Source organism: Clostridium sediminicola, assembly GCF_050402865.1.
Taxonomy (GTDB): Bacteria; Bacillota; Clostridia; order Clostridiales; family Clostridiaceae; genus Clostridium_AF; species Clostridium_AF sediminicola.
The window spans coordinates 1-57,671 of record NZ_BAABMF010000009.1 but is presented as its reverse complement, the minus strand read 5'-3'; the positions used below and the strand labels follow the sequence as shown (position 1 = coordinate 57,671).

Genomic DNA, 57,671 nt, shown 5'->3' with positions numbered 1-57,671 from the left:
TTCCATTTCTTTAAAATATTTATATTAAGCATAAGTATACTCCTAACTTTTCTGTGAAATTACCTTTAATAGTATTAATATTCCTAAAGAAATCACTACTAAAACTACAGCAATTGCCATAGAAAGATTCATATCTCTTTCCATTGCAGTATAGATTGCTAAAGGTAATGTTTGTGTTTTACCTAGCAAATTCCCTGCAAACATAATTGTTGCACCAAACTCTGCCAAGGATCTAGCCCAAGCCATAACTGCTCCAGTTAAAATTCCGTTCCAAGATAAAGGCAATGTTACTCTTTTAAAAACCTGCCATGGTGTATCTCCTAAAGTAGCAGCCGTGATTTCTAAATCTTTATCTACTTGCTCTAAAGCATTCTTAACAGATTTTATAAAAATGGAACCAGCAACAAAAACTTGTGCCATTACAACAGCTATAAATGAAAAAGGTATTTGAATACCTAAAAGATAAAGGTATTTTCCTAATATCCCGTTTCTACCAAAAGTTATTAAAAGTAACAAACCTGCTACCGCTGGTGGAAGTACTAATGGCAAATCAAATATTATTTCTAAAAATCTTTTTCCTTTAAAAGAGTATCTTGCCATAACAAAAGCAGTGGGCAACCCAAATATAATAATAATAATTAATGAAAAAAATGTACTTTTAAAACTAATAAGGATAGCATGAATTACCAATGTATCCCTTAAAGATTTTATTGCATTTATCCAAGGAGATAAAAACAAAGAGATTATCGGAAGCCCAAGAAAAATTGCGCTTACTCCGTAACAAAAATATAAAATTATTCTCTTCACGTTTTTATCTCTCATAAACAAACTACCACCCTTTTCCGAAACTACAATTAGGATATCTACATACATCACATTCTAGACATAGTCCGCCATGTCCATATGCTGCAAGATCCTTTTTAGTAATTTTATCTCCTGCCAAAACTCTTGGTAAAACTAAATCAAAAATTGTAGTTTTCGCATACATAACACATCCTGGTAGTCCTAAAATAGGTGTTTTGCCTCTATAAGAAAGTAAGAACATTGCTCCTGGAAGTACTGGCGCACCATAAGAAATAATTTCTGCACCTGTTTTTTTGATACCAATAGGTGTAACATCATCTGGATCTACTGACATCCCTCCTGTGCACACAACCATATCAGCACCTTTTTGAATTAATTCTTCTATTGCCTGGGAAATCATATCACTGTCATCATACACAATTTTTTGTTCTATAACTTCACAGTTGTAATGCTCTACTTTTTTTCTAATTACAGGTCCAAAAGCATCTTTAATTCGACCGTGGTAAACTTCATTTCCTGTAGTTACTATCCCAACTTTTAATTTATCATAAGGCATTACTTCAACAATAGTTTTACCCTCAGTAATTTTTTCAGCTTCTATTATTTTTTCTTCATCTATAATAAGAGGAATCACTCGAGTTGCTGCTAATTTATCCCCTTTTTTTACTGGATAATTATTATGCCTTGTTGCAATAATTATTTCACCTATAGAATTTACTTCCATTAATATTTCTGTATTTATTTTTAATAACCCATCATACTCTGCAATAAAAGAAATTTTCCCTTCTTTTACCTCGCTAAAACTTATTCCTTTTCCAGCTGCTAAATCTTTAAGACGCTCTGCTGCTTCATTTTCATGTAGTGTTCCCTCTTTATGCTCCCACACATATATATGATCTTTTCCTAGTGAAAGTAAAACTTTTACATCTTCCTCTTTAATGATATGGCCTTTTTTGAAAGCTCTATCTTTTATTTCACCTGGAATAATTTGTGTAATATCATGACATAAAACTGAGCCAATTGCATCATGTACATCGATTTTTTTCATGTATATATCCCCCTATATCCTCACTACTATATTTAAAATCTTTTATTAAGTAGCGCCTTAATTTTTAAGATTTTTTTCCTATTTTCTTTGCATAATCAGCAATTGCTTTCTTTAATGCTGTAGCACCAAGTACTGAACAATGTCTTTTTTCTTTTGGCAATCCTCCAAGTGCGTCCATAATATCTTTTTCTGAAATAGCATAGGCCGCCATAACAGGTTTTCCTTTTGCTAAAACTGTTATCATACTACTAGATGCAATAGCTGCACCACATCCATGAACTTTAAATTTAATATCTTTTATAAACCCATTTTCTACTTTAAGATATATTTTCAAATAATCCCCGCAATGAGGGTCTCCTACTCCACCTACCCCATCTGCATTTTCAATAGTTCCTACATTTTGTGGATTTCTAAAATGCTCCATTGTAATATCTGTATACAAATATATCCCTCCAATAACAATTCATTATATTTCTCAAAGAATAACGATAACAAAAAAAATTATCTACTTTAATTTTCTATATGATATTTCTTATTAAGTTCAATAAGAATAGCTTCCAATACTCCTCCAGCAATATTCCTTCCTTTTTCACTAATAATCTGACAGTATTTCTTTTCTCCTCTAGGATCAATATCACCTAATTTTTCATTCTTCTTTACAATTAATCCATCATGAATCAATCCACGAACGATTCCTTTAATTTCAGCTTTTACTAAAGTTCCATCTACAGAACAAATTGTTTCCCCTGCTTCTACATAACTTCCTATATCTACATGATTTTTTACGATTCCGCTACAAGATGACCTTAATACTCTTTGTGCTGTATATCCAATAATATTTCCTGGTATTCCTGTGTTTGGTATAGCCTTTCCTTCATAGATTATTTTTCCTAATTCATGACCTCTCTGCGTCTCAATAACGACATGAACATCAAGATTTGCAGTAAAGCCAGGACCTAAACCAATTACAATAGGAGCATCTGTTATTTTTGTGCCACAATTTTTCTTAGCCAATATACCATCTACAACTATACTTGGTTTAATTTTCTCTATGATTTTACACTTGGGATCAATAATCACTGGAATCTTTCCTTCTTTTAATATCTTTTTTACATTATCATTACTATCAGCTAATACTGCTGTTACTCCCTCAACTGTCCATTCTTTTTCATATATACAATTAGCAAAAGATACAGTACGTCTTACCATCATGGGCTTTTCTAATTCTGTAATAATTACAGGAAAACCAACTCGAAATAATCTATGAGCAACTGCAGTAGCTAAATCCCCTCCACTTTTTATAATTACCGTATATTTAGAAAACATACTAATCACTCCTTTATCAAACTTTCGACTTATATATCATTATATCATATATTACAAATCATAAAAGCCACCGTCGTGTCTTCACGACGGCAGGCCTAATAAATAATATTATCTTTTTTTGCTATAAGGCGTATTAGGCATAGGTAATTTTGTTCTAAACTCACCGTCATAGTTATAATACGCATTAGCAACAGCAGGTGCAGTAGGTATTGAACATATCTCTCCTATTCCTTTTGCTCCATATGCAAGATCCATATTTCCACTACCTATTATAATAGGTTCTATTTTTGGTACTTCTGTTGCTTTAAATAATCCTAATGTTCCAAATTTTGCAGTTGGCACACTATTTTTAAGTGGATAATCTTCTCTTAGCGCATATCCAAGGCTCATAACAACTCCACCTTCAATTTGCCCCTCAATACTCTTAGGATTTACAGGAGTACCAACATCATGAACTGCAATAACTTTTTCAAGTTTTCCCTCGTCGTTCAAAATAACAACATTTGTAGCATATCCATAAGCTACATGACTTACAGGATTTTGCTTACTTGAATTCATTTTATCAGTTCTTCCTTTAAATTCTCCGTAGAATTCCTCTCCCTCTAAGCTTTCTAATGTTTGATATGTTAATACACCAAGAAGCTTCTCTGCTGCTCTTCTTGTTGCCTCACCAGTAAATAAAGTCTGCCTAGAAGCTGTTGTATTTCCAGCATTAGGTGTGATTGCAGTATCTGGCACTGCATGTATAACTTTATCCGCTGATATATTAAGTGTTTGACAAACCATTTGTGTTAATATAGTTCCAAGGCCTTGTCCAATACAAGCCGCACTAGAATGAATGTATATTTTTCCATCTTTTATAATCAATTTACAACGTCCAATGTCAGGAATTCCAACCCCTAGTCCACTATTTTTCATAGCACAAGCTATTCCTGCTTTAGGATTTTTTTCACATATTTCTTTTACTGCTTCTAAAGTTTCAGCAAGATATGTTGAGGCATCTGCAATTTGTCCATTAGGTAATACTTGACCTGGTCTAATTGCATTTTTATATCTTATTTCCCAAGGAGTTATTCCAACCATTTCTGCAAGCTGATTTAAATTGCTTTCTGCTGCAAAACAACTTTGTGTTACTCCAAATCCTCTAAATGCACCAGCTGGCGGATTATTTGTATATATTGCTTTTCCTATTATATCAATATTCTGATAATTATATGGCCCTGCCGCATGAGTACATGCTCTTTGTAAAACTGGACCACCTAAAGAAGCATAAGCTCCTGTATCAGCAATTAAAACAGCTTTCATTGCAGTCAAATATCCATTTTCATCACAAGCTGTTGTTATTTCCATCTCCATAGCATGACGCTTAGGATGTACCATTATACTTTCTTTACGAGTTAAAGCAAACTTTACAGGTTTATTAGAAGCATAAGCAAGTATTGCCGCGTGATGTTGAACGCTCATATCTTCTTTTCCTCCAAAACCGCCACCAACTATTTTACTTATAACTCTTACTTTACTTTGATCTAAACCTAAAGCTTCTGAACATTCCTTCAAAGTTTGGAAAACACCTTGGTCTGCACAGTAAATTATTATTCCGCCATCACCATCTGGTTTCGCAACTGCTGTTTCTGTTTCTAAAAAAGCATGCTCTGTAAATGGTGTGCTATATTTATTTGTTACCACATGTTTTGCCTTCTTAATCTGACTCTCTGCATTACCAAATACTAAGTTTTCAGTTGCTAGTACATTACCAGTAGCATGAACTTGAGGTGCATCTCCCTTCATTGCATCCTCTGGACATGTGACAGGTTGTAATTCTTCAAAATCTATTTTAACTAAAGATTTAGCTTTTTCTAATATTTCAGGTGTTTCAGCTGCAATTAGAACTATAGCATCACCTAAACAGTGAGTCACCTTTCCAACAGGAATTACTACATCCCAATCCTTTATAATATGTCCTAATTTTTGATTCCCTGGCAATTCATCTGCTGTAATAACTGCATGAACACCTTCTAAATTTTTAGCTTCACTAACATCTATACTTTTTACTAAAGCACGTGGATATTTACTTCTAACTGCTCCTCCATAAATCATACCATCTATACGTATATCATCTACATACTCTGCTGTACCAAGGACTTTATCCACAGCATCTACTCTGTTTAAACTTTCTCCTATTAAAGGTTTGCAATCGCATTTAGGTACCTCTGTATTTTCTCGAAATAATTTAGCAGCCAACTTCACAGCTTCAAATATTTTTACATATCCTGTACAACGACAAATATTATTTTTCAACGCATTTTTTATTTGTTCTTCTGTTGGATCTTCTACTTTGTCAATTAAACCTTTTGCACTTATAACCATTCCAGGAGTACAAAAACCGCATTGTACTGCTCCTGATACCATAAAAGCATGTCCATATACATCTTTTTCTCTATCTGAAAGCCCTTCAACAGTTGTAATGTTTTTACCTACAACCTTACTTGTTTTTAAAACACATGATTTTTTTGCAACTCCATCAACTATTACCATACATGTTCCACAAGCACCTTCAGAACATCCATTTTTAACTGATACTAAATTTAAATCTTCTCTTAAAAAAGTAATTAATTTTTTTTCTTCTTTTACTTGGACTTCTTTTCCATTTACAACAAAGTTAAACATTAGAGCCACCCCGTTTTATATATTTTCCGAAATTCGGTTTTATAATATTTCCGTTCTCTACAATATGTCTTCCTCTTAAAAAAACATGCTTTGCTTTTCCTATAGTTTTAAAGGATTCATAAGGTGTATAATCAACGTTTTGATTTTGATTTTTTTTAGATATAATACCCTCAATTTTTGTATCCCATATAACTATATCAGCATCACTTCCAACTTGAAGCACCCCTTTTTTAGGGTACATTCCAAAAATCTTTGCAATATTTTCACTAAGTAATCCACACATTTTTTCCTTTGTTATTCTTCCTTCATTCACTCCATAGGTATATAGAAGTACTGGTCTATGTTCCACTCCAGGTATACCATTTGGAATCTTACTAAAGTCATTTATGCCATGGTCTTTTTGTCCTTTAAAATTGAAGCTACAGTGATCTGTTCCAATTGTATCTATGTGCCCATCAGACAATGCTTGCCATAGTCTTTCTATGTCATCCTTTTTTCTTAAAGGTGGTGATAGAACATATTTTGCGCTTTCAAAATCTTCAGAATTATATAAACTATCTTCTAAAAGAAGGTATTGAGGACAAGTTTCTGCATATACTTCTTGTCCTTTTTCTCTTGCATCTAATACCTTTTCTGCACCTTCTTTTGTACTTAGATGTACAATGTTAATAGGAGCATCCGCTAATTTTGCAATATCTATATATCTTGATATTGCTTCTGATTCAACAATATTAGGACGTGATAATGGGTGCGCTGCTGGAGTAGTATTTCCACTTTTCAGTTGTTCTTCTATCATTGTATTTACAATATCCCCATTCTCACAATGAACACCTAATATACCGTTATATTTTTTTAAGCTCTTCAATATAGTATATATATCTCCATCATTAATACGTAAACTGTCATAAGCCATATAAGCCTTAAATGATGTTATACCTTTGTCTTGCATCACTTCTAACTCATTCTTTATATCTTCATTCCATTCTGTTATTGCCATATGGAAACCATAATCACAGCTTGATACATCTTTAGCTAAGTCATGCCAATTTTCTAATGCCTCACTTAAAGTTTCACCTTTATTTTGTGTTGCAAAATCTAAAATTGATGTTGTTCCACCTATAATAGCTGCAGCAGTACCTGTTTTAAAATTATCTGCAGTTCTAGTATACCCTGTATCCAAATCAAAATGAGTATGAGAATCAATAAATCCTGGAAATAATAAACAACCTTCTGCATTTATAATTTGTGCATCACTGTCTACTAAGTCTTCTCCAATCTCAATAATTATTTCATCCTCTATTTTAATATCAGAAACATAACTTTTTCTAGGAGTTACAATTGTTCCGCCTTTTATAATGATTGACATTTAACTTCACCTCATCAACTCTTAAATCATATAACTATAATCTGTTATTACAGCCCAAATCATGTTCTCAATTTCTTTAGGTAATACTGTGTTACCATCCTTAAGATTAACTAATGAAACCCCATCTTCCAATCTAACTTTTACGATATTATCATCTTTATTAATCAATACAAAACCTCTATTTTGGCTATTTTCAAAATCAGCTTCTGTAGCAAATAATGTGAATTTATCTTTATAAGGAGCACTATTATATGGACAGAATATTTCACAGTTTCCACACTCATTACACATTTTATCAACGTGAATTATTTGTTGTGTTTTGTTTCCTTTTACATCTATTGCTATATTAGCACGATTAGGGCAAACGTCAACACAGAATTCGCATACAGTTGAGCATTCAAGACATCTTTTACTTTCCATCTGACCACTGATAGCCATTTCAAGTATACCTTTTTTAGCTATTGGTATTTCTATATTTGTACTTACCTTTGGTAAACTCATTGATAAATCAGAATCTTTTTCTTCCTTAACTATAGCTCTTGCAAATCTTGTTGCATCTGCAATACCTTCTACTACAGTAGCAGGTCCACGTAAAACATCTCCAGCAACATAAACTTTTTCAACATTTGTCTCTAATGTTGCAGAATCTACTACTACACGCCCTTTTTCATTAACCTCTATATTATTTTCTTGGAATAACTTAGTATCTATCTTTTCACCAACTGCTGCAATAACAGTATCTGCTGGTATATCCATCATCTCTCCTGTTGCTATAGGTCTTCTTCTACCACTTTCATCTGGTTCTCCGAGTTCCATAACCTCACATTTAAGAACACCATCACTAATTTTTACTGGTGATAATAATTCCTTAAATTCTACACCATCTTCAATAGCTAAATGTAATTCTTCTTCATCAGCAGGCATATACTTTTTAGTTCTACGATATACTATATACGCATGTTCTACTCCAGCTGCTCTTTTAGCGGCTCTAGCAGCATCCATTGCAGTATTTCCTCCACCGATTACAACAACATTTTTACCAAGTTTTAATTCTTTATCTTCATTTTTTAATCTTTCTAAGAAATGAATTACATTAATTACATTTCCACCTTCAAGATCCAATCTTCCTGGTTCCCAAGCACCAATTGCAAATAAGATATATTTATACCCTTCATTTTTTAATTCATCTACTGAAGTTTTTTCAGAGTTCAACTCTATTTTAACTCCCATTTTAGAAACAAGATCAACATCATTTTCAATAGAACTTGATGGTATTCTAAATTCTGGAATAACATGCTTCACTATTCCGCCTAAAGAATCTCTTTTCTCAAAGATTGTTACATTCATTCCCTCTTTTGCTAGGAAATACGCTGCTGCGAGACCAGTAGTTCCTCCACCAACAATTGCAACCTTTACATTTCCTTTTTCTGTTTCTTTAAGTTCTTTCATTAAATTATCATATGCATTTTCAGCTGCTTGTAATTTCATGTTTCTAATATTAACAGACTCATCATAGAATGTTCTGCTACATTTGCTCATACAAACATGACTACATATTGTTCCAGTAATAAATGGAAGTGGATTTTTTTCTACTATAACCTTTAAAGCTTCAAGATGTTTTCCCTCTCCCACAAGACGTATATATTCTGGAATATCTTGAGAAATTGGACATCCTGCTTCACATGATGCCATAAAACAATCAGTTAAAGGTACTTTACTATCTATTTTGCGCTTAGGCATTGGTTTTATAGGTTTTATATGATGAATATCCGTTACTGATTTGTCTTTTAATTCCTTCAATTTTTCATTATCCATTGAATACTTATCACTGTATTCTAATTCACTTAGATTTTTCGCAATTTGTACACTTCTTTCATAACCACCAGCTTTTAAAAGTGTTGTTGCTATAGTTATAGGCCATATACCTGTTTCAAATATATCGTTAATATTGAAAACATCAGCACCACCTGAATAAGAGATTTTAATATTTCCATCAAATTCTTTAGAAAGCTTATTAGCAAGTGCTATTGACAAAGGATATAGAGATTTTCCTGACATATACATCTCTTCTCCTGGCAATTCATTATTTTTAATCTCAACTGGGAATGTATTAGTTAGTTTAAGTCCAAATGATAAACCGTTTCCTTTAGCTAAACTTTGTAGTTCTTTAAACATAACAATAGCATCAGAAAATTGTAAATCTTCATTGAAATGGTGTTCATCAAATGATATATAATCATATCCCATGCTATCTAATGTTGTTCTTGCAAATTCATAACCTAATAATGTAGGATTACATTTTACATAAGTGTTTAACCCTTTTTCAGTTATTAAATATGATGCTATACGTTGAATTTCTTGTGAAGGACATCCATGCAATGTAGATAATGTTATTGAAGTACATACTTTAGGTGATATACTTTCAACATATTCTTTATCTATATTTTGGAATTTCTCAAGATTCTCTAAGACATATTCTTTACATTCTTCCCATATCTTAGTTTTAGAAGCATCTTTAAGCCCCATTATAAACTTATCAATTTTTGGTGAAGATATTCCTTCAAAATCATATCCTACACTCATATTAAAAATAAATCCATCATGACTTCCTAGTTCCAACTCTTTTGATAATATCTTTAAAGCAAACCAAGCTTTAACATACTCATCATAAGCTTCTGGAACCCTAAGCTCTGTTGACCACTCTACATTATAACATTCATCTTCTGCATTTATACAAGGCTTTGATACTGGTAAATCTTCACCATCTAGAGTTTGTACAGTTTTTAATTCGAAAAATCTACATCCAGTTACATAAGCTGCAATTATGTTCTGAGCTAATTGTGTGTGTGGACCAGCTGCTGGACCAAATGGCGTTTCAATTTTTTCTCCAAAGATTTCAAGAACCTTATCATCCTTCTTCTTAAAAAATTTATTTATTCCAAATATTTTTCCATATTTTTTGTTTTCTATTATTATCCATTCCATTAAATCTCTAAATAAAATAGGTGTCATTCTATCGCCCATACTAATCTCCTCCGTTTTTAATTAATTTTTTTCCATAAGTTATTTGAAATTTCTCTTGATTTTGCCATGATTCCCTCAGAATCGATACCAACTAATTGGCGATCCTTCATAAGGATTTTACCATTTATCATTGTAGTTGTTACACATCTTCCATTAATTCCAAATAAAATATGAGAGTTTGCATTATTCTCATTTAATGGAGTTAGTGGATCATATTCCACTACTATAATGTCAGCATAAGCACCCTTTTCTATAACTCCAACAGGTTTTTCAAAGAATCTATTAGCAATTTTTGCATTATTCTCGAAAAGCATTAAAGGTACTTCTCCCCAGGCAACAGATGGATTACAATTATGATGCTTGTGCAAAATATTAGCAACTTTCATTGATTCAAACATATCACTTGTATACCCGTCAGTTCCAAGTCCTAAAGTTAATCCTTTTTTTACAAACTCTAGCACTGGTGTACATCCTACTGCGTTACCCATGTTGGATTCTGGATTATGCACTACCATTGTATTCGTTTCCTTTATTAAATCCATTTCACCCGGATTAATATGTATACAATGAATAGCCATAGTTTTTTTTCCTAAAATATCTAGATCAAACAAACGATTAACTACTCTTTTATTGTGTTTTTTCAAAGAATCATATACATCATCTATAGCTTCTGCTGTATGCACATGATATCCAGCATCATAAGGCATATTTTCTGCACAGTATTGAAGAGTTTCATTACTTAGAGTAAATGCTGCATGAAGTCCCATCATTCCCTTTTGCATATCTGAAGAATCTTTTTTAGCTGCTTTCATAAAATCAACATTTTCTTTTACAGCTCTTTTCATTTTTTCTTCTCCATCTCTATCAGATACTTCATAACATAAAGATGTACGAATGCCTAATTCTTTAGCTACATCAGATATTTGGAATAAGCTTCCTTCAATATTCCCATAACTTGCATGATGATCAAAAACTGTTGTAACACCATTTCTTATACAATCTAAATATGTTGCATAAGCACTATATCTTGTATCTTCTAACGTAAGTAATCTATCTATTTTCCACCACATACCTTCAAGTATGTCTCCAAAGTTTTTAGGATTATGCCCATTAATAGAAAGGCCTCTAGCAAAAGCACTATATATATGATGATGTGGATTTATCATTCCTGGCATAATTAAACCTTTTTTAGCATCTACAAACTCAGCCTCCTCATATTTTTTCTTCATTTGCTCTGTAGTTCCTAAATCAAAGATCACATTATCCTTAATGCATACACACCCATCTTGAATAAATGTATTATTGTCATCTCTAGTCAATAATTTACCATTGCCTATTAATTTCATAATACCCCTCCTAAAATATATTTTGAAAAAACAAGATTAAAACTGAATTGATTGATTATTCTTATTTTTTTTACTTTTCAAATTCATTTTATCACTATCTAAAGATTGCAGTCAATGTATTTTAAAAATTTTTTTGTAAACTTAAAAACTTTTTTTAAACATTTATCAAAATTTTTTTGTAAACTTAAAATTTTTTTTTAAATTCTTATTGATTTTAAAATTTTTTATTGATATACTGAATTCATAAATCATTAAATTTTCACATTTTTCTATTCCATCTTTGTTATGCAAATAGAAAAATTCGATAAAATTATATAAAGTGTAATACGGGGGATTTTATGGGGAATATTTGTAATTTAGAATTTATGAAAAGGTTAGCAAAAGGCATTTCATCACAATTTGGACGAAATTGTGAAGTGGTAATTCATGATTTATCTTCTGGTTATGTAGATTATCCAATTATCTTTATAGAAAATGGACATGTTACTCATAGAACTAATAGTGACGGACCATCTCGCATTGTTTTGGATGCATTACAACATGCTTCCAGTGAACTAGAAGATAAGTTGAACTACATTACAAAAACTCAAGATGGAAAAATTTTAAAATCTAGTACAATGTATATACGAGATGAAGATAATATGCCTATTGGTATCTTTTGTATTAATTATGACATTACCGAATTTACAATAGCTAGTAACTGTTTAGAATCATTAATTAGTCATAAAGATGAAGTTCAAACTGCAAATAAGATTCCTCAAAACGTAAATCAATTACTCCAAGATTTACTAGATGAATCCGTAAAAAAAATAGGCAAGCCTGTTCCATTAATGAGTAAAGATGAAAAAATAGAAGCTATACAATTTCTTAATGAAGCTGGTGCTTTCTTAATTACTAGAGCTGGAGATAAAATAGCAAATTTTTTCAGTATTTCTAAGTATTCAATCTACAATTATGTAGATATAAAAAATAAACTTTAATAAATCCAGGAGGTTTTTTCATGAATCAAATAAAATGGGTATCAAATGAACTCCCAAAAACTTCTAATAGTATGCTAAGCATAATGTCACCAGAAAAGATTGCTAAAGCTGCTTCTTTTCATAAAAGTTTTCCAGAATACAGCCAAACACCTCTAGCTAAGCTAGATAATATGGCTAAATTCCTAGGTTTAAAAAATCTATATGTAAAAAATGAATCATATAGATTTGGATTAAACGCTTTTAAAGTATTAGGTGGTTCATTTGCTATAGGTTGTTATATAGCAGAAAAATTAGGTAAAGATATTTCAGAGCTTGATTATAATGCTATCACATCTGAAGAATTACTTAAAGAATTTGGGCAAACAACTTTTTTCACAGCAACTGACGGAAACCACGGAAGAGGTCTTGCATGGTCAGCTAACAGACTAAATCAAAAATCAGTTGTTTTTATGCCAAAAGGTTCATCAGAAACTAGATTAAAAAATATTCAAAAAGAAGGCGCTACTGCAACAATAGAAGAAGTAAATTATGATGAGTGTGTACGTATAGCTATCGCAGAATCAGCAAAAACTCCTAATTCTGTAGTTATTCAAGATACTGCTTGGGAAGGTTATGAAGAAATTCCTTCTTGGATAATGCAAGGTTATGGAACAATGGCAATGGAAGCAAATGAGCAGTTACACGATGATGGTTGCGAAGCACCAACTCATATTTTCTTACAAGCTGGTGTTGGTTCTCTTGCAGGTGCAATTCAAGGATATTTTGCTAATATTTATCCTAATAATCCTCCAACAGTTGTTATCGTTGAACCAAATAAAGCAGATTGTATCTATCGTTCTGCTGCAGCTAAAGATGGAAACATGAGATTTGTTACTGATGATATGCAAACAATAATGGCTGGACTTGCTTGTGGTGAGCCAAACACATTATCATGGGATATCTTAAAGAATAATAGTTCATTCTTTGTTTCTTGCCCAGATAATATTGCTGCTAAAGGTATGAGAATTCTTTCTGCACCTATAGATGATGATCCTAGAGTTGTTTCAGGTGAATCTGGAGCTGTAACAACAGGTATTCTTTTTGAAATCATGCAAAATAATGATTTGAAGGATTTAAAAGAAGCTCTTAAACTTGATGAAAATTCAAAAGTATTACTATTTTCAACTGAAGGAAATACTGACCCAGATTTTTACCGTAATATTGTTTGGAATGGTGATTATTCATCATTATAAAATATAAAATTATTAAAGGTATTGTTCAACTAAATTATAGGAGGTATTTTAAATGGAATTTAACGGAATAAAATTAAAAGCAGAGGGCTATGAAGCTCAAATGACAAAATTTTTACGTGATTTAATTGCAATCCCTGGTGAAAGTGCAGAAGAAGAAGGCGTTATTAAAAGAATCTATGCAGAAATGGAATCTCTTGGTTTTGATAAAGTAGAAATAGATAAAATGGGAAATGTTTTAGGTTACATGGGAACAGGCGATACTCTTATAGCATATGATGCTCATATTGATACTGTTGGACTAGGTGAAATAGATAACTGGACATTTGATCCATACAAAGGTTATGAGAATGATGAAGAGATTGGTGGACGTGGTGCATCAGATCAGCTTGGTGGTATAGTTTCTGCTACTTATGGTGCAAAAATCATGAAAGATATGGGTCTTTTATCAGATAAATATACTGTTTTAGTAACTGGGACAGTACAAGAAGAAGATTGTGATGGGTTATGTTGGCAGTATATACATAACGAAAGCAAAATCAAACCTGAATTTGTTGTTATAACAGAACCAACAAACGGAAATATATGTAGAGGGCAACGTGGTCGTATGGAAATCCGTGTTGAAGTTAAAGGAGTTTCTTGCCATGGTTCAGCACCTGAACGTGGTGATAATGCAATTTATAAAATGGCTGATATTCTTCAAGAAATTAGAGTTCTTAACGACAACTTACATTATGATCCATTCTTAGGTAAAGGAACTGTAACTGTTTCTGAAATATTCTTTAATTCTCCATCTCGTTGTGCTGTTGCTGATATGTGTGCAATTTCTCTTGATCGTCGTTTAACAGACGGGGAAACTTATGAAATGGCTCTTGAAGAAGTTCGTAATCTTCCATTTGCAAAAAAATATGGAGCTAAAGTAACAATGTATAAATATGAAAGACCAAGCTGGACAGACCTTGTTTATCCAACTGATTGTTATTTCCCAACATGGGTAATTCCTGAAGATGCACCTGCTACAAAAGCAATGGTTGAAGCATTTGAAGGCATGTACGGAACACCTCTTGTTGATAAATGGACTTTCTCTACTAACGGAGTTTCAATAATGGGTAGATACGGAATTCCTTGTATTGGATTTGGACCTGGTAAAGAAGAAGAAGCTCATGCACCAAATGAAAAAACTTGGAAAGCTGACTTAGTTAAGTGTGCTGCTGTGTACGCTGCTCTTCCAACAATTTATTGTAAGAACAAATAATTTGATTTATCAGATTTAAAATTATCTTAATATTCTTTTTATTCTTAATTAACACAATTTTAAATTAACTTAAAATAAAAAAATAAAATTAAAAAAAAAGGAGATTTTAAAATGGCTATAATGGATAAACACATCAATAAACTGAATACTCTAGATTTCAAAAACATGTACAATAATGATTTCTTCCTAACATGGGAAAAATCATCTGACGAATTAGAAGCAGTTTTCACTGTTGCTGACGCTCTTCAAGATTTAAGAAAAAATAACATCTCATCAAAGATTTTTGATAGTGGTTTAGGAATTTCTTTATTCCGTGACAATTCAACTCGTACAAGATTTAGCTATGCTTCCGCTTGTAATCTTCTTGGCCTAGAAGTTCAAGATCTTGATGAAGGAAAGTCTCAGATCGCACATGGTGAAACTGTAAGAGAAACTTCAAATATGATTTCTTTTATGGCTGATGTTATAGGTATTCGTGATGATATGTATATAGGAAAAGGGAATGCTTATATGCGTGAAGTATCTGAATCTGTACAAGAAGGTAACAAAGAAGGTACTTTAGAACAACGTCCAACACTTGTTAATTTACAATGTGATATAGACCACCCTACTCAAGCTATGGCTGATGCTCTTCATCTTATTAATGAATTTGGTGGCATTGAAAATTTGAAAGGTAAAAAAGTTGCTATGTCTTGGGCATATTCTCCATCATATGGTAAGCCTCTTTCAGTTCCTCAAGGAATAATTGGACTTTTAACTCGTTTCGGTATGGATGTTGTTCTTGCTCATCCAGAAGGATACGAAGTTATGAGTGAAGTAGAAGATATTGCAAGAAAAAATGCTGCTGAATCTGGTGGATCATTTACAAAAACAAATTCTATGGAAGAAGCATTTAAAGATGCAGATATAGTTTATCCAAAAAGCTGGGCTCCTTTTGTTGCTATGGAAAAACGTACAGAATTATATGCACAAGGTGACGATGCTGGTATAAAAGCACTTGAAAAAGAACTTCTTGCTCAAAATGCTGAACATAAAGATTGGCAATGTACTGAAGAGCTTATGAAAACAACAAAAAATGGAAAAGCTCTTTATATGCACTGTTTACCTGCTGACATTACTGGAGTAAGCTGTGAAGTTGGTGAAGTTGATGCATCTGTATTCGATCGTTACCGTAAACCACTTTACAAAGAAGCTAGTTATAAACCTTATGCAATAGCTTCTATGATTTTCTTAAGTAAAGTTAAAAACCCACAAGAAACTTTAGCTATGCTTGAAAATAATAATAAAGAACGTAAATTAAAATAATATTTTAATATACTGATTATAAAAGGCTATATAGAATTATAAATTCAATGTAGCCTTTTATTATAAAAAATCAAATTTATTGTATGGAGGATACGGTTATGAAGAAAAAAATAGTAATCGCACTAGGCGGTAACGCTCTAGGTAGTAATTTAGAAGAACAAATGTTAGCTGTAAAATCTACTGCTAAAGCTATTGTTGATCTTATCGAAGTTGGGAATGAAGTTGTTGTTTCCCATGGAAACGGTCCTCAAGTAGGTATGATTAATATTGCTATGAGTGAATTATATAAAAAGAATCCTAAGTATCATTTATGTCCTATGTCTGTCTGCGTTGCAATGAGCCAAGGTTATATTGGTTATGATTTACAAAATGCATTAAGAGAAGAACTACTTAATCGTAATATTGATAAAAGTGTTTCTACAATAATAACTCAAGTTGAAGTAAATCCTAATGATAATGCTTTTGAAAACCCAACAAAACCTATCGGTAGTTTCATGACATATGAGGAAGCTCAAGTTGCTATAAAAAACGGCGAAAACGTTATCGAAGATTCTGGTAGAGGATATAGGATTGTAGTTCCTTCCCCAAAACCAGTTAGTATTGTAGAAATAGAAACAATAAAATCTTTAGTTAATATGGGACAAGTAGTAATTGCTGGCGGCGGTGGTGGTATCCCTGTTGTTAAACAAGGTAATCACCTAAAAGGTGTAAGTGCTGTTATTGATAAAGATTATGCTAGTTGCACACTTGCAAAAGAGTTAGATGCAGATTGTCTTATTATTTTAACAGCAGTAGAAAAAGTTGCTATAAACTTTGGTAAACCAAATGAAAAATGGCTTGATAATATTTCAATTTCTGAAATAAAACAGTATGTAAACGAAGGTCACTTTGCTCCTGGTTCTATGCTACCTAAGGTAGAAGCTGCAATTGACTTCGCTTCTTCAAAAGATGAAAGATATTCTCTTATAACATTACTGGAAAAATCAAAGGATGGTATATCTGGTAAAACAGGAACTATTATAAAATAACACAATTTAAATCTTGGGAGGTATTTTAATGAGTTCTAATCAAAAGTCTTTATTATTCCAATATGATGGTAAACCATCATTTGGTGAAGTACTACCATTAGGTTTACAACACGTTGTAGCTATGATTGTTGGGTGCGTTACACCTGCCCTCATAATTGCAGGAGTAGCGGGTCTTAATGCAGCCGACAAAGTTTTACTAGTTCAAGCTTCATTATTCTTTGCTGGTATAGCAACTTTAATCCAGATTTTTCCATTAGGTGGACGTATTGGTTCCCGATTACCTGTAATTATGGGGGTAAGTTTTGCTTATGTTCCAACACTAGTAGCAATTGCTGGCGAATTTAATATGGCTACCGTTTTCGGAGCTCAATTAATAGGTGGTTTGGTCGCAATACTTTTCGGAGTTTTCCTGAAAAAACTTTTAGTATTCTTCCCTCCATTGGTTACTGGTACAGTTATATTCTCTATAGGATTATCACTTTACTCAGTTGCTATTAAATATATTGCTGGTGGTGTTGGTTCTCCAACTTTTGGTTCACCTAAAAACTGGGCTGTTGCAATGTTAACGCTTGCTGTTGTACTATTTTTTAATTACTTTACAAAAGGGACTCTTAAACTTGCATCTATTTTAATTGGTATTATTGTAGGATATATTGTTTCAATTTTTCTTGGTATGGTATCTTTTGATGCAGTTGCTTCAGCTGGATTGCTTCAAGTTCCAAAGCCATTACATTTTGGTATAAGCTTTAATGGTACAGCTATAGTATCTATGGTTATAATGTATATTGTGAATTCTGTTCAAGCAATTGGTGATTTATCAGCTACAACAGGTGGTGGTATGGATAGAGTTCCTACTGACAAAGAGCTTTCCGGTGGTGTTATCGGAAATGGATTCTCAAGTATCGTTGGTGCTTTATTTGGTTGTATGCCAACTGCAACATATAGCCAAAATGTAGGTATTGTAACTGTAAATAAAGTTATCAATAAATGGGTGTTTGCTTTTGCTTCTGTTATTGTTATTTTAGCAGGTATTATTCCTAAGTTTGCTTCTTTACTTACAACTATTCCTCAATGTGTTCTTGGTGGAGCTACAATTTCTGTTTTTGCTACAATTACAATGACAGGTGTTAAAATGATTGCTTCTAACAATCTAACAATGAGAAATTCAGCTGTTGTAGGGATCGCAGTTGCTTTAGGTGTAGGTATTGTACAAGTTCCTGGTGCATTTGCTTTATTCCCAGGATGGTTTATATCAATATTTGGAAAATCCTCAATTGTTGTTACAACAATCGTAGCAATTGCTTTAAATCTTATTTTACCTAAAGATAAATAAAATTTAATCATTACGTATTTTTAAATCACAATAAAGTCTCAGATTGATTCAATCTGAGACTAATATTGTGATTTATTTTAGTTAATCTTGCTTTTTATAAACCAACCATAAGATAATTAATTATTGAATTTTCCTCATATTCTTCTTAATAAGTCTGTTTGCATCTTTTATTATTGAAGTTTCGTTTAATGTTAATAATTTTTTGTCTTTCATAACTATTTTTCCATCAATAATAGTAGTTTCAACATCATGACTTGAAGCAGAATACACAAGTTTTGATATTATATCCCCTTCGTCACAAGGACTATTATAAATATTATTTAGGTCCATTATTACAATATCAGCTTTTTTACCTATCTCAAGGCTTCCAAGTTCATTCTCCATTCCCATAGCTTCCGCTCCAGCTGTTGTAGCTAATTCAAAAACCTTATGAGCTGGCATAACAGTTGGATCTAATAATCTTGCTTTTTGAATCAATGTAGAACTTCTCATTTCTCTAAACATATCTAAATTATTGTTACAAGGAGCTCCATCAGCAGCTAACGATACCTTCGCACCCATTTGAAGTAATTCTGGAATTTTAGCTATACCTGAAGCTAATTTCAAATTAGAATTTGGACAATGAGCAATTTTGGTTCCAGTATCGGCCAAAATTTTCATTTCTTCACTGTCAAGCCAAATACAATGTGCTAAAATCAACTTTTCACCTGTTAATCCTAATTTGTGTAAATATTGAATATTTCTCAATCCTCTATCTCTATAAACTAAATCAATTTCTCCTTTATTTTCAGATGCATGAGTATGAATCATAACATCATATTCCTTAGCTAAATCTCTTACTTTAAGTAACAAGTTTTCCGTACAAGAAACCACAAATCTTGGGGCAAATGCATATTTAATTCTACCATTTCCTTTATTATGCCATTTTTCAAGTATCTTTACACTTTCTTTTATTGATTGCTCTGTATCCTCCATCAAACCTTCTGGTACACCTATTCCATAATCCATCATACACTTTCCAGTCACGCTTCTGAAACCGCTTTCATATATAGCATCAAACACTGATTCTGTATGATTGACTGTTTCCATACTTATTATTGAAGTAGTTCCTCCCTTAATAAGTTCAGCAATTCCTAATTGAGCTGATAAATAATTTGATTCTTCACTATGATGGCTTTCTAACGGCCATATTCTCTTTCTCAGCCAATCTAATAATTCTAAATCATCTGCCATACCTCTAAAAAGAGACTGTGTTAAATGAACATGAGTCTGTATTAGACCAGGAATAACTACTTTTCCTTCAGCATTAATTTCCTTATCTGCTCTTTTTTCAATATGAGGAGAAATTTCAATTATTCTATCATTTTCGATTAATATATCTCCCTCGAAAATTTCTTTGCTATTATTCATTGTAATAATTTTTCCTTTAGAAATTTTAAGCAAGCTCATATAGTTCCTCCTGTATAATTATTATTTATTTCCATATGTTTAAAGCTATAACCGTAGATATTTCTTTATATAAATATCTACGGCTAATAAAACATAATTTAAATTAAAATGTATTGACTTTAGATTATATCATATTATTTAACTGTTACTGCGATTATTTTTAACTTTTTCAACAGCATTGTATATATTTTCATAACCTGTACAACGACATAAGTTACCTGATAATTCTTTTCTAATTTCGTCTTTTGTCTTCTCTTCTTCATCTTCAACAACAGCGACAGATGACATAACAAATCCACATGTACAGAAACCACATTGGATAGCACCTTCATCGATAAATGCTTGTTGAATATCTGATATGTTTCCTTCTTCATCCATTAAACCTTCAAGTGTTCGAATTTCTTTACCTTCTGCCCAAATCGCAAGATAAATACAAGAATCAAACGCTTCGTCATTAATAAGAACAGTACATGTTCCACACTCTCCAACTTCACATCCTTTTTTAACACTAGTTAGGCGAAGTTGATTTCTCAAAACATCAGCAAGTGAATCTCTATCATCTATCATAATTTCTACTTTTTCGCTATTTACTGTACAATTTAATAATACCTTAGCCATGGATTTCGCCTCCACATTTTTTAATTGCTTCTCTTAAACATCTTTTACTTAATTCTTTAATAAGCTGAACACGTAACACTTTAGATGCACGCCAAGAATTACGAGGTCTAACTTCTGTAAGCACTGTTGAACTGAAAATATCGAACATTTCATCTGAAATTTTCATTCCCTTTATTGCATCCTCTGCTTTTGGACATCTCATTGGAATAGGGCCAGCAACACCAAATGCAATATGCACTTCTTCTACTGCATCTTTCTCTTCGTTAATTTTGCAACTAACGCTACATCCTATTGTTGCAATATCCAATGCGTTACGCATAGCATATTTAATATAATGCCCTGAGAAGTTTTCATAGTTTTCTTTTGTTATATAAATAGCAGTAAGGATTTCACCGTTTTGTAAACACACTTTACCTGGTCCCACATAGTACTCAGAAATAGGAATAACTTTTTTACCATTAGGACCTGTTATTTCTAGTCTAGCATTTAGTGCAAAAAGTGTTGATGCACTATCAGCACTTGTAACACCATTCGAAATATTTCCTCCAATTGTTCCAATGTTTCTTGTTTGCGGGCCACCTACTTCATTCACAGCCTCTCCTAAAACAGGAATATATTTTTGAATAATTTGATTTTTTGTAACATGTGAAAAGCTTGTAAGAGGACCAATTTTTATAGTACCATCTTCTAACATTGATATTCCTCTTAATTCATCTAATCCATAGATACTTACAAGAGAACAACCAGAAAGGTGACCTTCACGAATCTTTATAAGTACATCACTTCCACCTGCAATAATTACTGCATCGGGATTTGCCACTAAATATTGTATTGTATCTTCAACTGAAGTAGCTCTGTGAATTTTTTCTATATCATACATTATTTTTTCACCTCTCCTTTTATATTATTTCTTCTTTTATAAATCTTTCCACAAGTCTTTGTGGTGTTAATGGTGCTTCATTAAACTGAACACCTGTTGCATGGAAAACTGCATTTCTAATTGCAGGAGCTACAGGAACAGCTGGTGGTTCTCCTAAAGCTTTATTTCCAAATGGCCCTGATACATCATATGTTTCCGCAAATTGTGCCTCTAAATGAGGTGTATCTAAGAGTGTTGGTAGTTTATAATCTAGCAAGTTATTATTTAATGGTTTACCTGTCTTTTCATTGAATAAGAATTGTTCACTTAAAGCAAATCCTAATCCCATACTCATACCACCATGTACTTGTCCCGCAGCAAGTTGAGGATTTAGAACTTTACCACAATCATGAACATTTATTATTTTATTTACTTTAATCTTACCAACTGGCATATCTACTTCTACCTCAGCAAAGCAAACCCCTAAAGAGAATGAATTTGATTTACATTGGTTTGTAACATCAGCAGTAATATGAACTGATTTTTCTGTATTATAAAGTGCATGAGTTGCAACTTCTTGAAGTGAGGCTAATGCTTCACCAGTTTCCTTATTTACAATACTATTATCTTTTAGATCAAGATTTCCTAAAGGAAGTTTCAACATGAAGTTTGCATGATCAATTATTTTTTGCTTTATTTCAAGTGCTGCTTTTTTAGCAGCCATACCTGATACATAAGATTGTCTTGATGCATAAGCACCTGTATCAAATGGTGTAACATCTGTATCTTGAGTAGATACTACATTTACTTTACTAACTGGGATATCAAGAACTTCAGCTACCATTTGTGCGAATACTGTATCTGCACCTTGCCCTATTTCTGTAGCACCCATTTGAAGTCCTACAGAGCCATCTTGATTAAGCACAATTCTACAAGAAGCAGTTTCTAATGATATTGGATAAACACCTGTAGCATAGCTAAATATAGCCATTCCAACACCTTTTCTTACAGAACCTGTTTGATTTTGATATTCTTTTTGTTTATTATCCCAATCAACATACTTTTTACCTTTTTCAATACATTCCTCAAGACCATTACTGGTACATTTAATTTGGTTGTCTACGAATCCTAATTTCATACAATTAAGTTTTCTTATTTCAATTAAATCTACACCTAATGATCTTGCGATATCATCAACATGTGATTCAATAGCAAAAGCAAACTGAGGTATACCATATGCACGCATTGCACCAGATGCAGGTGTATTCGTTAACACTGAGTACATATCAACTTTAGTTGCTAATTCATCATTATAAGTTTGTTTAAAAGCATGACCTGCTTTACTTACCATGCTATGACCGTGAGATGCATAAGCACCTTTTTTACCATATAATTCTAATCTTCTTGCAACAAAACGCCCATTTGGTCTAACATAACTTTTGATTTTAAAAGTCATCGGAGTACGTACACGAGTATTTACGAAATCTTCTTCTCTGGAAAGGTCAAGTTTGACACATCTGCCTCCTACAATTTTAGATAAATATGCATTTAGCGGCTCATAAAGAACATCTTGCTTATTACCAAATCCTCCACCTATATATGGTTTAATAACTTTTACTTTACCCCAATCAATACCAAGTGCTTGACCAACTACACGTCTTGTTATATGAGGAATCTGCGTTGATGTAACAACAACCAATCTATCTCCTTCAGCATATGCATAAGAAATAGGCGCTTCGATATGACAATGTTTAATTGTAGGTGTTTGATATTCTCCTTCAAAAATAAGAAGCCCTTCCTCTTCAATCGCTTTATCAAAATCACCAATTTCGTATTTTGTATGTGCAAGAACATTATCTGGGAATTCATCATGAATCGGTCTTGCCCCTTCTTCCATAGCTGCTTCAATAGAAATTAATGGTTCATACTCCTCATATTCAACCTTTATTAATTCAATAGCTCTTGATGCAGCTATACTATCTTTAGCAATTACTGCTGCTACATCATCACCGTAATATCTAACTCTTTTGTTTAGTAGTTTTCTATCTGCAATATCTTGATGACTTGGATCAAGAGAATACGGATGCCCTGCAGTAGGGAATTTAATATCAGGAACGTCGAAACAAGTTATAATTTTAACAACTCCGTCCAACTTAGCTGCCTCTGTTATATCAACATTTTTAACTAATCCATTTGCAATAGTACTGTGTTTAATTTTAGCAACAAGAGCATGACTTAACTGAAAATCATCCGTAAATTTAGCACGTCCAGTTACTTTATCAAAAGCATCAACTCTTTTAATACTTTTCCCAATACTCATTTTATCCCTCCTTGTATAATAAGGATGTCTTAAAAATAATTCCCTCTTTATACATAAAAACATTGCCATTTCTACAATTTTTCATATCAATATTCTTATATCAGTATAATTGAAGTTATTTTTTTAACGATCCTTAGCACATTATAAGAAATTTTAAATTCCTTATAACGAATTTTTGACGTAATCAATTCAATCTATTAGCTTTTCAAACTTTAATTAGTTGAATTTTCAGACGATATTGAATAAATCAATGTTATTATCAATATCCTCTTATAAATTTTTTTGCTACAGTATCGCTTTCATAATAAATTTTTTCTTCATCTACATTTACAAGTTTACCATCTTTTACAATAATCTTTCCATTTACAATAGTGTAATCCACTGCACCTTTAAATCCAACAGTACTAAGTAAAGATTTTGGGTCAAGATTAGCACCTACAAGTTCTATCCTATTAGTATTTATCATAAATAAATCTCCAGCCATTCCAACAGACAATTTTCCAATATCATCACGACCTAAAACTCTTGCACTACCTTTTGTGGCTATTTTCAGCAAATCATAACCAGTGGGAGCATTTTTACTAGAATTTAATCTGTGTAACAAAAATGAAACTCTCAACTCTTCAAGCAAGTTTGATCCATCATTGCTTGCGCTTCCGTCAACCCCAAGGCCTATAGGTACATTAAGCTTTAACATCTGAGGAATCTTTGCTATTCCCGATGATAACTTCATATTTGATATGGGACAATGACAAATACCAGTACCTGTTTTAGCGAGTAATTTTAATTCATCATCAGTAAAGTGAATACCATGTGCAAACCACACATCAGAACCTATCCATCCCAAGCTTTCCATATACTCTAGAGGGCGCATATTGAATTTTTCCAAAGTAAAGTTTTCTTCATCCTTTGTTTCTGCAAGATGTGTATGCAATCGAACTCCAAGTTTTCTTGCAAGCTTTGATGATTCTTTCATTAAAGTTCCTGTTACACTGAATGGAGAGCAAGGGGCAATGGCAACCTGCCTCATAGAAAACCGATTCTTGTCATGAAACTTTTTCACCAACTCTTCGCTATCCTTTAAAATCTCATCAACAGACTGAACAACAGTATCTGGTGGAAGACCACCATCCTTTTTACTTAATGACATGCTTCCTCTTGAAGCATGCATTCTTATACCAAGTCTTTCTGCTGCATCAAATTGAGTTTCAATTAAGTTATTTTGATTTTCTGGAAATACGTAATGATGATCAAAGCATGTTGTGCAACCTGTTTTTAAAAGTTCTCCCATTCCACAAAGTGAACTATGCATAATAACATCACTATTTAGATTTTTCCAAATCTCATACAAATAATTTAGCCATGGAAATAATTCCATATTTTGAACCTGTGGAATATTCCTACTAAAAATCTGATACAGATGATGATGTGTATTTATAAGACCTGGATACGCTACCATATTTGTTGCATCTATAATTTCATCGGCTAATTTCACTTCATTTCCAATATATTTAATTTCGCCGTTTTCAATATATAGATTTATATTTTGGAATAAATTGTCATCATCATCACATGTAACAAGGTATTTAATATTCTTTATAAAAATTGAATTTTTCATATTACACTCCTATACTAATCTATCTAACAATAGTTAGTGTATAATAACAAATCTGATATCATAACAAAATTAATATATTCTTATAAATTTAGTATAACACCTCAAAAAAGTAAGTCAATATTCTTTTGCAATCTTTTTTTAAATTTACAAAATATTTTTAATTATTCAAACTTATCCATCTGTTTCAAATATATAGTATCAATCTAGAATTTAGTAATGTATATATTACAAATTAGTAGGCTCAAATTTTACAACATCAAACAATCCTTGATCGGTAATTTTCAATTTAGGAATAACTGGTAACGCCATAAATGCTAAAGTCATAAATGCATTAACATTTTCACTAATCCCTAATTCTTCTACAGCAATTTTGTTAAGTTTTTCATGGCCTTTTGATACAGTTTCTAAATCTAGACTGGACATAATCCCCCCCACATCCAAAGGTAAACTTCCTTTCACCTCGCCATCTTTAACTATGACAAGACCTCCGCCAATCTCTATTATTTTTTCTACAGCTTTTTTAACATTAGCAGGATTATTGCCAATGACCACCAAGTTATGTGAATCATGTGCTATAGTAGATGCAATAGCTCCATTTTTCAGACCATATCCTTCAATCAAACCTTTCCCAATGTTGCCAGTACCTTTATGTCTTTCGAATACATAAATAGGCAAAATATCAGCAGCTTCATTATATTCGTAGTATCCATTTCCATCTATGTTCACGTTTCTAGTTACATTCTCAGTAAAAAGACTGTGATCCATAATTTTGATAACTTTTGCAATGTTCGATTCCAATTTTATTTTCAAATCATCCTCTGAAAAATCTTTTATATTAACACTATTAGATACACTTTCTAAAAGATTTTTATCTTCCTTTATAAATGTATACCAATTTTCTTTTATCTGTTCTCCTTTTTTAAATGTTTTTAGCACATTAAAATCAGTTAAATTATCAACTATTATAAAATCTGCTATATAACCAGGAGCAATAGCCCCAAGATTTTTCAAACCGTAGCATTCTGCTGAATTAAGTGTTGCCATTCTAATAGCAGTTATTGGGCTTACCCCTCCTCTTATAGCAAGCCTAATATTGTTGTCTATATGACCTTCATGTAAAATATCTTTAGGATGTCTGTCATCTGTACAAAATGTAAATCTTCGTTCATTAAAAGGATTTACCGCACCAACTAAATCCAATAAATTCTTAGCTGCAGAACCTTCTCTTACTGCAATATAAATTCCATTTCTAAGTCTATCTAATACTTCTCTATGATTCATACATTCATGGTCTGTTTTAACACCTGCCAAAGAATAAGCATTTAATTCTTTTTCTTTAATAACAGGTCCGTGACCATCTACAACTTTATTATATTTATCAGTGAGTTCAAGTTTTTTTATAATGCCTTCATCTGTAAAAACAACACCTTGATAATTCATCAATTCGCCTAATCCTAAAACTCTTTGATGTTGAATAAGTTCTTCTAAATCTTCTGCTTCTAATATAGCACCTGATGTTTCAAATTGTGTAGCAGGAACGCAGGAAGGCAACATGATATATACATCTAGAGGTAGATTCTCACTAGACTCAATCATATATTTGATACCGTCAAGACCTTTAACATTAGCTATTTCATGGCAATCAGAAATAACAGTAGTTGTACCTCTTGGCAGTACCGCTCTAGCAAATTGATATGGCGAACCCATAGACGACTCTATATGAACATGGGAATCAATTAAACCTGGAACTATATATTTCCCTTCACCATCAATAACCTCTGCCCCTTCATAATCTCCAATACCTATAAATACACCATCGCTAATAGCTAATTTGCCATATATGATTTCTTGAGAGAATACATTGATAACATTACAATTTTCAATGACTAAGTCTGCTTTTTTTCTACCTGTAGCTACCTCAATTAAATTTTTCATTTTACTTAATTCCATATCAGCGCCTCCTGCTTGCTACCATTTCGAGCTTATTTTTAGGTTAAAACTGCATAACCAATTATATTTCTAATCTTAAATAATCCCCTTAGCTTTTAAACCAGAATAAACTAGTTTTATAATAAATAAAATAGCTAAAATATATATAATCGGAGATACTTTTTTCTTATTGCTTTCATCCTTTTCTAATAAATTTGATATGAAGTTAATTACTCCATATGAAAGAATACCAATTGAAAGTCCATCACCAATACTATAAGTTAACGGCATTAATGCAATTGTTAAAAATGCTGGTACACCTTCAGTGAAATCATCAAAATTAATCTTCACAACATTACCTATCATGAAGAATCCAACAATAATTAATGCTGGTGCAGTTGCGCAACTTGGAATAGCCATAAATAAAGGAGAAAGGAACATTGCAACTAAAAATAATATACCCGTTACAACTGATGCAAGCCCAGTTCTAGCACCTTCAGCAACACCGGCAGAACTCTCTACATATGTTGTTACTGTAGATGTTCCAAGTACAGCACCCATAGTAGTTCCAATTGAGTCTACTAATAATGCCTTACTACCATTTTTAACTTTACCTTCTTTATCAAACAAGTTTGCTTTTGTTGCTACACCAAGTAAAGTACCTAAAGTATCAAAGAAATCAACAAATAAGAAAGTTATAACAATTCCCATAATAGTCAACAACTTAGAAGGTGTAAACAAATAATCCCACTGAATTTTTCCAGCGATTTCACCTATGGAAGTATATCCAAAAGGATTTCCTGTTGGTCTAAAAATCATATAGCTAGCAGCAGTTTCTGGAGAAATAGCAGCATAAATCCATGCTAGAACTGTACTAGTAACCATTCCTATTAGAATTGCTCCTTTAACATTTTTCTTGTAGAACACTACAATCACTAAAATACCTATTAAAGTTATTACAACAGTTGGATCTGTAAAATTACCCATTTTAACTTTAGTAGCTGGATCAGTTATTACCATACCTGCATTTACAAAACCAATAAATGCAATAAATAACCCTATACCTGCTGTAACCGCAAGTTTTAACGTAGTCGGTATACAATTTGCAACTGCTTCTCTTACTTTGGTTAATGATAAAATAATAAAAATAATACCTTCAATAAATACAGCGGTAAGTGCAACTTCCCATGGAATATTCATACCTATACATACAGTATAAGCAAAGAATGCATTAAGACCCATTCCAGAAGCTAATGCAAGAGGTAAGTTTGCTATAACACCCATTAGTATAGTACTAATTCCTGCTGTTAAACAAGTTGCAGTTATTACAGCAGCTTTAGGCATACCAGCCTCACTAAGTATTATGGCATTTACTGCAATTATATATGCCATTGCAAGAAAAGTAGTAATTCCACCTGTTATCTCGCTTCTAACAGTTGTCCCATTTTCTTTTAACTTAAAAAAATTTTCCATATAAATCCCTCCACCATATAATTTATATATTAGGCAAACGCTATTCCATCTACCTTAATATCTTTTATTGTGAAATTATCTCTGAATCTACATTTGAACCTGTATTTATTGGTGATTCTTCTTTTAATACTAAGTTAAGTACTAGAGCTACAACTGTCCCTGCACTTATACCAGAAGAGAAGAAACTTTTAACAATAGCAGGCATACTACCTAAGAAATCAGGTCTTACAGTTACACCAATACCCACTCCAAGTGAAATTGCAAGAATAAGCATATTTCTATTATTTAGCTCAACATCCTTAATACTCTTAATTCCTGCTGATACAACCATTCCAAACATTATAATACCTGCTCCACCTAAAACTGGATTAGGCATAATTGCAACAAGAGCACCTATTTTAGGGAATATACCTAATCCCATTAAAATAATTCCTGCAATTGCAACTACATGTCTACTTGCTACTTTAGTAAGTGGTATAAGCCCAACATTTTGTGAAAAAGATGTATTAGGCCCAGCATTAAAAGCTCCTGCAATAAGAGATCCAACTCCATCAGCTAATATACCTTTAGAAAGCTCATCTGATGATACTTCTTTGCCAGATGCTTCCCCAACCGCCATAAGACATCCTACTGTCTCAACGGTTGTTACAAGATAAGCTATTACAAATGAAATAAAAGCACCTAATTTAAAAGTAATACCATACTTAAAAGGTGTTGGTAAGGCAATCCAACTAGCATTACTAATTGCAGAGAAATCTAACATACCTAATGGAAAACATATTATGTATCCGAATACTAATCCAATTATAACAGACGCAGAAGAAAGGAGTCCTTTACCATATCTATTTAGTAATGTGATTACTATCATAACTGCAAAGGCAATACATACATTTCTTATACTACCATAATCTTCAGCTCCATATCCACCAGCAGCCCAGTCTATTGATACAGGTAATAAAGTCAAACCAATTAACATAACAACTGTTCCAGTAACAATTGGTGGAAAAAATTTCCTTAAAGGTTTAATAAAACGACTTAGAATGATTTCAATAAAAGATCCCATTATAGTTGCCCCAAATATTCCTGGTAATCCAAAGGCACTACCTACTGCAATGGATGGTCCAACAAATGTAAAGTCTGTTCCCATAACACATGGAAGTTTAGATCCTACAGGACCAACACCCCTAGCTTGAATAAATGTAGCTATCCCTGCTGCAAACAATGCCGCACTTACTAAAAATGCAACATCCTTCACTGGCAATCCTAATGCCCCTCCAACTACCAGAGGTACTGCTACAATCCCTCCAAATGCTGCCATGATGTGTTGAAAACCAAGTAAAATTGAGATTTGGATTGGTGGTTTGTCATTTATTTTGTATAAAATGCCACCATCATCCTTTGATGAATTTACTGTACTCATAGAATATCCTCCTTTTATAATTAAAATAAATATTATAAATAAGCTGATTAATAGATAAAAATTATGTTTACATTAAAATTTCGAATATTTCGTTTTGTTAAGGTTTACAATTCTATTTTCAACAAAAGTAAAACAGTTATGCTTGTCTAATTTTTATTTAATATATTCTATATATACCTTATTATAATTAAATCATTACAGTGAACTATTTTATGTATTCGCTAAATTCCATGCAAATTCATCTTTAGTAAGTCGGTAAGTTAATTTTGATATGCCCTTTTAGATAAACAATAATATAGTACTAATAATTTTCTTTACTATTCTAGATTACTACTTTAAAAAAACAAAGTCAATGATTTCCTAAAAAAATATTTTTTTATTACAAAAATTTTTTAATTTCTTGTTTATATGGAATTTTTCAAAAAAAATTCCAAGTACAAAAGGTATCCACATTGTGAATACCTTTTGATAAATTTACTATAGTCAAACACTTAATTAATAATATATCTAGATTAATTCTATATCTAATTCCTTCAAACTACTTACCACATTTTCATCAGGCACTTCATCGACAATAATTCCATCAACATCATAAACTTCTGCAAACTTATAGGTACCATCAATATAGAATTTCTTACTTTCCATAACTAAATAAACCTTTTTTCCGGCATTAATAATTGCAGTCTTGGTATTTCCATCCTCCATCTGAAAAGTTGTAATACTTTTATCAAATAAATTAACACCACAACTACCGATAAACGCTTTATCCACCTTAAATTTTTTAATTCGTTCAATAGCTGAAGACCCCACAAACCCATTCAACTCATTGTTGAAAACTCCTCCAGTACAGATTACTGTTACATTAGAATTCTTACTAAATACATTTACTATATCAAACATATTTGTTATTATAGTAACTTTCTTATTACTTTCAGCAATTAACTGAGCTAAAAGAATATTAGTAGTTGATATATCCAGAAATATATTATCCATGTCTTCTATAAGCTCAAAAACCTTTTGGGCAATCTTTTTTTTCGCATCCAAATCTAATTTCTTTCTAGAAACAATTGGGTTTTCATGAGCCGCATTACGAATTAACATAGCCCCACCGTAAGTCCTCTTGATTAATCCCTTTTTCTCTAGATTCTTCAAGTCTTTTCTTATACAATCTTCTGTTACCTGAAATTTTTCACTAAGTTCTTTAACTATTATTTTACCATCTTTGTTTAATTCATTCATAATTTCATCTAGTCTTTCCTGTGCAAACATATATTCACCCTGCCTCTAATAATATTTCTGATAAATCTAATAAATTTATAATAACAAACAATTTAAATAAATACAAAAGAATACTAACTTAATATAAACTTTTCTATAACATGAGCCACTCCATTATTTTCATTGTCCTCTGTAATATAGTCAGCTATTTCCTTGATTTCTTCAAAGGCATTTCCCATTGCTACACCTAATCCTGCATATTTTATCATATGTCTATCATTACCAGAATCTCCTATACAAATAACTTCTTCTTTTCTTATTCTAAATCTATCTGAAATAGCTTTAACTCCCATCCCTTTATTTGCCTCTTTCCTTATTACTTCAACTGTGTAAGGTGAGGTTTTTAATAATGTATACTTTTCAGCAATATTATTAGGAAGCTGCGATAGATTATCAAAAAGATTTCTTTTAAAACTATCATTAGTATTAATGTAAAGATTATTATTAGGTTCTTCTTCCTCTGTATTCTTAAATAACTTAACTATCGAATCTCTTACAGACGAATCTTCATTAATCAAAGTTAACTTAGTTATATTAGTATTATCTTTGATATCATGTAATTCTACTAATTTTAGTGGTAATTTATTTGCTATAGAATCATAATAACTAAAAAAACTATTTTCAAAAATCATCAAATCCGTATCTGTAAACATATTAAATTTTATATCTAATTCACTTGCCATACTTTGAACTACTCTAATATCTTCCATTGAAAAAGTTTCACACTTTAATACATCATTCTTTGTATTATTTAAAACATAAGCGCCAGAACAAGTCGCTGAATAATGTTCATCTGTCATCAGTTCTAGCTCTTCTAAATATTTTTCTATACCCTGGTGAGCCCTTCCTGTGCATAAAACTATTTTAACGCCCATCTCTTTAGCTTTTTTTATAGCAACAATATTTTCCTTAGAAATTTCTTTATTATTATTTAATAATGTACCATCCATATCTAGTGCCAATAATTTATACATTTTACACACCCCTTATTTATTTGGTTATATTTAATTTTTTATTTTTGTTCATAATAATTTGTTTCGCCTTTTATTTCAATTCCGATTTTCAACATCTTACTTAAACAAAGCTACTTATTTAAGTATTGGCTTAAAGTTTCAATTATTATATTATGATCCTCTATTTGTTTCATACCAGAAACTGTTATAGTTCCAATGATACCCACTCCTTCTACATTTATTGGAAAAGCTCCTCCAAAGGGAGCATAATCTTTTGAATCAATTAAATATTTTTCCTCAATACTTTTCTCTTCTAGCTTAAGCTTGATTCCTATAAAAAGTGAACTTTTACTAAATCTATTCACCACATTATTTTTCCTAATAATCCACCAATTATTATCAGGAGTTGTTCCTTCCATGGCATAATGAAAAACTTGGTGGTTTGCTTTTCTAATATCTACAATAATGGATTTATTCATTTTTTTTGCGTTCTTAATTATTAATAATCCAATTTCCATCGCTATCTCGTTGGTAAAATTCTCGAATTTCAAACGTTCTTCTTGCTCACGTAATTCAGTTAGGTTGTATTCAAGTTTTATCATAAAATCCTCCTATATAAAGCCATACCTTACGTAAATTTAATTTAAACATGTACAAAATCTCAGACTTTAGTGAGTTTTGGACTTGTTTAAAGCTAGTTTATCTAAATATAATTTTAAATTTATAGTAAATTTATATTGATTTATTATTGTTTTAATTATACAATAATATTAAACAATAAACAACAATATTAATCAATAATTGTTTTATTGCATTTAAAGGGGGAATAATTTTGAAATTTTCAAGAATCGAAAAGTTAAAAAATCAATTATTCCAAAATAAGAGAGAAGTATCTATAGAAAGAGCTCTCTTATATACGGAAAGCTATAAAAATACCGAAGGCCTCCCATCAATAATAAGAAGAGCTAAAGCTACAGAAAATATTATGGATAAGGTAGAAATTTCAATACGTGATGGTGAACTAATTGCCGGAAATAGAACTAAAAAACCTAGAAGTGGTATTATATCTCCTGAGATGGATCCACATTGGATCTACGATGAATTAGATTCAATGGAAACCAGACCTCAAGATCCTTTTATTTTTAGAGCAGAAGATAAAGAACTTTATAAATATGAGCTTTTTTCTTATTGGAAAGATAACTCCATGAAGGATTTTATCAACAACAAATTAACCCAAGATGTTAAAACTTTTGTACAAAAGAAAATTGTTAAATTAAATCAAACTGATAAAGGTCAAGGTCACATTATACCTGATTTTGAAAAAATATTAAAACATGGTTTAGGTGAGATTATTGAAGAAGTGAAAAACTTTGAACTAAATGATCCAAAAAACTTTTTCTACAAAGCTTCCAAAATAACTTTATTAGCTTCTCAAAGACATATACTAAGATATGCAGAGTTAGCAAGAACGATGGCATCTAAAGAACAAGATGAAATCAGAAAAAATGAATTATTGAAGATTTCAAGTGTTTCTAAAAAAATTTCTAGAAATGCACCAGAAACGTTTTATGAAGCTTGTCAACTACTTTGGTATATGTGTGTTATACTTCAATATGAATCAAATGCAAGTTCAATATCTTTAGGTCGATTTGATAAATACATGTACCCTTTTTATAAAAAAGATAAGGACAACGGTATAAGCGAAGATTATTTAAAAGAACTTTTAGAGTGCTTATGGATTAAAACAAATGATGTAGTTCTTGTTCGCAGTAGTCACAGTGCAGAATTTTTTGCTGGTTTTCCAACAGGTTACACTGTAACACTTGGCGGGCTAAAAGAAAACGGACGATCTTCAGTTAATGAAATGTCTTATGTTGTACTCCAAACTTATCACGATATAATGTTACCTCAACCAAATTTAGGAGTAAGAATAAATGAATTAATTGAAAAACCATTTTTAAATCTGACAGCAGAAACAGTAAGATTAGGCACTGGTATACCTCAAATTTTTAACGATGAAGTTATCGTACCAGCTTTTCTAAATAGAGGAGTGTCTATAGAAGATTCAAGAGATTATTCCGTAGTTGGTTGTGTGGAACTATCGATACCAGGGAAAACTTATGGACTTCATGATATAGCATTATTTAATCTTTTAAAAGTAATGGAAATAACTCTTGAAGAAAATAAGGATGTTGAATCAATAACTTTTGATGAAATAGTTCATAAAATTAAAATTAACATAAAAATTTATGTAAAGTATATGGTAGAAGGCTCTAATATTGTTGATATTGGACATAAAGAATTTGCTCCAGTTCCTCTACTATCAACATTAATTGATAACTGCCTCCAAAAAGGAAAAGATATAACTTATGGTGGTGCTAAATATAATTTCTCAGGCGTACAAGGAATAGGTATAGCAAACCTAAGTGATTCACTGTATGCACTAAAAAAAATAGTATTTGAAGAAAAAAGAATAAGCTTTAAAGAACTAATAGATATATTAGACAACAACTATCATGGGGAAGAAGCTGAAAAACTTAGAATTAGATTAATTAACAAATATTACAAATATGGCAATGACAATGACGAAGTTGATTTTTTAAGCTCAGATATTTTAAGAGTATACTCCAAAGAAGTCGAAAAATACACAAACCCAAGAGGAGGTGTATTTACCCCAGGAGCTTACACTGTTTCTGCCCATATTCCTTTAGGCGCCGCTGTTGGAGCTACTGCTGATGGAAGAAAATCTGGTGACCAGCTAGCTGATGGTGGTCTATCCCCTATGGTTGGCAAAGATATTTTAGGGCCCACTGCAGCTTTAAAAAGTATAAGTAAATTAGATTCTTATCTGCTTACTAATGGGAGTTTATTAAATGTAAAATTTGCACCTTCTACTTTAAAAGGAAATGAAGGCATAGAGAAATTTTCAGGATTTTTAATGGCATTTATGAAATTAAAAATCCAACATGTTCAGTTCAACGTAGTCTCAGCTAAAACTTTAAAAGATGCACAAGATAATCCTGACAAATATAAAGGTTTAGTTGTGCGAGTAGCGGGATATAGTGCTTTCTTCACTGAACTAAGTAAAAAAATTCAAAACGACATAATACGTAGAACAGAACATATTCTTTAATTTATAATTAAAAATTAGAATATTAATGATTTTTCTACTGGAGGTGATTAAATGAAGGGTTTAATACTTAATATTCAAAGATATTCTATTCATGATGGTGGTGGAATTCGAACAATAGTATTCTTTAAGGGATGTCCTTTGCATTGCCCTTGGTGCTCTAACCCTGAATCTCAGAGTTTTCATGTTGATATGGGTAAAATTAAAAATATATGTATAAATTGTAATAAATGTACTTTTGATGAGAATGAATGTCCGTCTGGTGCTATTGTACATTTTGGAGATTTTATGACTGTCAACGATGTTATAAAAGAAGTACTAAAAGATGAACTTTTTTATCGTACATCTAAAGGAGGAGTTACACTTTCTGGCGGTGAAGTTTTAGCTCAGCCATTATTTGCTCTAGAACTTCTAAAAGAATTAAAAAAACTTAATATTCATACTGCTATAGAAACATGTGGCCAGTGTAAAGTGGAAGATTTCTTGAATATTGCTGAGTATACTGATTTAATACTATATGATCTTAAAATTATGGATTCAACTAAAGCCGAAAAATTCCTTGGAGCAAATTTAAACACTATTTTAAACAATTTTAAAGCCGTTGTTTCTAAGGGTTATAGAGTCATCCCTAGAATGCCTATTATTCCTGGCTATACAATGAATAAAGAAAATATAACAAAATCCATTAAATTCTTGAAAGAATTAAAAATAAAAGAGGTTCATTTGTTACCTTTCCATCAACTAGGAAGTAGCAAATATAGTACAATTAATAAGATTTATACTTTAGGTAATGTCCAAATTCCTACAGAAGAAGAAATTAATGAAACGAGAAAAAGTTTTGAATTAGAAGGTTTTAAAGTAGTAATTGGTGGACTATAACAATAAATTATAATACGAGGTGATTTAGATGAAAAAAAAGATTTTATTAACAGGCGGAAAAGGTTTTTTCTGTACAAGATTCACTGAGAAATATAAGCATGATTATGAAATTTTATCAACAGATAAAGATGACTTGGATATTACCGACGAAGACAAAGTTTTAAAAGCTTTTGAAGAATTTAAACCTGATTATGTAATACATGCTGCCGCTATTGCTGTTACTGATTTTTGTAATAAACACCCAGAAATTGCTCACAAAATAAATGTAGAAGGTGCTGTAAATGTTGCAAAAGCTTGTAAATCAGTTAATGCAAAAATGGTTTTCATTAGTTCTGAGCAAGTCTTTAACGGAAATACGGAAGCTGGTCCATATAGTGAAACTCATATTCCTCTACCAAACACTGTTTATGGTGAAAACAAACTAGAAGCTGAAGGCTTATTAAAGGAAATACTCCATGAATTATGGATTGTAAGATACACATGGCTATTTGGATTTCCTGAAAGAAATACAAATATAAATCCAAATATTCTATGGGATACACTTCAAATTGCTCTAAAGGGAGAAAAAACTAAAGTAACTAACAATGAATTTAGAGGCTTAACATATGTTCACGAACTAATAGATCAATACTATAAAATATTTGAACTACCTTTCGGAACATATCATGTTGGTAGTAAAAACAATTTAAGTAGATATAAAATAACATGTCACATACTAAAAGAATTAGGACTTGAAGAAAGAATTAGTTTACTTATAGAAAAAGACATTGAAAAATATAAAGATGCTCCAAGAGATGTTCGATTGGACTGTAATAAAATAAGTAAATTAGGATTTAATTTTTCAGAGTCTAAAGATGGTATAACAAAATGTATAAATGAGTTTAAATTTAAAATTATAAAATAAATTATTAAATAGGAAAAGGAGAGTTTAGAATGCAATATTTATTAGATACAGCTGATTTAGAAAGTATTAAAAGAGCTTACGATATATTCCCTATGAGTGGTGTTACAACAAATCCTACTATAATCTCAAAAGAAAAAAAAGAGTTTCTACAAATATTAAAAGATATAAGAAACATTATTGGAGAAGATTCTATGTTACATGCGCAAGTCTTAGGAACTAAAGCAGAACAAATGGTAGAAGAGGCAGAATACTTAAATGAATGTATTGGTGGAAATCTTTATGTTAAGATTCCTGTAATTCCAGAAGGAATCAAGGCTATGAAAATTTTAAAATCAAAAAATATGAAAATAACTGCTACTGCAGTAATAACTCCGCAACAAGCATTAATCGCTGCTATTGCGGGTGCTGAATATGTAGCTCCATATATTAATAGAATCGATAATATTAGTGGAAATGGAGTAAAAGTAGTATCTGAAATAGTAGAATTATTTAAGATTCATTCTATAGATGCTAAAGTTTTAGCTGCTTCTTTTAAAAATGTACAACAAGTTCATTCAATCGCATTGTGCGGTTCACAATCTGCAACTATTAATCCTGAAATAATGGAAAAACTTTTAGATCACCCATTAACTGATTGGAGTGTAAATCAGTTTATCTCTGATTGGGAAAGTGTTTATGGAAAAGGAAAAACAACTTTAGAGGCAAAATAGAACATAATAAAAAAGTAGAAAGATAATTTATCTTTCTACTTTTTTATGTTAACTTTTTATTCGTTCATACCATATGGTTTAACCACCATAAGCATCTTGAATTATCTTCTGACAGCTTAATGCATCCTCAAAATTAGCACCTATATTATCATTTATACCAAATACTCTATTTGCAAAACCTATAAGAGATGCTGTATGACAGCCTTGAAAATATCCTAATGAAGCTCTTCTTTCTGGGTAATATTCTAATAATTTATCTCCTCTATTAACTGATTTGACTACCTTCATATTTTTTTCATATAGGAAAATATTCAAATCATAAGCGTTTGAAAATTCGACACTTATACTCCCTTTGGTTCCATATACTATGAATGAATCTGAATGCTCCATTTCTGCAAAAATCCTGGATACCTCTAAGCTTCCGCTAGCTCCATTTTCCAAAGTAATGTTCAAGTTTGCAATTTCATCTACTTCTGTTCTATCTTTAAAATATATTCTAGTATCTGCTTTGATTTTATCAATTTTACCTAAGGTATACTGCACGCAATCAATAAGATGAACACCTAAATCTAATAAGGCTCCCCCACCAGATTCTTTTTTTGTTCTCCATACGCCTTTTTTATTAGGATTCAAATAACTACTATGGTATGTTTTTATCTTAAAATCGATAATATCACCAATAGTTCCTTCTTCTAATTCTCTTTTCAATAAGTTTACAGCTGGAGAATATCTGTACATAAGAGCAACTCTGTTTAATAAATTATTTTCTCTAACAATTTTAGTCATGGACAATGCTTCTTCATAATTATTGGCTAATGGCTTTTCACAATAAACCGGCTTATTATATTTAGATGCTTTCTCTAAGATTTCCAAGTGCGATTCGTTTGGAGTACAAATATCAATAAAATCAATATCCGGATTACTTAAAACCTGTTCTAAATCCATAACATTTTCCACTCCAGTAATTCCAATGTCTTTTGGATTTCTAGTGACAATATGAGTTAATTTTAATTTATAAGGCAAGTTAAACCTTATAGCTGCATCAAAAGCAGCTAATGCATGGGTTTTCGCAATACTACCATAACCTACTATGGCAAAATTCATCTCTTTCATAATTACCTCCAAAAATATCTTTTCTATAATTATACATTAATAGATATATTAAAAGAGCATCTTAAATTTCAGATGCCCTATTTTTTAATTACATTTAATTATTTTTTACTTTTCAAATGAACTTCAATCTTTTCTACTATCTTATCAGCCTTTTTAACTAAATCACTTACACCTACTTTTACAATAGGCTTGCCTGTAAATCTTTCAGTTTCTTTTATACCTATATCTTTTGTAAGTAGTATAATATCTGCTGATTTAACATCATCCGCTGTGAGCTTATTTTCAATACCAATAGAACCTTGAGTCTCTACTTTCACTTCAAAACCTCTCTCTTTTGCTGCTCTTTCAAGAGCTTCTGCTGACATATATGTGTGCGCTACTCCTGATGGACAAGCTGTAACTGCAATAATTTTCATTTCTCATTTCCTCCCACTTTATGATTTCAATATTTATGATTTAGCCATTTTATCTGATATTAATTTTATTCAAAATCTAATTCAACTTCATTATCATCTATTAAATCTTCATTGTTAACTTTTTCTGAAACTTGCTTTTTCAATACTGTAACCATTAATGCTGTAACAACTGAACCAATAATAATTGCTAAAGTATATTTTACTCCACCTGTTACAGCAGGTAAAACTATTAATCCACCCCATGCAACCATGTTTTGAACTCCTAGTAAAGCTGCAGTAGCTCCACCACATGCAGCACCAACCATAAGTGAAGGTATAACTCTTAATGGATCAGCCGCTGCAAAAGGAATTGCACCTTCTGTAATACCAATACATCCCATAAGAATAGATGCTTTTCCTGCTTCTTTTTCTTCAATAGTAAATTTCTTAGGAGCCATTAGTGTAGCAATACCCATTCCAATAGGAGGAGTTGCAACACATACAGCGTTAATACCTGCAATACCATATAAACCCTCAGAAACTGCCATAATTGTAAATGCATATGCAACCTTATTAACAGGGCCACCCATATCAAAAGCATTCATTAATCCCATAATAATAGCTAGAACAACTATACTTCCACTTTGTAAACTTTCAAGCCAAGCAGTTAATGAAGTTGTCAAACTAGCAATTGGAGCTCCAATAACCCATTGCATCAAACCAGCAGCTATAAATGTTCCTATTATAGGAATAACAAATATAGGCATAATTGATCTAAAAGTTTTAGGTACCTTTATTTTTTTAAGATAGAATACCACTATACCAGCAATAAAACCAGCAATGATTGCGCCAAAGAATCCAGCCCCCATTTCATTACCAACCCACGCTGCTATAGCTGCTGGTGCAATACCAGATCTATCAGCAATTGAGTAAGCTATATATGCAGCAAGAATAGGAATCATCAATTGGAATCCAGCTACTCCTATAAAGAATAAGTCTTTTAACATCCCATCCTCTGGAACTCCCGCTTTTCCAGTTAATAATACTGATAAGGCCAATAAGATACCGCCTGCAACTACAAAAGGAATCATGTGTGATACACCAGTCATAAGATGTTGTCTTCCATTTTTAAAGATATTTTTTAAATCATTCATTAATAATACCTCCATTCATTTTTTCATAAGATGGTTAACCTACCAAAGTAAGTTGAACTAAAATCGACCACAATCTGTACTGCAGATTGATGCTTTCTGACACTATATATTGTGACCGAAGTTCAACTAAATTACTTTTTGTGGAATAACCATAAGATATAGATATAATAATTAAAATTATTCACTTTTTTATTAAGTGTACATAATCTTTATCAGTAATATATAAATTACATTTAAAAGCTTAATAAACTATTAATTTCTTCTATAGTGTTTGCATTTTCTATTCCATCTCTAAATTCTTCTTTCATAATATTTCTAGATAATTGAGCTAATATTTTCAAATGTTCATCACCAGCTTCTTTATCTGATACAGCAATCAGAAAAATATACTTGCCATCTTCTTCGTCACTCCACTTTATTGTATTTTTCAATCTTGCGAAGCCAACTGCTGCTGATTTAACTGCTGAGCATTTTCCGTGTGGTATACAAAAATCGTATCCTACGGAAGTTGGAAACATATCTTCCCTTTCATGTACCTGCTTCAAGTAACTGTCTAAATCATATAATTTCCCGTGTTTATTCATATTTTCTGCCAATATTTTAATTGCTTCATCTTTATCAGAAACTTCAATATCCATCATAATTAAATCTTTACTAATAATTTTATCCAATTTAAACTCCTCCATTTTTAAAAATCTCTATAATTTCATATTTATTTTTAGATTTAATAATTTTCTCTATTAAATCTTCATTACTTAATATTGAGTAAAAGTTTTTAAAAAACCTTCTAGTTGTATTAATTACTCCAAATTTTAAACAAAGTATTAAAATTAAGTTAAGTTGTGAACCTTTCCATTCAATGGCTTCCTTAGGCCTTACAATACATATTTTTGACATTTTCACGAATTCTTCTATTGAATGAGGTATAGCAACTCCACTGCCTATTACAGTAGATTCAATTGCTTCTCTCTTAATGATATTTTCTGAGAATCCCTCTTTTGCATAACCATTATCCACCATTATCTTTCCATACTTATATATAATATCTTCAAATTTATTCATCTCTTCATCTAAGAAAATAAAATTCTCATCGAAAATGTCAATTTGCTCACAATTCTCAGGAAGCTTATCATCTTTGATAACAACCTCTTGGCATAACTTTTTCATATTATTCTTACTTACATGCTTTATCTTATTCTTGATTTTAAGAACATCGTAGTCTGTTAAAAGTGTACTTACATTAACTACTTTAGGTATATTTTTGATATTAGGTATTGTTGAAATAATTAAATCACTTTCATTAATTAATTTTTCATTTAAGTAATGATAAGGAATGCAGTGACTAATATTTAATTCATTAAATCTATTTTTTAATTTAGTTTTTAATAATTGAGATGTTCCTACTCCACTAGAACATACTACTATTACTTTTAACTTGTTCTTAATTCTTTCATAAGCACTAGCTATATGTATAGCAATATAACCAATCTCATCCTCATTAATTAAAATCCCTAAATGCTTTTCAAAAATGCTACTACAAGCCCATGTAGCACCAAAAATACTTGTAATCTCATTCTTAACTTTATCTATGATAGGGTTTCTAAGTCTCAATCCATTTTTAAGTCTTATAATAGTTGGCCTTAAATGTAAAACTAATGAATTAAACAAAATTTCATCACTAGAGAAATTAACATTTAAAATACTACCAACCAACCCAATAATTTCACTAGCTATTTCAATGTAAATTGCATCTTCTATATTTGGAAACAATTCAGCTATCCCTATATTTTCATCTTGTTGAATCTTTGCTCCCATCATATGCAAGTTAATATATGCAATTTCACTTTCAGGAAATTCCACATTGAATTCTTCACTTAACTCATTTAGTAACCATTTTGAAATTTCAAATTCATACTTATCCTTTAAGCCTTTGAAGAACTCTTTTTCTACTAGTATTTGATGTTTATTCTTAACTCTGGAGATAGCAATAGCTATATGAGTTATAAGGTTTATAAAAGCTTGATCTGTAAAATAATACCCTAATTTACTTTCTGCAGTTTGAATTACACTTTGAATTTTTAAAAGTTCTATATTTGGAATAAAATGTTTTATTTTTTTATAATTAATAAAGTCAATCCTATAATCAAGATTTTCTCTTTCCTCTAATTCTTCATTAATGTTGATAAGGCCTTTTTCTTGAATAAGATCCATCATGGCACATCTATAATCTTTTTCAGTACCTTCTATCCATAAGCCTTGATTTTGTTTCCTAACCAAAGCTAGTCCCCTACCTTCTATCCATTTCTGAACAAAAATCAGGTCATTAGAAATTGTTCCTGTACTGCAATATAATTCATCAGCAAAAAGTTGAATAGTATAGCTAAACTGGTTTTCAAATAAAGTTCTAAGAATATAATTCCGCCTATACTCTGGACTATAGTTCTTATAAATTACTTCATCCAAAAACAACTCACTTTTTAGTTTCTTTTTTCCTTTATCATCTAGATCAATATAAACTCCTACATTAGGTTTCTTGACTAAATCAATATTTTTTTTCTTTAAATCGTTTTGAATTTGATTTAAATAGTTTCTAACAGTTTTTCCGGATTTACCAACTCCCTTTGCTAAATCATTAACCGTTAACGGAATTTCACTATCAATTAAAATCTTTAAAATCTTTTCTTCAATAACCTTTTTACTAGTAATTTTCATCACTTCCAATATTGGTTTCAATCGTTTGTTATTTTTTTTTATTATTTCTTCTAACTTTATGATAACATTTTCATTCTTGAATTTCTAGATACCATTCCTCAATAGTATTACCGTATTAATGCGGAAAAATAAAGCTACCTTATGCATTAAGCATTTAGATATCTTTAAATTGTCAAAAAATAACTTCCACATCTAGTGTTATATCATTAGGTATTATTGCAAATAATACCTTTGTAGCCTTCTCAATTTGTTTGATAAATACACTTTGAGCAAGGGCTCCAATTTTTTCATGAAGTATGGTTAAACCACCAAAAGTGAGTTAAACTAAATTACTTTTTGCGGAATAACCGGAGTATATAATAAGGAAATAAAAATCTCGGAGGTAAAAAGACATGAATGGTACAGTAAAATGGTTTAATTCAGAAAAAGGATTTGGTTTCATCACTACAGAAGAAGGAAATGACGTATTTGCTCACTTCTCACAAATCAACAAAGAAGGATATAAATCTCTAGAAGAAGGCGAAAAAGTAACATTTAATGTAGTTGATGGCGCAAGAGGTCCACAAGCTGAAAACATTGATTCAATCTAATTAAATTAAACCACGAATCGGGAGCAAAACGCTCCCACTTCGTGGTTTAACCAGGCTATAATTAAAACATAAATTTTGCTAGATATATTACAATTGTTAAAGATATACTACTTAACAAAGTAGTGGTTATAACTACTTGGGAAGCAAAATCGGGTTCATTATCAAATTCAACTGCAATTAACGCAGAATTTACAGCAGATGGAACAGCACTTGAAATTAAAAGAACTTTAGGTATAATACCATTAAAACCCATTAAAGTTATAAGTACAAATGTGATAATCGGACCCCCACATAATCTCATAAAAGATGCTAAATATATATCAAAACTAGAAAGATGGAATTTGGTTATTGAAAGTTGTACCCCTAACGTAATTAATGCCATAGGTACTAAACCATTCCTCAAATAAATTAATGATGGCCATAAAAAGAATTTTGAAATGTCTATTTGTAAATACTTTAGCAAGAACGCTAGAAATATTGCATATATAGATGGCATTGAAACAACTTTTTTCAATGTATCATTTATTTTCATTTGACCTCGCCCACCATTTAAAAATCCTACTGTATATGTGATTATATTTTGAAAAGCTAAAATCATAATTTGAATAGAAGTGGCATATACAAGCTGTGGTGAATCTTTAAAAACCAAAGCAATTAATGGTACCCCAAAATTTCCTGCATTAAAAAGAATTACTGTATTAATAAATGTTGCATTAATAGATTTTGTTTGTTTTCTAAGTTTTCCTACAAGTGAACTAACTATATAGGATAATACAAAAAATAAAAATGCAAACAAAAGTACTTTTAACAAATTCATATCAATGGTTGTCTCATATAAAGACACAAAAATAAAAGAAGGAATAAGCAAATAAAAACTAATTTTACTTAACCCTTTAACATCCATTTTAAAAGTTTTTCCTAAAATAAATCCCAAAAAAATTATCAAAAATATCGGTGCGATATTATTTGTTAATATAAATATAAAAATACTCACTCTGTTGTCTCCTCGTCTTACATGATATTTAAATCCTATAATTCTTAATAACCTTATTATCTATGTAGTTCATTTATTCTACTTTACTACTTGATTTTACATTATTAGGTATGTTTAATCAATTAGTATTTTTCATCTAATAAATTATTAAGATTCAATTTTACCAAAAGTCTATTCAATTTCTCACTAACTCTAATCCTCTCAACGTGAATCCATTCTTCATCAAAAATAACCTGGAACCGCTTGCCAAAGAAATAATAAATATTTATCTTCTGATAATACAATTCTAATTCACTAAGTGACTCATATTTATATGTTGGCTTAGATATTTCATCTCTTTTAGCAATAAATAATTCATCCACATAGAACAGAAAAATGTTCATAAGTGTTTCATTAATCGCGTCAAAAGGCATGTGTATTAACTTCCACTGAGTATTTTCTGAAAGCTTATATCCCCTTATGTTATGCAATATAATTAAGTACTCCCCTATATCCATTTTTTCATATAATAATGATTTACTTTCTTTCTCACTCCAGATAGATAGCTTTTCCGTCAAGGTTGCATTTTCTATATTCAATATTTCTTCACTTGGTCCAAGTATTGCATATTCTATATCCTCATCTCTTTTATTAATAGCTTCCTTAATAAATTCCTCATTTTGCCCGTAAGCTGCAACATAGCCAACATCATAAATACCTTTTCTACCTGCTCTACCTGCTATCTGTTTCACCTCTTGTGATTTTAGGAATCTAAACTCCGTACCATCAAATTTTTTAATCTCCATAAAAACTATTCTTTTAATTGGAAGATTAATCCCCATACCGATAGCATCTGTTGTTATTAATATTGATGATTCCTTATTTAAAAACTGTGAATACTGTTTTTTTCTAACTTCAGGAGGTAAGTCTCCATATATCATACTTGCTTTTATTCCTAGTCTTGAATAGTGCAGACAGAGTTCAAGTACTCTTTTCTTTGAAAATACAACTAGAGCATCTCCCTCTTTTACATCTTTATATCTAAAAGATTTTTCTTCTATTTCCAGGGAAATATTTCTTTTATACTCTTTAATAAAATATTCATCACCTATATCTTCAATAATATCTATTAATAGCTTCTTTGTATTTTCTGCTCCACATATGTGAATCTCTTTACATTTCAATCCTAACAGTGCTCTAGTCCATGCTCCCCCTCTTTTATCGTCTCCTATCATTTGAATTTCATCAATTATAGCTATATCGAATTCCTCATTAATGTTCAGCTTTTCAATAGTACATGAAATATGAGTAGCTCCTTCATTAATAATTTCTTCTTCACCTGTAAGTAAAGTACATGGTACTCCTTCATTATTCAATCTCTCATAATTTTCAAGTGCCAGTATTCTGAGGGGAGCAAGATATATACCTTTACTCTTCATTTTAAGTTTTTGCATTGCATTATAAGTTTTTCCTGTATTGGTTTCGCCTAAATGTAGATAAATAGTTCTTTTTATTTTTCTTGCTTCTTTATACTCATCTTTTGGGTTCTCTGGAAATATAATATCCAGATTTTCATTTATTTTCTTTGGAATATATTTTGTAATCAAAACACTCATCAACCCTGAGCTTATATAATCCTCATAATTCTCTTCAATTATTTCTTGAAGTTTGTAATTGGTGTTGTTTTTCTGATTATATCCTGAAATTAATCGTTCTGATACATAATTGAGCAATTCCTCATATTTTTCATATAATTCTTCCACTTCTTTCTTTTTTTTAGGTCTTCTCCTTTTAATTAATAATTTTTCTATTTCACTTAATTGTTTTAGTTTTTTTCTAAGAGATGCTTCATGCTCCCACAGTGAATTGGTTCTTGTATTATTTATTATTTGTTCAATCTGCTTTATCTGATTTTGAAGTTTTTTTAGTTCTCTTTCAGCTACTGATCCTTTCATTTCTATTCCTCCTTGTGAATACAAAAATAAAGTTTAAATATTAATTTTCACATTTGATTATCTATAGTGTTTGTTTTTATGAATAATATATTTATATGGTTCTGATTATAGTCTTATTATTTTATTCATTAGAGAATTCTTAGAAAATCCCTCAATAATAAGATAACACCCTAATGCCATGTTACACGGCATTAGGGTGTTATCTTAAAATATCTACTTATCATCTTTTGGGTACAATTTGCTTAGGAAAAAAAAGTGAAGACTTACCCACTAAATTTCTTTTATTACATAAATTTAATATTAGCAAAAACAAAAAAAGCAAAAGTTTTTCAGGTGTAGTTACAAAAAGACATTTATATTCTTTCACTTTGGGTAATTTATCATTGTAATTATTAGAAAAACCCTTCCTGTAATCTTTTTGTATATGATTTACAGATACATATACAGAATTTTGTTTTTTTTTCTCGTCATTCCTATTAGTGTAAGTATAGCTGTTACCATTTTGTTTTATTAAGGATTTCTTATTTCTATCAAACCCATTCATTTTATCACCTTCTGAATCAATATATTAGGCATAACTTGCCTAATATATTATATTCAAAGTCTGCTCAAAAGTTTTATGTTCTTTACGCATGAGATATTATTGGAAACATGGTTTTTCCTATAATATTCTTTCCTCTCACAAATAAAGTTGTATCTTCTTCTTTCAATATTTTAGTAGAAAATGATTTATCCTCTAAAGGAGTAAATCCTAAAATCACCATTGTATTTTCATGGTTCGATAATGCATTAATGACACTATCTAAATTAAAATCTTTTTCACTAAATACATCTTGTAAATATAATTTATTACCATAATATTCAACAATAACTGCAATATTTAACTGTTTAATGTAGTAAATATTATTTTTCATAAATGAGTTGCAGTAAAACATAATAAGGCCAAAATTATCTAGCATAGATATCTTTGAAATAGATTTTGCATTTAAAGCTAAACGTGTAAAAATATTTTTATCATTTCTGTTATCCATCTCAAGTTTTCTAATCGTAAAATCATTTTTTTTCTTTTTTATTTGTTTTATACTTTGATATTCATCCACTTTTTCAAATCCAAATTTTGGATACATTTCGACAACACTATCATTTGCAAATAAATACATAAAATCGCTACATCCTTCATACTCTTTCAATACAATATCCATCAATTTTCTAATTAATCCTCTATTTCTATGTAATTTATCAGTCATTACTGTTCCAATTTGAATTGTGTTCTTTACATCTCCTTCAATCATAAAATTAATTTTATTGACTGAAACATTTGCTACTATTTCATCATTGTATGTAAAAGAATAAGGAATATATCTTTCTTTCCAATATCCTAGTTGATACCATTGTTCGAAATCAAATCCATAAGTTTTTCTGGTCAATTCATTAAAACTACTTCTTAACTTATCATCCTCTTTATAATTGTTTACAAAATAGTATTTTTTACCATTAATAATCAATTCTATTTTTTCTTTCATATTTAGTATCCTCCATATAATCCAATAGTATGTCTTTTACTTAATAATGTAATCAATTTCTATTTCATATCTTATAACTAAATCTACCATGATGATTTTAATAAGGCAACCTCAAAAATATTTCATAAATAAAAATGAGGAAAGCATATACTTTCCTCAGATCAAGACTACATTTTAATAACAATTTGGTATATAAATAAAGGAAAACTCTTGAAAAAATCAAGAGTTAACCAAAAATTTAAATTTTATTTTGTAAGTAACCAAACACCTAAAATAGCAAAAGCTGCACCCCATATATAAAAGAATACTACTGTACCTTTTTCACCTAGTACTTTTCTAAAAGCTCTGATTTTTGCCATATCCCATATTTTCTGTGGTTTCTTTGCTGCTATAAAGAAAACCATTACTGCATAAATAATTGCTAAGATTCCTAATAACGCCATTGTATTCATAAAACCCCTCCTATTCTAACCCTTTTCTTATTTTTGGTGCTAAGTAGGCATATACAATCCCACTTATAACTAATGTGAAAACTGAGTATAATAAAATATTTTGCCAAGTAGATGTTTGTGAAAGAATTTCATTATTTCCTTTATAAGCCCAATAAAATGGATTCCAGTACATAACTTTTTGCCATTTATCACTTAATAACTCAAATACCGCTATTCCAGCTGCTACAGGTATAAATAATATCTTAATATTTGCTGCCGCATTTATTACATCATCATTTGTCAATCCTTCAATAAATCCAACTAGAAGGCTCAGTACTGTTGATATTAATACAAAGAGCAACATCTGGAAGTAATTTATTTCACCAAAACCTGTAATAAGGACAATAGCAATTGTTCCATAGAATGGCAAGAAAATCCCCATAACTCCCTTACCAAGTATAAATGTCTTCCGAGATACAGGCGATAAATGGATTGCTCTAATGGTTTTATCCGCCTTCTCTTCTACAATATTAAGTGCAATCATCATTCCACCCATAACAGAAATCATCAAAATCAATATGTTAACTAGCATTTTCTTAAGTGGAGGAACTGTTCGCCCAAAATCAATAATCTCTGCATTTGAATTAGCAATTTGAATATCTTCTTCATAAAAAGTTAATAGAACCTTAGCATAGTCAATAACCGCTTCTTCCTCATTACCCTGTTGGAGTACATAGTAGTCATCACCGTCCGGAAGAATACCAACAATATTATCTCTTTTTGCAACTCTCTCTTCTACCGCTTTGGCATCTTCAAACAATTCAACCTTTGCAAAATCTTCTAGGTAAGTTACTTGTGCTTCGTTATCACCTTCAATTAATGCTAGGTTTACCGTTGTGCTACTAATACTTGGTGTTAATAGGTTAATACCAAATGCAAGAAGAATTGGAATCACAAGAATATATAATGCTAAAAAGTCTCTTGTATTGACTTTTAAATCTCTTAAGAATATGGTCCATATTTTTTTAATCATCATAATCCTCCTCCCTTACACCGCTAATGTTTTCTTAAATCGCTTATTCGCAATTAGAAATAGTATCAGCCCAGCAACACTGAATCCTAAAGAAACAAGAAGTGTATAAGTTGTATCTCCATTAGCCAAAATTGTTTCTTTAAATCCTTCAATTAAAGGATAAGTGGGTATAATTTTAATCCATAAAGGTTCCCAACTTGGAATAAAATAAGCAATATTCGGTAACATCAATGCTATCATCACAACATAAACCACTCCGAAGGCTTGCATAAGATTTTTATAGAAACTTGCAATGACTAAGCCTAGTGCAGAAACAAAGAAACCTGATGTTATAAGTAACAATAACATTAATGGATAATTAGGCTGTAGTCCCATAATTGGTGCAACAATGATAAAAGAAGATAGAATACTAGTTACTAATATAACTCCAACTTTGCTCATTAGATAATGCCATACAGATGATGCTGTTACTGCATAGGCTTTAATAATACCCTCTTGTTTATCTAAGAATATATAAGCTGCTATTATAAATAATCCCATCAAACTACCATTAAATGTTAGTATAGAAGGAACTACATTTTCACGATCATTCAAAAGTTCGTAATCAGCCCCTAATGAACGTACCTCTTGCTTATCATTAATTGCTTTAAGTTCATCTAAATCTCTATTATGGAAGACAAGATAAACATTTTTAAGTTTCTCGGATTCATAACCTTGCAAATAATATTTATAGTGCATGTTTCCTGAATCATCTAAATTCAAATGTGCTCCTACTGAAGGTCTTTCTGCCTTAGTCATCCTAATCAATATTTCTTCACTTTGAAATACATAAACCTTTTTATCTTCAGTTTCATAGTAGTCAGCAGGTATCAATTCACCTTTGTTTTTTATTTCAACCTTTTCTACTTTACCATCTAAATCTTCTTCTAAAAAATCTTTTATCAATGTATCCGTCACTTGTTTTGGAAGATCAAGGGATATAAACTCCTTTTCTTTGCTCTTAAATTCTTCTGGAACTACAAATAGTAGAATTACCAATAGAAGTACTGCCATAAAAATCTCGATATAAAAGTAAAATCCTCTAGAAGATAACTTAAGTTCTTTAATAAAACTATGCCATAATTTCATCTTAAATAAGCCCCCTTCCAGTTACTTTAATGAAGATTTCTTCTAGTGTAGCCTCCTTTGTATGCATTGTTTGAACTTCATACTTACCTAACACCTCTTGTAAATGCTTAACGTCTTCTTTTTGTATAGTAGATAAGGTTTCTTTAACAGTTTCACCCTCTTTTAAATACTCAATTTCTACAAGTTTATCACCGTATTTAAGCTTAAGGTTTCTAGGTGAATCAATTAGTTTGATTTCTCCATCGATTATAAAAGCAACACGGTCACACAATTCTTCAGCAATATACATGTTGTGCGTTGTCAAAAATACTGTAACCCCTTTTTTGTTCTCCTCTTTTATAATGCTTTTTATCTCAGATGCAATGGCAGGATCAAGACCTGTAGTAGGTTCATCAAGAAACCATAATTTTGGTTTATTAATCATAGATCTAGCAAAAGTAAGCCTATGTTTCATTCCTTTTGAGAATTCCCCAGCTCTTACATTAGCTTTGTCTCCTAATCCAACTAGTTCCAATAATTCTTTTGGTTCACGAGTTTCTACATCAAATAATTTTCTATAAAAATCTAAATTCTCTTTAGCTGTCATTTTACTATAAACATTGGATTGTTCAAAAGACATTCCAATATTATTAAACATTTTGTTAGAAATCTTTTTGATGTCATACCCAGCAACTGTGACATTTCCTTTTTGTAATTGTAAAAGCCCTGTTAAAATGTTTTGCGTTGTTGATTTACCAGCTCCAGATGGTCCGAGGAAACCAAAAATTTCTCCTTCTTTCACCTCAAAACTTACGTCTTTTACAGCGAACTTACCATCCTCATTGTAAGAATGATATAAATTACTAACTTTAATCATAATGAAACGCCTCCTTTTTATTCAGGTTCTTATTTAAAACGATATTTATCTATAAAATGCTTCTTTCAGCATCTTCAAATACTCATCAATTTCTTGTGTAAACGCTTCGTAATCAATATTTACATTCAATGATTCTGATTTAGTTATCCACTCTTCACCTAGTTTTTCCAAAGTCCATTGGGTCATCTTAATAGCCTTTTGAACATCTACATTCTCCTTAAACAGCATAAAATCAATATTTTGATAGTATATCTTATTGTATACATTAGGTATATAAGTTTCAAAAGTTTTCTTGATTTCATCCATTGATTTTCCATCATATATTACTTTAGAAAAATCTACTAAACTAGGATATCTAAGAATCACCTTAAATTTAATCGTTATTACTTGTTTGATTCTTGCAAATATATCTGGTTCATCCCAGTCTAATTCTTCTAAAATAGCACTAGCCATTGTTTGAATTGCAAAGATTTCTAAATGCTCATAAAGACTTTTTTTACTTTTAAAATAATGATACAACAAACCTTTTGATATACCGGCATTTCTAACTATATTATTTGTAGACGCTTTTTCATAGCTATTCTTACTAAATTCTTCCAATGAACTATTTATGATTCGATCTTTTTTCTCAGGATCAATGTTCTTAAATATCTCTTGCAATTTATTTACCTCCTTATCCACTGATTCTTCACCGACCATCTTGGTCTGTTAATTACATTTTAACATACACAAACCACTCTGGTCAATGCTTTTTTAATGTAAACAGACCAAATTGGTCATATTGTTTTGGTTATTTGAATACAACAAAAAAACCTCAAAATAAAACTGAGGCTTAGATATCTTTCAAATTTTAAAATTTCATTATGATAATTTATAGCATACCTAGCAAGGAAGATTTTCATCCTCCTAGGATTTCAATTTTTTACTGCCACAAACTGGACAATTTTGAATACAAAAGGGTAATTCAAGAGAACTGTCATACATTAACTCCTCATTTGATAGAATTTCTCTTGTGGGGCCATCTGCAACTATAGTGCCATCTTTAATAATAATAGTTCGTTTACAAGTTTCCCAAACCATATCCATATCATGGGTTGCAACTATTTTTGTATGATTAAATTCTTTTAAAAGATTAATAAGTCTTCTTCTAGATTTTGGGTCTAAAGCTGTCGTAGGTTCATCCATTATAAGAATATCCGGTTGCATTGATAGAACAGTGGCTATCGCTGCTGCACGTTTTTCCCCACCAGATAACTTATATGGCGGCCTATCTTTAAGATGTGCTATACCAACAGTTTCAAGTGCTTTTAAAACCCTTCTTTCAACTTCTTTTTCTTCCAACTTATAATTACGAGGCCCAAAAGCTACATCATCATAAACTGTAGGCATAAATAATTGATCATCCGAATCTTGAAATACTAACCCTATCCTTTGACGTATTAAAGGTAATGTCTTTTTTGAAACTATAATATCGCCAATATTCACTTCACCTTCTTTTGGAAAAGTAATTCCTAAAAGTAAGTTTAAAAGTGTTGACTTACCTGCTCCATTAGCTCCTACAATTCCAACAGACTCCCCATGATTTATCCTAAATGTAATTCCGTTTACTGCTTTTTTCCCATCTGGATATGAATAATATACTCCTTTACAATCTATAAAATGATGACTCATCACAGCACCCCCATTATGACATTACCTAATGCTTCTGGAATATTGTAAACTCTTGCAACTATAAAATATGCAACCCATAAGAACAAATATAACAAAGATCCAATTGACATACTAATCTCCCTGCCAAAAACATATTCTCCATTAAAACCTCTTAATATCATTGCACTATACACCCTATTTGCTCTATCAAAAGCCCTCAGCAACATTTGTCCCAAAAGTGAACCTGAAACTTTAAAAGAAATGCCTTTTTCCATAGGTGCTCTCAAATGATATGCCTTTAAAACTCTAGCTGTTTCATCTAAAAGCACAGAAATATATCTATATGTTAGAAGTATCTGAGTTACAAATATTTTTGGAAAGCATAGCCGTCTAAATGCATATGCAATTTTTTCAATACCAGTTGTAGCTATTAACAAGAACCCTGCTAAAACTATCAAACAAGACTTTATCAATAATGAAATTAATGAAATCCATCCCCCTGAAACTCCAACTCCTAAAATCACTCCATAAGTTTCAGTATCAAACATTGGATTAAAAATACCTATCCCAATTACTATTGGAAACACAATAAGCGATCTTTTTAGTATTTGAAAAAAAGGTGTTTCAGACAACGTGAAAATAATAATGAGATAAAAAATGTATGGTATCAATGGCAAAATATCATACTTTTCAAAGGATAATACAATTACCAAATATATTAGTGTAACTATTAATTTTATAACTGGATTTATATTATGAATATTACTCTCTCTAGAAGCTAATTCATCTAAGTAACGCATATTAAAAATCGAATAAATTATATTTGACATATCATAATTCACCTCTTTCTATAAATAACGCTTTAAATATCACGAAATTTATTTAGGAGATTCTAAGACTGATGGGATATGTGAGTGCTTAGTCCTGTATAATATACTATCTATATCATTTTTCTTGTCGTTCTACGTTTAGTTAGAGTTATAATAACTCCTGTAAGCATAGCAAGTGCTAAGGTCATTACTCCACCTAAAACCCCTGAAACACTAGTTCCACCACTAACTGATGGCCATGCTTCTGTTTCAATCTCTTCATCACCAGAAGATTTAAAACTATAATCAGGTAAGAAAGCTGTTTGCTCTTGTATCTCAGATGCTTTTGAATAAATTTCACCGTCAGCTATAAGTTCTTCTGTACCTGCTGTTTTAGCCATAGACCATTCTAATCCATCAGGATTTGTAGACGCAAACCAGGATAAGCCCCCTCCTATTACCAAAACACAAATTAACAATACTAGTGAAACCCTTCTAATTGAAACATCTCCTATTGATTCGCCTGAAGCTGATTTTTCAATAATTTCCGGTCGCGCCTTCCATACAAAAGAAACAACTGCAGCTGTCACAATTCCTTCAACAATTCCAATAGCAAGGTGAATTGGTTGCATTAATAGAAGAAAATTTACAAAAGGTAATTCAGTCTTTCCTGAGAATAAAGTTTCGAGAACTACACTAAAAGCACCCATCTGTAATGCAATGATTGCAGAGATAATAGCTCCACTAAATATTCGTTTTTTAGAATAACCTTTTTCTACAAATCTTTTATATATTAATGGATATACAATAAAACATGCATAAAATCCAAGATTAAAAACATTTGCTCCATAAGCTAGCAATCCCCCATCTGCAAAAAAAAGTGCTTGAATTAGAAGAACTGAAGCCATTGTCAAAAATCCTGCATAGGGTCCTAGTAAAATAGCAAGTAACAATCCTCCACCTATATGCCCACTTGAACCAGTACCAGGAATTGTGAAGTTAATCATTTGAGACGCAAAAATAAAAGCCCCCATAATTCCCATTAAAGGTATTTTCTTATCATCTAGTTCATTTTGCACTTTTTTTACTGAATATGTTGCAATTCCTGCTGTTGTAGCAATCATTGTTCCACTAACCACCGGTGACATCAAAGCATCTGCCATGTGCATTTAAATTCCTCCCTTTACTATTTATTTTGAATTTCTTGGTTCATATATTACTTACTTTATATCATCACATATTTTCAAACTTACAAGTGCTATAATCATATTTCATTTTAGATCGATATAATATTTATAAAATCCATTTCAATATCACTGTATTCATTTCCATCTTCGAAGCAATGATACATCAGCTCCAACAACTCCATATACCTTCTTAAGGCTATATGAAGTTGCTTCCTTGAAGCTGGATTTTATTATTATATTCTACCGTTCTCTATAGCCATTCTTTTCAGCTTCTCTTTAATGTCCTTAGGTGGAATATGTAAAACTGAACGACGAGACATATCCAAAGATCTTGTTGGACAGACAGATGCACATACACCACATCCTATACAAAGCTCATTATTCACGACTGTAACTACTTTTCCTTTCCCTTTATTTAACATTGTAATTGCATCTATCGGACACTTATCAACACATACACCACAATTGATACAATTTTCTAATTCTATAGTTGCTATAAAGTTACTAGAGTGAAATGAAAAAGTTTGTTTTTCTTTAACACCTCTAATCATATGACAACAACAACTGCAGCAACTACAAATATAAGTTGGCTTATTCATTACATTATCACAAAGATGTACTAACCCATATTTCTGTGTTTCTTCCAAAACTTCAAGTAGCTCTTCAACTGTTGCTGGTTTTGCAAGTCCTTTACTCACAAGCCACTTAGCAGCTCCTCCTAGTGATATACAAACATCCTGAGGTGCATCGCAGGCTGTTCCAAGGTGAGATGCTTGGTGTCGACACTGACAAACAGATAGTGATCCCCCACCTGCTTCACGAACAATTTTCGTTGCTCTCTCATATAATAAAACTTCTGTTTCCACTGCCACAGGAATAACATTCTCGTAGACCAGGGTACGCATGATTTTCGTATCAATTCCAGCGATTTCTTCAAATGCCCCATCACTATTAAAGTACTTTTCAAATAATTCTGCTAGTTCTTTTAACTTAATCTGATCACCCGTTCGCATAAAAGTATATTCAAAAAAACCCACCACAAAAGGAGCTAACATATAATAAACACTATCTTTACGAGGAATATCTAAAATTAATCCTTTCTTAGACATTTCTTCTAATATAATTTTTAACTCATTTTCCTTAATTTCAGTTATACTCGAAATCTTATTTAAAGTCATAGGAACTAAAGGAAATTTACTAGCAACCATAGCCTGGCTTTCTGTATACAGCGAATAAAGTAGTTCCATAAATTCTTCATTAACTTTTGCACCTTCTGGTGCCTTGCTGAGTCGTTCAGCCAGTGCATGATAAATCTCTTCTTTAGCATTTATAGCATGTCCCATAATATTTTTCTCCTCTTTAAAAGTACGTATATTTATTATACCTTAATATAAACTTAAACTATGAAGAATTTAGATATCATCTTATTATAATTCATCTTTATTTTATTAGTAAATTCATTATCAAACACTAGTTTTTTCTAAAACAACAAAAATCTCCTCATTATTAGCAATGTCCCTACAATGGTCTACACTTTCGAAAGCCTCTTGGCTCCCACAACACTCTCCATATACTCCGTAATTGACGCCTTGACCTCATCAATGCTTTTATAGCGCAAATCAACAGAATCCAATTCCACCGTTAAAGTAGGAATTCCGAACTTCTCCTGAATCATATCTGTAACCATCTTAGCCGCAGCAAAGGTATGCTTACACCCCACATGACCGATAAACATGGACACGTTCACATGGTAACTCTCCATGATGTCCTCCACAAGGTTAACATAGTGTTCAGCAGGGCCGGAAGCACCGTGAATCATAGGACTGGCCTTGGCCTTCTTTGCCATAGTAATCAGCATATCTTCCTTGTCATGGACGTCCTCAAAAAGAATACCATTCTGATAGCCAAAGC

Annotated in this window: 49 protein-coding genes (1 of these 49 running past the window's edge); 11 read left to right on the top strand and 38 right to left on the bottom strand. The window is 31.2% G+C overall.

The window, feature by feature from the left end; translation table 11 throughout:
* The 9 genes from ACQ3F0_RS15005 to ssnA form a co-directional block, all read right to left on the bottom strand.
* On the bottom strand, nucleotides 1–32 hold the beginning of the coding sequence (locus ACQ3F0_RS15005; protein ID WP_428866135.1) for an ABC transporter ATP-binding protein. Its footprint begins 1,030 nt before the window's first position; 32 of the gene's 1,062 nt are visible here — the first part of the coding sequence; it begins with the start codon at nucleotides 30–32; its stop codon lies off the left edge, out of view.
* Nucleotides 33–42: 10 nt separating this feature from the next.
* Nucleotides 43–822: an ABC transporter permease gene (locus tag ACQ3F0_RS15000; RefSeq protein ID WP_428866134.1), complete on the bottom strand. Its 780-nt coding sequence runs from the start codon at nucleotides 820–822 to the stop codon at nucleotides 43–45.
* A gap of 7 nt (nucleotides 823–829) precedes the next feature.
* On the bottom strand, nucleotides 830–1,852 hold the full coding sequence (locus ACQ3F0_RS14995) for a molybdopterin-binding protein (RefSeq protein ID WP_428866133.1): 1,023 nt from the start codon (nucleotides 1,850–1,852) through the stop codon (nucleotides 830–832).
* Between the two features lie 64 nt (nucleotides 1,853–1,916).
* Nucleotides 1,917–2,294 (bottom strand): iron-sulfur cluster assembly scaffold protein, encoded by a 378-nt coding sequence (locus ACQ3F0_RS14990; RefSeq protein WP_428866132.1) that lies wholly within the window; start codon nucleotides 2,292–2,294, stop codon nucleotides 1,917–1,919.
* 68 nt (nucleotides 2,295–2,362) lie between these two features.
* Nucleotides 2,363–3,178 carry a selenium-dependent molybdenum cofactor biosynthesis protein YqeB gene (yqeB, locus tag ACQ3F0_RS14985; protein ID WP_428866131.1) on the bottom strand — a complete coding sequence of 272 codons (816 nt, stop codon included), beginning with the start codon at nucleotides 3,176–3,178 and terminating at the stop codon, nucleotides 2,363–2,365.
* A 108-nt stretch (nucleotides 3,179–3,286) separates the two neighbouring features.
* Complete coding sequence (xdh, locus tag ACQ3F0_RS14980) at nucleotides 3,287–5,845, bottom strand: selenium-dependent xanthine dehydrogenase (RefSeq protein ID WP_428866130.1); 2,559 nt, start codon at nucleotides 5,843–5,845, stop codon at nucleotides 3,287–3,289.
* On the bottom strand, nucleotides 5,838–7,211 hold the full coding sequence (hydA, locus tag ACQ3F0_RS14975) for a dihydropyrimidinase (protein WP_428866129.1): 1,374 nt from the start codon (nucleotides 7,209–7,211) through the stop codon (nucleotides 5,838–5,840). The genes xdh and hydA overlap by 8 nt, the downstream gene beginning before the upstream one ends.
* Nucleotides 7,212–7,232: 21 nt before the next feature.
* On the bottom strand, nucleotides 7,233–10,235 hold the full coding sequence (gene ygfK / locus ACQ3F0_RS14970; protein ID WP_428866128.1) for a putative selenate reductase subunit YgfK: 3,003 nt from the start codon (nucleotides 10,233–10,235) through the stop codon (nucleotides 7,233–7,235).
* 17 nt (nucleotides 10,236–10,252) lie between these two features.
* Entirely contained in the window at nucleotides 10,253–11,581 is a 1,329-nt protein-coding gene (gene ssnA / locus ACQ3F0_RS14965) for a putative aminohydrolase SsnA (protein WP_428866127.1), read from the bottom strand.
* A 338-nt stretch (nucleotides 11,582–11,919) separates the two neighbouring features.
* On the opposite strand from ssnA, the gene ACQ3F0_RS14960 reads away from it, so the two are divergent.
* The 6 genes from ACQ3F0_RS14960 to ACQ3F0_RS14935 all read left to right on the top strand — a co-directional run bounded on the left by ACQ3F0_RS14960 (nucleotide 11,920) and on the right by ACQ3F0_RS14935 (nucleotide 18,711).
* Entirely contained in the window at nucleotides 11,920–12,561 is a 642-nt protein-coding gene (locus ACQ3F0_RS14960; RefSeq protein WP_428866126.1) for a helix-turn-helix transcriptional regulator, read from the top strand.
* Nucleotides 12,562–12,581: 20 nt separating this feature from the next.
* The gene (gene dpaL, locus ACQ3F0_RS14955; RefSeq protein ID WP_428866125.1) at nucleotides 12,582–13,793 is read left to right on the top strand and encodes a diaminopropionate ammonia-lyase; all 1,212 of its coding nucleotides are present in this window, start codon (nucleotides 12,582–12,584) and stop codon (nucleotides 13,791–13,793) included.
* A gap of 52 nt (nucleotides 13,794–13,845) precedes the next feature.
* Nucleotides 13,846–15,045 carry a YgeY family selenium metabolism-linked hydrolase gene (locus ACQ3F0_RS14950; RefSeq protein ID WP_428866124.1) on the top strand — a complete coding sequence of 400 codons (1,200 nt, stop codon included), beginning with the start codon at nucleotides 13,846–13,848 and terminating at the stop codon, nucleotides 15,043–15,045.
* A gap of 111 nt (nucleotides 15,046–15,156) precedes the next feature.
* On the top strand, nucleotides 15,157–16,350 hold the full coding sequence (gene ygeW / locus ACQ3F0_RS14945; protein WP_428866123.1) for a knotted carbamoyltransferase YgeW: 1,194 nt from the start codon (nucleotides 15,157–15,159) through the stop codon (nucleotides 16,348–16,350).
* Between the two features lie 98 nt (nucleotides 16,351–16,448).
* Nucleotides 16,449–17,378 (top strand): carbamate kinase, encoded by a 930-nt coding sequence (arcC, locus tag ACQ3F0_RS14940; protein ID WP_428866122.1) that lies wholly within the window; start codon nucleotides 16,449–16,451, stop codon nucleotides 17,376–17,378.
* Between the two features lie 28 nt (nucleotides 17,379–17,406).
* Entirely contained in the window at nucleotides 17,407–18,711 is a 1,305-nt protein-coding gene (locus ACQ3F0_RS14935) for a uracil-xanthine permease family protein (protein ID WP_428866121.1), read from the top strand.
* Nucleotides 18,712–18,831: 120 nt separating this feature from the next.
* Here the strand turns inward: ACQ3F0_RS14935 and ACQ3F0_RS14930 are convergent, their stop codons facing one another.
* From ACQ3F0_RS14930 to ACQ3F0_RS14880, 11 genes are all read right to left on the bottom strand, one after another.
* Nucleotides 18,832–20,160, bottom strand: coding sequence for a 5'-deoxyadenosine deaminase (locus ACQ3F0_RS14930; RefSeq protein WP_428866120.1), 1,329 nt, complete (start codon nucleotides 20,158–20,160; stop codon nucleotides 18,832–18,834).
* A 138-nt stretch (nucleotides 20,161–20,298) separates the two neighbouring features.
* Nucleotides 20,299–20,778: a xanthine dehydrogenase subunit XdhC gene (gene xdhC, locus ACQ3F0_RS14925; RefSeq protein ID WP_428866119.1), complete on the bottom strand. Its 480-nt coding sequence runs from the start codon at nucleotides 20,776–20,778 to the stop codon at nucleotides 20,299–20,301.
* Complete coding sequence (gene xdhB / locus ACQ3F0_RS14920) at nucleotides 20,771–21,658, bottom strand: xanthine dehydrogenase subunit XdhB (RefSeq protein WP_428866118.1); 888 nt, start codon at nucleotides 21,656–21,658, stop codon at nucleotides 20,771–20,773. Before xdhB ends, xdhC begins: the two co-directional genes overlap by 8 nt.
* Before the next feature lie 19 nt (nucleotides 21,659–21,677).
* Nucleotides 21,678–23,957 carry a xanthine dehydrogenase subunit XdhA gene (xdhA, locus tag ACQ3F0_RS14915; RefSeq protein ID WP_428866117.1) on the bottom strand — a complete coding sequence of 760 codons (2,280 nt, stop codon included), beginning with the start codon at nucleotides 23,955–23,957 and terminating at the stop codon, nucleotides 21,678–21,680.
* 259 nt (nucleotides 23,958–24,216) lie between these two features.
* Nucleotides 24,217–25,575 (bottom strand): 8-oxoguanine deaminase, encoded by a 1,359-nt coding sequence (locus ACQ3F0_RS14910; protein WP_428866116.1) that lies wholly within the window; start codon nucleotides 25,573–25,575, stop codon nucleotides 24,217–24,219.
* 225 nt (nucleotides 25,576–25,800) lie between these two features.
* Entirely contained in the window at nucleotides 25,801–27,525 is a 1,725-nt protein-coding gene (gene ade / locus ACQ3F0_RS14905; RefSeq protein WP_428866115.1) for an adenine deaminase, read from the bottom strand.
* Nucleotides 27,526–27,600: 75 nt separating this feature from the next.
* Complete coding sequence (locus tag ACQ3F0_RS14900) at nucleotides 27,601–28,977, bottom strand: NCS2 family permease (RefSeq protein WP_428866114.1); 1,377 nt, start codon at nucleotides 28,975–28,977, stop codon at nucleotides 27,601–27,603.
* A gap of 64 nt (nucleotides 28,978–29,041) precedes the next feature.
* On the bottom strand, nucleotides 29,042–30,397 hold the full coding sequence (locus ACQ3F0_RS14895) for a nucleobase:cation symporter-2 family protein (protein ID WP_428866113.1): 1,356 nt from the start codon (nucleotides 30,395–30,397) through the stop codon (nucleotides 29,042–29,044).
* Nucleotides 30,398–30,904: 507 nt separating this feature from the next.
* Nucleotides 30,905–31,666, bottom strand: a complete 762-nt coding sequence (locus ACQ3F0_RS14890) for a DeoR/GlpR family DNA-binding transcription regulator (protein ID WP_428866112.1) — start codon at nucleotides 31,664–31,666, stop codon at nucleotides 30,905–30,907.
* Between the two features lie 83 nt (nucleotides 31,667–31,749).
* On the bottom strand, nucleotides 31,750–32,649 hold the full coding sequence (locus ACQ3F0_RS14885) for a Cof-type HAD-IIB family hydrolase (protein WP_428866111.1): 900 nt from the start codon (nucleotides 32,647–32,649) through the stop codon (nucleotides 31,750–31,752).
* A gap of 110 nt (nucleotides 32,650–32,759) precedes the next feature.
* Nucleotides 32,760–33,230: a heme-degrading domain-containing protein gene (locus ACQ3F0_RS14880; protein WP_428866110.1), complete on the bottom strand. Its 471-nt coding sequence runs from the start codon at nucleotides 33,228–33,230 to the stop codon at nucleotides 32,760–32,762.
* Between the two features lie 230 nt (nucleotides 33,231–33,460).
* Between ACQ3F0_RS14880 and ACQ3F0_RS14875 the strand changes: the two genes are divergently transcribed.
* Genes ACQ3F0_RS14875 through ACQ3F0_RS14860 form a run of 4 tightly spaced genes read left to right on the top strand, consistent with a single transcriptional unit; the run spans nucleotide 33,461 to nucleotide 38,251 of the window.
* Complete coding sequence (locus ACQ3F0_RS14875; RefSeq protein ID WP_428866109.1) at nucleotides 33,461–35,761, top strand: formate C-acetyltransferase; 2,301 nt, start codon at nucleotides 33,461–33,463, stop codon at nucleotides 35,759–35,761.
* 51 nt (nucleotides 35,762–35,812) lie between these two features.
* Entirely contained in the window at nucleotides 35,813–36,637 is an 825-nt protein-coding gene (locus tag ACQ3F0_RS14870; protein WP_428866108.1) for a [formate-C-acetyltransferase]-activating enzyme, read from the top strand.
* Between the two features lie 28 nt (nucleotides 36,638–36,665).
* Nucleotides 36,666–37,541, top strand: a complete 876-nt coding sequence (locus tag ACQ3F0_RS14865) for an SDR family oxidoreductase (protein ID WP_428866107.1) — start codon at nucleotides 36,666–36,668, stop codon at nucleotides 37,539–37,541.
* A 29-nt stretch (nucleotides 37,542–37,570) separates the two neighbouring features.
* Nucleotides 37,571–38,251: a fructose-6-phosphate aldolase gene (locus ACQ3F0_RS14860; RefSeq protein ID WP_428866106.1), complete on the top strand. Its 681-nt coding sequence runs from the start codon at nucleotides 37,571–37,573 to the stop codon at nucleotides 38,249–38,251.
* A 78-nt stretch (nucleotides 38,252–38,329) separates the two neighbouring features.
* Here the strand turns inward: ACQ3F0_RS14860 and ACQ3F0_RS14855 are convergent, their stop codons facing one another.
* The 5 genes from ACQ3F0_RS14855 to ACQ3F0_RS14835 form a co-directional block, all read right to left on the bottom strand.
* Nucleotides 38,330–39,364 carry a Gfo/Idh/MocA family protein gene (locus ACQ3F0_RS14855; protein WP_428866105.1) on the bottom strand — a complete coding sequence of 345 codons (1,035 nt, stop codon included), beginning with the start codon at nucleotides 39,362–39,364 and terminating at the stop codon, nucleotides 38,330–38,332.
* 98 nt (nucleotides 39,365–39,462) lie between these two features.
* The gene (locus ACQ3F0_RS14850; protein ID WP_428866104.1) at nucleotides 39,463–39,780 is read right to left on the bottom strand and encodes a PTS fructose-like transporter subunit IIB; all 318 of its coding nucleotides are present in this window, start codon (nucleotides 39,778–39,780) and stop codon (nucleotides 39,463–39,465) included.
* A gap of 65 nt (nucleotides 39,781–39,845) precedes the next feature.
* The gene (locus ACQ3F0_RS14845; RefSeq protein ID WP_428866103.1) at nucleotides 39,846–40,913 is read right to left on the bottom strand and encodes a PTS fructose transporter subunit EIIC; all 1,068 of its coding nucleotides are present in this window, start codon (nucleotides 40,911–40,913) and stop codon (nucleotides 39,846–39,848) included.
* Nucleotides 40,914–41,146: 233 nt separating this feature from the next.
* Nucleotides 41,147–41,584, bottom strand: a complete 438-nt coding sequence (locus tag ACQ3F0_RS14840; RefSeq protein ID WP_428866102.1) for a PTS sugar transporter subunit IIA — start codon at nucleotides 41,582–41,584, stop codon at nucleotides 41,147–41,149.
* A 1-nt stretch (nucleotide 41,585) separates the two neighbouring features.
* The gene (locus ACQ3F0_RS14835; RefSeq protein ID WP_428866101.1) at nucleotides 41,586–43,625 is read right to left on the bottom strand and encodes a BglG family transcription antiterminator; all 2,040 of its coding nucleotides are present in this window, start codon (nucleotides 43,623–43,625) and stop codon (nucleotides 41,586–41,588) included.
* A 392-nt stretch (nucleotides 43,626–44,017) separates the two neighbouring features.
* Here ACQ3F0_RS14835 and ACQ3F0_RS14830 point away from each other — a divergent pair, with 392 nt between their 5' ends.
* Nucleotides 44,018–44,215 carry a cold shock domain-containing protein gene (locus ACQ3F0_RS14830; RefSeq protein ID WP_428866100.1) on the top strand — a complete coding sequence of 66 codons (198 nt, stop codon included), beginning with the start codon at nucleotides 44,018–44,020 and terminating at the stop codon, nucleotides 44,213–44,215.
* A gap of 61 nt (nucleotides 44,216–44,276) precedes the next feature.
* On the opposite strand, the gene ACQ3F0_RS14825 is transcribed toward ACQ3F0_RS14830, so the two are convergent.
* The 13 genes from ACQ3F0_RS14825 to ACQ3F0_RS14765 form a co-directional block, all read right to left on the bottom strand.
* Nucleotides 44,277–45,209 carry an AEC family transporter gene (locus ACQ3F0_RS14825; RefSeq protein WP_428866099.1) on the bottom strand — a complete coding sequence of 311 codons (933 nt, stop codon included), beginning with the start codon at nucleotides 45,207–45,209 and terminating at the stop codon, nucleotides 44,277–44,279.
* Between the two features lie 122 nt (nucleotides 45,210–45,331).
* Complete coding sequence (locus tag ACQ3F0_RS14820) at nucleotides 45,332–47,143, bottom strand: helicase-related protein (protein WP_428866098.1); 1,812 nt, start codon at nucleotides 47,141–47,143, stop codon at nucleotides 45,332–45,334.
* A gap of 626 nt (nucleotides 47,144–47,769) precedes the next feature.
* A complete protein-coding gene (locus ACQ3F0_RS14815) occupies nucleotides 47,770–48,666 on the bottom strand; it encodes a GNAT family N-acetyltransferase (protein ID WP_428866097.1) in 897 nt (298 codons plus the stop codon).
* A 245-nt stretch (nucleotides 48,667–48,911) separates the two neighbouring features.
* A complete protein-coding gene (locus tag ACQ3F0_RS14810; protein WP_428866096.1) occupies nucleotides 48,912–49,118 on the bottom strand; it encodes a hypothetical protein in 207 nt (68 codons plus the stop codon).
* A 10-nt stretch (nucleotides 49,119–49,128) separates the two neighbouring features.
* A complete protein-coding gene (locus ACQ3F0_RS14805; RefSeq protein ID WP_428866095.1) occupies nucleotides 49,129–50,133 on the bottom strand; it encodes an ABC transporter permease in 1,005 nt (334 codons plus the stop codon).
* A 12-nt stretch (nucleotides 50,134–50,145) separates the two neighbouring features.
* Entirely contained in the window at nucleotides 50,146–51,258 is a 1,113-nt protein-coding gene (locus tag ACQ3F0_RS14800; protein WP_428866094.1) for an ABC transporter permease, read from the bottom strand.
* A 1-nt stretch (nucleotide 51,259) separates the two neighbouring features.
* Nucleotides 51,260–52,114: an ABC transporter ATP-binding protein gene (locus ACQ3F0_RS14795; protein ID WP_428866093.1), complete on the bottom strand. Its 855-nt coding sequence runs from the start codon at nucleotides 52,112–52,114 to the stop codon at nucleotides 51,260–51,262.
* A gap of 45 nt (nucleotides 52,115–52,159) precedes the next feature.
* Complete coding sequence (locus ACQ3F0_RS14790) at nucleotides 52,160–52,774, bottom strand: TetR/AcrR family transcriptional regulator (protein WP_428866092.1); 615 nt, start codon at nucleotides 52,772–52,774, stop codon at nucleotides 52,160–52,162.
* Nucleotides 52,775–53,020: 246 nt separating this feature from the next.
* Nucleotides 53,021–53,785: an energy-coupling factor ABC transporter ATP-binding protein gene (locus ACQ3F0_RS14785; RefSeq protein ID WP_428866091.1), complete on the bottom strand. Its 765-nt coding sequence runs from the start codon at nucleotides 53,783–53,785 to the stop codon at nucleotides 53,021–53,023.
* Complete coding sequence (cbiQ, locus tag ACQ3F0_RS14780; RefSeq protein ID WP_428866090.1) at nucleotides 53,785–54,594, bottom strand: cobalt ECF transporter T component CbiQ; 810 nt, start codon at nucleotides 54,592–54,594, stop codon at nucleotides 53,785–53,787. Before cbiQ ends, ACQ3F0_RS14785 begins: the two co-directional genes overlap by 1 nt.
* A 110-nt stretch (nucleotides 54,595–54,704) precedes the next feature.
* Nucleotides 54,705–55,742: an energy-coupling factor ABC transporter permease gene (locus tag ACQ3F0_RS14775; RefSeq protein WP_428866089.1), complete on the bottom strand. Its 1,038-nt coding sequence runs from the start codon at nucleotides 55,740–55,742 to the stop codon at nucleotides 54,705–54,707.
* Between the two features lie 251 nt (nucleotides 55,743–55,993).
* Complete coding sequence (locus ACQ3F0_RS14770) at nucleotides 55,994–57,103, bottom strand: 4Fe-4S binding protein (RefSeq protein WP_428866088.1); 1,110 nt, start codon at nucleotides 57,101–57,103, stop codon at nucleotides 55,994–55,996.
* Nucleotides 57,104–57,288: 185 nt separating this feature from the next.
* Nucleotides 57,289–57,671, bottom strand: a 383-nt coding sequence (locus ACQ3F0_RS14765; protein ID WP_428866087.1) for a 2-hydroxyacyl-CoA dehydratase family protein, incomplete at its 5' end; no start/stop codon positions are given.

Excerpts from the sequence above, each read along its gene's own strand:
- ACQ3F0_RS15000 (WP_428866134.1), bottom strand. The coding sequence starts at position 822 with ATGAGAGATAAAAACGTGAAGAGAATAATTTTATATTTTTGTTACGGA.
- ACQ3F0_RS14995 (WP_428866133.1), bottom strand. The coding sequence starts at position 1,852 with ATGAAAAAAATCGATGTACATGATGCAATTGGCTCAGTTTTATGTCAT.
- yqeB (WP_428866131.1), bottom strand. The coding sequence starts at position 3,178 with ATGTTTTCTAAATATACGGTAATTATAAAAAGTGGAGGGGATTTAGCT.
- xdh (WP_428866130.1), bottom strand. The coding sequence starts at position 5,845 with ATGTTTAACTTTGTTGTAAATGGAAAAGAAGTCCAAGTAAAAGAAGAA.
- hydA (WP_428866129.1), bottom strand. The coding sequence starts at position 7,211 with ATGTCAATCATTATAAAAGGCGGAACAATTGTAACTCCTAGAAAAAGT.
- ygfK (WP_428866128.1), bottom strand. The coding sequence starts at position 10,235 with ATGGGCGATAGAATGACACCTATTTTATTTAGAGATTTAATGGAATGG.
- ssnA (WP_428866127.1), bottom strand. The coding sequence starts at position 11,581 with ATGAAATTAATAGGCAATGGTAAATTATTGACTAGAGATGACAATAAT.
- ACQ3F0_RS14960 (WP_428866126.1), top strand. The coding sequence starts at position 11,920 with ATGGGGAATATTTGTAATTTAGAATTTATGAAAAGGTTAGCAAAAGGC.
- dpaL (WP_428866125.1), top strand. The coding sequence starts at position 12,582 with ATGAATCAAATAAAATGGGTATCAAATGAACTCCCAAAAACTTCTAAT.
- ACQ3F0_RS14950 (WP_428866124.1), top strand. The coding sequence starts at position 13,846 with ATGGAATTTAACGGAATAAAATTAAAAGCAGAGGGCTATGAAGCTCAA.
- ygeW (WP_428866123.1), top strand. The coding sequence starts at position 15,157 with ATGGCTATAATGGATAAACACATCAATAAACTGAATACTCTAGATTTC.
- arcC (WP_428866122.1), top strand. The coding sequence starts at position 16,449 with ATGAAGAAAAAAATAGTAATCGCACTAGGCGGTAACGCTCTAGGTAGT.
- ACQ3F0_RS14935 (WP_428866121.1), top strand. The coding sequence starts at position 17,407 with ATGAGTTCTAATCAAAAGTCTTTATTATTCCAATATGATGGTAAACCA.
- ACQ3F0_RS14930 (WP_428866120.1), bottom strand. The coding sequence starts at position 20,160 with ATGAGCTTGCTTAAAATTTCTAAAGGAAAAATTATTACAATGAATAAT.
- xdhC (WP_428866119.1), bottom strand. The coding sequence starts at position 20,778 with ATGGCTAAGGTATTATTAAATTGTACAGTAAATAGCGAAAAAGTAGAA.
- xdhB (WP_428866118.1), bottom strand. The coding sequence starts at position 21,658 with ATGTATGATATAGAAAAAATTCACAGAGCTACTTCAGTTGAAGATACA.
- xdhA (WP_428866117.1), bottom strand. The coding sequence starts at position 23,957 with ATGAGTATTGGGAAAAGTATTAAAAGAGTTGATGCTTTTGATAAAGTA.
- ACQ3F0_RS14910 (WP_428866116.1), bottom strand. The coding sequence starts at position 25,575 with ATGAAAAATTCAATTTTTATAAAGAATATTAAATACCTTGTTACATGT.
- ade (WP_428866115.1), bottom strand. The coding sequence starts at position 27,525 with ATGGAATTAAGTAAAATGAAAAATTTAATTGAGGTAGCTACAGGTAGA.
- ACQ3F0_RS14900 (WP_428866114.1), bottom strand. The coding sequence starts at position 28,977 with ATGGAAAATTTTTTTAAGTTAAAAGAAAATGGGACAACTGTTAGAAGC.
- ACQ3F0_RS14895 (WP_428866113.1), bottom strand. The coding sequence starts at position 30,397 with ATGAGTACAGTAAATTCATCAAAGGATGATGGTGGCATTTTATACAAA.
- ACQ3F0_RS14890 (WP_428866112.1), bottom strand. The coding sequence starts at position 31,666 with ATGTTTGCACAGGAAAGACTAGATGAAATTATGAATGAATTAAACAAA.
- ACQ3F0_RS14885 (WP_428866111.1), bottom strand. The coding sequence starts at position 32,649 with ATGTATAAATTATTGGCACTAGATATGGATGGTACATTATTAAATAAT.
- ACQ3F0_RS14880 (WP_428866110.1), bottom strand. The coding sequence starts at position 33,230 with ATGATAAAACTTGAATACAACCTAACTGAATTACGTGAGCAAGAAGAA.
- ACQ3F0_RS14870 (WP_428866108.1), top strand. The coding sequence starts at position 35,813 with ATGAAGGGTTTAATACTTAATATTCAAAGATATTCTATTCATGATGGT.
- ACQ3F0_RS14865 (WP_428866107.1), top strand. The coding sequence starts at position 36,666 with ATGAAAAAAAAGATTTTATTAACAGGCGGAAAAGGTTTTTTCTGTACA.
- ACQ3F0_RS14860 (WP_428866106.1), top strand. The coding sequence starts at position 37,571 with ATGCAATATTTATTAGATACAGCTGATTTAGAAAGTATTAAAAGAGCT.
- ACQ3F0_RS14855 (WP_428866105.1), bottom strand. The coding sequence starts at position 39,364 with ATGAAAGAGATGAATTTTGCCATAGTAGGTTATGGTAGTATTGCGAAA.
- ACQ3F0_RS14850 (WP_428866104.1), bottom strand. The coding sequence starts at position 39,780 with ATGAAAATTATTGCAGTTACAGCTTGTCCATCAGGAGTAGCGCACACA.
- ACQ3F0_RS14845 (WP_428866103.1), bottom strand. The coding sequence starts at position 40,913 with ATGAATGATTTAAAAAATATCTTTAAAAATGGAAGACAACATCTTATG.
- ACQ3F0_RS14835 (WP_428866101.1), bottom strand. The coding sequence starts at position 43,625 with ATGAAAATTACTAGTAAAAAGGTTATTGAAGAAAAGATTTTAAAGATT.
- ACQ3F0_RS14830 (WP_428866100.1), top strand. The coding sequence starts at position 44,018 with ATGAATGGTACAGTAAAATGGTTTAATTCAGAAAAAGGATTTGGTTTC.
- ACQ3F0_RS14820 (WP_428866098.1), bottom strand. The coding sequence starts at position 47,143 with ATGAAAGGATCAGTAGCTGAAAGAGAACTAAAAAAACTTCAAAATCAG.
- ACQ3F0_RS14815 (WP_428866097.1), bottom strand. The coding sequence starts at position 48,666 with ATGAAAGAAAAAATAGAATTGATTATTAATGGTAAAAAATACTATTTT.
- ACQ3F0_RS14810 (WP_428866096.1), bottom strand. The coding sequence starts at position 49,118 with ATGAATACAATGGCGTTATTAGGAATCTTAGCAATTATTTATGCAGTA.
- ACQ3F0_RS14805 (WP_428866095.1), bottom strand. The coding sequence starts at position 50,133 with ATGATGATTAAAAAAATATGGACCATATTCTTAAGAGATTTAAAAGTC.
- ACQ3F0_RS14800 (WP_428866094.1), bottom strand. The coding sequence starts at position 51,258 with ATGAAATTATGGCATAGTTTTATTAAAGAACTTAAGTTATCTTCTAGA.
- ACQ3F0_RS14795 (WP_428866093.1), bottom strand. The coding sequence starts at position 52,114 with ATGATTAAAGTTAGTAATTTATATCATTCTTACAATGAGGATGGTAAG.
- ACQ3F0_RS14785 (WP_428866091.1), bottom strand. The coding sequence starts at position 53,785 with ATGAGTCATCATTTTATAGATTGTAAAGGAGTATATTATTCATATCCA.
- cbiQ (WP_428866090.1), bottom strand. The coding sequence starts at position 54,594 with ATGTCAAATATAATTTATTCGATTTTTAATATGCGTTACTTAGATGAA.
- ACQ3F0_RS14775 (WP_428866089.1), bottom strand. The coding sequence starts at position 55,742 with ATGCACATGGCAGATGCTTTGATGTCACCGGTGGTTAGTGGAACAATG.
- ACQ3F0_RS14770 (WP_428866088.1), bottom strand. The coding sequence starts at position 57,103 with ATGGGACATGCTATAAATGCTAAAGAAGAGATTTATCATGCACTGGCT.